This is a genomic window from Pseudomonas sp. 3HC3, from assembly GCF_044904505.1.
Taxonomy (GTDB): Bacteria; Pseudomonadota; Gammaproteobacteria; order Pseudomonadales; family Pseudomonadaceae; genus Aquipseudomonas; species Aquipseudomonas putida_Y.
In genome coordinates, this window is the sequence record NZ_JADDRH010000025.1 from 1 (window position 1) to 56827 (window position 56827).

Genomic DNA, 56827 nt, shown 5'->3' on the forward strand with positions numbered 1-56827 from the left:
TGGGAGCAGGATGTCAGGAGTTCGAATCCCCTCACCCCGACCATTTTCCGGGTCGTTAGCTCAGTTGGTAGAGCAGTTGGCTTTTAACCAATTGGTCGTAGGTTCGAATCCTACACGACCCACCATGTAGAAAAGGGCATCTCCAAAGAGATGCCCTTTTTTTTGAAACACTCGGGGTGTAGCGCAGTCCGGTAGCGCGCCTGCTTTGGGAGCAGGATGTCAGGAGTTCGAATCCCCTCACCCCGACCATTTTCCGGGTCGTTAGCTCAGTTGGTAGAGCAGTTGGCTTTTAACCAATTGGTCGTAGGTTCGAATCCTACACGACCCACCATGAACAAAGGGCATCTCACATGAGATGCCCTTTTTCATTTGCCCTGAATAAATGCGCCCATCGGTGCAAATCCCACCTGTTTGCCACACCGCCCCTTTGTAGGAGCGGGTTCACCCGCGAATGCGGCAGTGCAGCCACCATCGCATTCACAGGTAAACCCGCGCCATACAGGGCATGCGGGCGCCTGTTAGTGCAGCTTCAGGCGCGGCTCGGTACCCCGGCCAATCTTGCTGCCCAGCATCATCAACGCCGTGCGGAAGAAGCCGTACAGCGCCATCTGGTGCATCCGGTACAACGATACATAGAACATCCGCGCCAGCCAGCCTTCCAGCTTCACGCTGCCCATCAGGTTACCCATCAGGTTGCCCACCGCCGAGAAGCGCGACAGCGACACCAGCGAGCCATAGTCCTTGTACTCGTACGTCGGCAGGGCCTTGTTCTCCAGGCGCGCCTTCAGGCTTTGCGCCAGCATCGAAGCCTGCTGGTGCGCCGCCTGTGCACGCGGCGGCACGTTGCGGTCGCTGCCAGGTTGCGGGCAGGCGGCGCAGTCACCGAAGGCGAAGATGTTGTCGTCGCGGGTGGTTTGCAGGGTAGGGCGCACGACCAACTGGTTGATGCGGTTGGTTTCCAGGCCATCGATGTCCTTGAGGAAACCTGGCGCGCGGATACCGGCTGCCCACACTTTCAGGCTGGCCTGGATCACTTCACCGTCCTTGGTTTTCAGGCCGTCCTCGGTCACTTCACTGACCGCGGCGTTGGTCATCACCTTCACCCCGAGTTTTTCCAGGGTTTTGTGAACCGGTACGCTGATGCGCTCCGGCAGCGCCGGCAGAACGCGCGGGCCCGCTTCGATAAGGGTGATGTGCATGTCCTTGGGCTGGATGCGGTCCAGGCCATAGGCCGCCAGCTCGTGGGCAGCGTGGTGCAGCTCGGCCGCCAGCTCTACACCGGTGGCACCGGCGCCGACAATGGCTACGCTGATTTTCTCGCTGGCCACGTCGCCGGCGTGGGCACGCAGGTAGTGGTTCAGCAGTTGCTGGTGGAAACGCTCGGCCTGCTTGCGGGTATCCAGGAACAGGCAGTGCTGCGCTGCGCCCAGGGTGCCGAAGTCGTTGGTGTTGGAGCCCACGGCGATCACCAGGGTGTCGTAGCCCAGGGTGCGCGCAGGCAGCAGCTCGCGGCCCTCTTCGTCGAGGGTGGCAGCCAGTTGAATCTGCTTGCCTTCACGGTCCAGGCCGCTCATGCGCCCCAGCTGGAAATTGAAGTGATTCCACTTGGCCTGAGCCACGTAGTTCAGTTCGTCTTCCGAGGAGTTCAGCGAGCCGGCGGCCACTTCGTGCAGCAGTGGCTTCCAGATGTGCGTGAGGTTGGTGTCGACCAGGGTGATTTCGGCCTGCTTGCGCTTGCCCAGGCTTTTACCCAGGCGGGTCGCCAGTTCCAGGCCGCCGGCGCCGCCGCCGACAATCACGATGCGATGAGTCATGGGAATATCTCATAAGGTTTACGGAATTCGTGGCCCTGGGGGCCGGCCGCAAACTGCACGAGGGGAGGGCGAGCGCGAAGCAGCTCATAGCACCAGTCCACTCAGCAGGCGGCTGATGAGACCCAACCCGATGGTCACGGCCAGCACCAGCACAAGGAGCAGCCACGGCCGGAAGGGCCTGCGCTCGACTTGGTGCTGGGGGGCTCGCAGATACTCATCGACACGACGCTGATCTTCCGGGTTCAGGCGGCTGGTCATGGTGGGCCTCGTCAGGTAGACGTTTGTGACTGTGCAAACGCTACAGCGTTCGCGCAGGCGCTTGAAACAAATGATAATGCTTTCTATCCCTGGCGCCGAGTGTACGCCATCGCAAACAGTCGCTGCACTGGATCAAAGACTGATGCCTACGTCGAAGACGATGCTGCGGCCCAGGTTGCCGCGCAGGAAATCCGGTGCATCGGGGTGGGCAAACAGTACCCGGGCAAAGGTTGGCCCGACCAGCGACAGCGAGCGCCAGCCTTGGCGCAGGTATTCGGTAGGCGGCGGGAAGTGGGTGTTGAGGTCGAGCACTTCGCGCTTGAGGCTGGAGAACGCGATGATGTCCAGCTCGTTCAGATCCAGCCCGCGTTCCCGGTAATTGTGCGCCTTCTTGCGCAAGGTGGGCGCCAGGCGCCCCAGCAGTTCGGTGGCACTGATGCGCCGCGGGCGTGCTTCGCGGCGTACCAGCTGCGCCAGGGAAAACGCACTGCGCCGCCGCTGCAGCTCCTCGCGCCATTCATCGTTCAGCCGGCGGCCCTCGTCGAGCACGAAAAACACCTCGAAGGCGGCGTCGCGGAACAGCACGTCTGGTGGCTCCTGCCCCGCCGGGGTGAAGTCCTCGCTGCGGTAGGGAATGTTCAGCCCCTGCAACAGGCGCTGGCACACCCAACGCTCCCGCTCCCACTTACGGGCGTTGGAGAGAAAGGCATTGGCTTGTTCGGCCTGGATGGTAAGCAGGCGCAGGTAGTCTGAGTCATCCATGCAGACAAGCTTAGCCGCTAATCGATGACGGTAAGATGCTGTTTAAGCGTGAGAATCAGCCCAGCACCGGCCACTGCTGCACCAGGCCGACCAGATGCACCACGCCAAAGCCCAGGCAGATCAGCGAACTGACCACGATAAAACGCTGCGAACGCCCGGTGCCCGCCAGCAATACTGGCCCCAGCAGACCGCGTAGCAAATACACCAGGGTGATCAGGCAAATGACTGGCAGCAGCAAGGGCAGCCGCCCGATCGCCCCGGCAGCCGACAGCGCATAGGCCGACCAGGCCAGCAACACGCAGGCGATGGCGGCGGTGATAAGCGCCGGGTAGCAGCGGCCCCTTTCGGCGGCCACCGCCATGCGCTCACCGGCCCCGAACAAACGGTACCAACGCGGCCCCACGGCGATGATGGCCAGGTGAATTACGCCGATGATGGCGTTGAGTGCCGCTGCCAGTAGCAGGGCGGGGTTGGTTCCTTCCAGCATGACCAATGCTTCCTGCATCGAATGGAAGGCGACAGCCTACCGCAGCCGAAGTCAGGGGAGAATGGGTGTAGACTCGGTTTTATCCACATGGCCGCAAAGGGTATTGTTCAGGTGATCAGCGCGCAGGTGTTATCCGGCACCACCCTTACCCTTGGCTGGCTGGGTTATGTGCCGTTGCTGATCTGGGCGGTCAGCCGGGTTCGCTGGGTTGAACTGTTTACCGACCGGCGCCGCCAGCATTTGCTGTTTGGCACGGTGTTCTGCCTGTTTGCGCTGTGGCTGGTGCGGCGCGACTTTGATACCGGCGTGTCGTACCACTTTATTGGCATGACGGCGGTCACCCTGTTGCTGGACTGGCCGCTGGCGGTGCTGGGTGGGTTCATGGCCCAGCTCGGCTTGATGGCGCTGGGGCGTCAGGACCTGGCGGCGCTGGGGTTGAATGGTTTGTTGCTGGTTGGCTTGCCGGTGCTGATTACCGAGGTGTGCGCGCTATTGGTGGAGCGTGCCCAGCCCCGCAACTTGTTCGTTTACATCTTTTGTTCGGGTTTTTTTCCGGCAGCGCTGACTGTGCTGATTTGCGTCCCCGCAGCGCTAGGCGTGTTGTGGCTGGACGGGCGTTTTGCCCTGCCGGAGTGGCTCAGCGACTTTGTTGGCTACCTGTGGCTGATGATGTTCCCCGAGGCGTTCATCAACGGCATGGTGATCAGTGCGCTGGTGGTGTTTTGCCCGGAGTGGCTGGAAACCTTCAACCGCACACGGTATCTGCAGGCGCCCTGGAAGGAAGATGAGCGGTGAAGGTGTGGTGGCTGTGCCGGCCTCTTCGGTGTAATGCACAGCACTCAGAGGTTGCACTCTCACTGTGGGAGCGGGCATGCCGGCGAACACGGGCGAAGCCCGTGCCATCCACTGCGCCGCCTGCTTCGCGGGCTTGCCCGCTCCCACAGGTACCGCACGGGTTGTGGGCCCGCGTTGTATTTGTGGATCAGCTCAATGCCGCGGCTCCAGGTCCCCCGAATACAGCTCATCTTCGGACTCTTCCGACCCCGCAATCTTGTGCTCCTCGGCTGCCCAGGCGCCCAGGTCGATCAGCTTGCAACGGTCCGAACAAAACGGTCGGAACGCGTTTTTTTCGCTCCATTCCACAGGCGCGCCGCAAGTTGGGCAATCGACGGTCAATGGCTGGCTCATGGCTGGCCTCCTTTCAAAGTCAGGTAAAAGTGGTGCAGGCGGTCAATCTGCTCATGCAGCGCGGCCAGGCCGCCGTCGTTGACCACCACATCATCGGCATGGCGCAAGCGATCCTCACGGGCCAACTGCGCCTGCAAAATGGCCTGCACGTGCTCGGCACTGGTGTTGTCCCGCGCCAGGGTGCGGGCTATTTGCAGGTCCTGCGGCGCATCGATCACCAGTACACGTTGGGTCTTATGGTGCTGGCCCGATTCGATCAGCAGTGGGGACACATATACCGCATAAGGCGACTGTGCCTTGGCCAGATAGCTGAAAATCTCCTGACCGATCAGCGGGTGCAGCAGTTGTTCCAGCCATTTGCGTTGCGCCGGGTCGGCGAAAATCAGCTGGCGCAGGGCTGCGCGATCGAGCTGGCCGTCGCCCTGCAGCACGCCCGGGCCGAAGCGCTCGACGATGCTTGCCAGGGCCGGTCGACCAGGTTCGACAACCCAGCGCGCCGCCTGGTCGGCATCGACCAGGTGCACGCCAAGCTCGACAAAACGCTCGGCAGCGGCGCTTTTGCCGCTACCAATGCCGCCGGTCAGGCCGAGAATCCAGGGGGTAAAGGCCGCAGTGGTCATCAGTATCCAAGCAGTTGCATGTATGAGGCGTATATTTCATCACCCCAGAGCACGGCAATCCACCCCGCAATTGCCAGATAAGGGCCAAACGGGATTGCCGTGCCCATGGCATCCCGGCGAAAACGCAGCAGGCACAGGCCAAACAGCGCCCCCACCACCGACGACAACAGCAGCGTCAACGGCAGCACCTGCCAACCCCCCCACGCCCCGATCAGCGCCATCAGCTTGAAATCGCCATAGCCCATGCCCTCCTTGCCGGTGACCAGCCTGAACACCCAGTACACCGTCCACAGGCTGAGGTACCCGGCCACTGCGCCCCACAGTGCGTCGGCCAGGGGCACATGGATGCCAAAGGCATTGACGATCAGCCCTAGCCACATGGTCGGCAGCACCAGCACATCCGGCAGCAGCTGGTGGTCCGCATCGATCAGGCTCAGCGCCAACAGGCACCAGGTCAGCGGCAGAGCCAGCAACGCCTCTACCGAAGCGCCGAAGCGCCAGGCCACTACCAGCGACAGCAGCGCACTGGCCACTTCCACCACCGGGTAACGTAGGCTGATGCGGTTTTTGCAGGACGAACAGCGCCCGCCCAAGGCCAGGTAGCTGATGACTGGAATGTTCTCCCACGCACGAATCCGGTGTGCGCAGTGTGGGCACCGGGAGGCGGGCAGGCACAGGTCGAAACGCGCGTGCTGCGTGGTCGGCAGCCCCAATACCTCTTGCGCCTCACGCTGCCATTGCCGCTCCAGCATGATCGGCAGGCGATACACCACCACATTAATAAAACTGCCCACCAGCAGGCCGAGCACCGTGGCGAAAGTAAGGAAGTACGCTGGCTGTTCAGCCAGCAAAGCCCATAAAGTCATGTTCAGATCAAACTACCCAACTGGAAGATCGGCAGGTACATCGCCACCACCAGGCCACCCACCAGCAAGCCCAGGATCAGCACGATGGCCGGCTCCAGCAGGCTGGTCAACTGGTCCAGCGCCTGGCTGACCTGTTCCTCGTAATGGCTGGCGGCTTTTTCCAGCATCTGGTCCAGCGTGCCGCTGGATTCACCGATAGCCGTCAACTGCACCAGCAAGGGGGGAAACAACGGTTCACCGGCCATCGCCTGGTTCAACCCTTGCCCATTGGCCATGCCTTGGCGCAGCCGCAACACCGCCTGCTCGTGCAGGTCGCCACCCGTTACCCGCGCCACCGTCCCCAGCGCATCCAGCAACGGCACCCCGGCGCCGTAGGACGTTGCCAGGCTGCGCGCAAACCGCGCCAGCGCGGCCTGCCCCAGTAACTTGCCAAACACGGGCAAGCCCAGCACCCGCCAAGATACCCACAGGCGCGCTGGCGCGTGCTGCCGGTAAAGCTGGCGCACGGCAACACCCAACACCAAGCCCATCACCAGCAGCAGCGGTGCAAACCGGCTCAGCCCTGTGGACAAGTTGATCACCCATTGGGTAAATGCCGGCAACGCCGCACCCATGCCCGAGAACATGCTCTCGAATTTGGGAATAACCTCCAGCAACAAGATTGCCGACACCCCCAGCCCGGTCAGCAACAGCAGCAGCGGGTAGATCATCGCCTTGCGCACCTTCTTGTGCAGCACCCGACGCTGTTCCAGCATACCGGCCAGCTGCTCCAGCTGGCGGTCGAGCGTACCGGACTGCTCGCCCACCCGTACCAGGTTGCAATACAGCGCATCGAACCATGCCGGGTGACGCTGCAACGCATCCGCCAACCCCAGCCCCGAGGCCACATCCTGTTTCAATCTTTCCAGCAGCGCCGCCTGGGCCGCATCGCAACCACTGCGGCCCATCACCTCGAACGCCTGCAGCAGCGGCACGCCGGCCTTGAGCAACGTCGCCAACTGCCGGCTGAACCCCGCCGGATCTGCCTTTTCGCGCCGCTTTGGCAAGCTGAACGCCAGCCCGCTGGCCGGCCGCAAACTCGCCACCGTGATGCCCTGGCGAATCAGCCCGGCGCGCACATAAGCCGGGCTGCGCCCGGGTGTTTGGCCGCTGACCGGCGCGCCATTGGCGTCGGTGCCGTGCCAGCGGTAGAGAAGTGAAGATGAAGTCATGCAAAGGTCCTTGTTCAGCCCCGGCGACAAGCCTGGAAACAGCTTGCCGCGTCCATGCAAGGGCACGCGTCCGTGATGCTCACTAGAGTAGTTCAGCGAAGATGACGCCCGTGCGGGCAGGGGTGACAAAAGGTGTCTGTTCAGGCCTACTGCGCCGCTGCCGGTTGGGGCGCAACTGACCTCAATGTGTAAGCGAATCAAAAAGGAACTACGTTCATGAAAGGGCAACGCGGTATCACCCTGATCGAACTGATGATCGTCGTCGCGATCATCGGCATTCTGGCGACCATCGCCTTACCGATGTACACCAACCACCAGGCACGCTCCAAGGCCGCGGCCGGGTTGCTGGAGATCAGCGCGCTGAAGACGGCGATGGATCTGCGGCTGAATGATGGAAAGGATGTAGCGGATGTCGCCGCGCTGGGTGGCCAGCCGGCGACGGCGCATTGTGCGATCACGGCGAGCGGCAAGGCCGCGGATGGCAGCGGCAGCATTGTCTGCACCCTGGTGGATGCGCCTGCCAACGCGCTGGGCAAGGCCCTGACCCTGACGCGTTCGGCCAGCGGCTGGGCGTGCACGACCGACATCGAGGAAGACCTGGCGCCCAAAGGGTGCAAGGGGGCTTGAGGGCAGGGCAATAAACCAGCGGAAACAGGGGTTTGCGTTACGGGTGTGAGCAGTGGTACGTTGCGCTACACGCCGGTGTAGCTCAGTCGGTAGAGCAGCGCACTCGTAACGCGAAGGTCGCAGGTTCGATTCCTGTCTCCGGCACCAGAGACCAGTTTCCAGAAGTCTATGACTGTCTACGAAACACCCTGAAAAGCCCGCCTAGAGCGGGCTTTGTTGTTTCTGTCTGTCTCGTTTTGTCTCTGGGCATCTACGCGATTTAGGGATATGGTTAGGGATATCTCGGTTCGACAAGGAAACGTATCCCTATGGCGCGCACAGTGGTGCCTCTCACCGATCCCAAATGTGATGCGGCCAAGGCTCGGGAGAAGGACTACAAGCTGTTCGATGGCAAAGGCCTCTACCTGCTGGTGAAGCCGTCAGGGGTCAAGACTTGGCGTATGAAGTACACCAAACCTGATGGCCGTGATGGTTTAGCTACGTTTGGCAACTATCCGGCGCTCGGCTTGAAAGCGGCCAGGGAGCGACGCGCTCAGGCGCTTGAGCTCCTTGCTGCTGGGAAAGACCCCATCGAGCAGGCGCGCTTGGACAGACAGGAAGCGGCTAACGCCCGGGCGAATACATTCCGTTTGCTTGCTCAGGAATGGCACGCGGCCTGCGCTCGTAAGTGGACACCTGGTCATGCCTCCACCGTGTGGCGACGCATTGAATCCCACCTGTTGCCCACTCTCGGTGATCGCCCGGTCGCGGAACTCAAAACACGGGATCTGCTGGTTCCACTGAAGGCGGCGGAAAAGCGGGATACCTTGGATACGGCTGCACGCCTACGGCAGTACATGACGGGCATCCTCCGCATGGCGGTTCAGCATGGCCATCTGGATTTCAACCCTGCGATAGATCTGCAAGGCGCCACGGCTACTCGCAAAACAGCGCACCGGCCTGCTTTGCCATTTGAGCGCTTACCTGAGCTCCTCCAGCGGATAGATGCCGACAGCGGGCGCGGCCTGACCAAGCTCGCGGTGCAGCTGACCTTGCTGGTGTTTATCCGCTCTAGTGAGCTCCGATTCGCTCGCTGGGGTGAGATCGACATGGGAAGGTTGATGTGGGAAATCCCTGGTGAGCGAGCGCCTATCGAGGGCGTAAAGAACTCCCATCGCGGCTCGAAGATGAGCACACCACACTTGGTTCCGCTCAGTCGCCAGTCAGTTAGTGTCTTGGAGCGAATCCGCGATCTCACCGGCCGATTCGACTTGGTATTTGCAGGTGATCACCATCACTGGAAACCCATGAGCGAAAACACCGTCAACAAGGCCCTGCGACGCATGGGGTATGACACGAAGTCAGAGGTGTGCGGCCACGGCTTCAGGACAATGGCTTGTTCAGCACTAGTTGAGTCGGGGTTATGGAGTAAAGACGCCGTCGAACGACAGATGAGCCATCAGGAGCGAAACACGGTGCGCGCAGCGTATATCCACAAAGCAGAACACATTCAGGAGCGAAGGCTCATGGTGCAGTGGTGGGCAGATTATTTGGACGCCAATCGAATGGAAGCGATTACCCCATACGACTTTGCTCACCGAAATGCCGTCGCGAGGGACGTTTGAGACTTCAAGAAACGCTTAAGGCATCGAGACCCTGCGATGCGTTACGGTCGTCACTGCTCGTGGATCGCAGCCACCTATCGGGGGTGTTTCATGTGTAACTCGTGTTTCGGCGACGGTGGAACCGTTGAAAATCCTGGACTCCGAACTGGAAACACATCGCTGGCCCACGCGGACAAGCAGGTGTATCAAAGCTATATGGTGTTTCGCACCACTGTTGCCTGTCAGCCCTGTCGGCAGCTTAGCGATCATCTATCGCGCAGGCTCATTTTTCGATCAAGGGGGCGTGGGGTGTGATCTGGTCCGAAAATGAGGTGGAGCAATTCACGTTCGAGCTTGCGAATACTGACATCAGTAGCCTGCTCGATGAGATCCAGATGATGGAGGATGCTGTAGCGGAAGTTGCACTTTTCCCTGAGTTTCGTGAGCACTTTCGCCAGGCATTTGACGTGATAAACGAGGCAGCTGCATATTGGCTCGAGGAAGGCTTGGAGTATTCCAGTCAAGCAAGGCGGGTAATCCATGAGACGTTCAGGCAGCGAGATCTCATTTACGAGCGATTGTGCTATGCCCAGTCGTTTTCGCTGCCGGATGTAGTGCGTCAGGTGCTAGGTCAAGCTGAAGCTATTTCTAGCTCTCGAATGGCGGCGAGCTACGCCTTCGCGCAAGCGCTGGACGCTGTTCAGATGCTTGCTGGCTGGTTGGGGAATGTTGAGCTCAATGTGTACGACATTAACCCTGACTTAGCCGAATTCCTTAGGCTGAATGATCCCGAGTTTTTTCACACCATGGTTGAGCGCCAACGCCGTACCCAACCAGGCAGGGAAGCTGAGGTCAGAGAGACCTTTGCCCAGTGGGTGGCTGAATCGGAGAAGGTTTTGATGCTTGCTGACCTTCATCGCCAGTCTGAAGTCGCGTTGAGCTCTGGTACGCTTCAGCCAGGTAGTTTTTTTCCAACGATGATCGACAAAATCTACACCGTGAAAAGCTCCGAGAGGGCGCGCTTGGCTGGCAAGGGGAACAGTCGGCCAGGTACCGCTACTCAAGATGGAAAGGCTAGGAAGCGGGAGCTCACTCGGGCCGCCGTTGAGCGTATCAAGAAGTCCTATCCTGAAATTGAACCTAAGGCACTGCTGTCCAGGTTGGTCGGCATAGAGGGAATCGGAACTCGCGACACGATAAGGGAAAATCTCAGAGCGCTGGGAGAGTACGGCCCGAGGAAAAAAAGAAAAACGAGCGGACCGTGTTGATTCGTTTTTGAGTTTTTAGTCTGTGCCTGTCTCTGTAGATATAGGCATGACTATGACCACTCTCTCCGCAGCAAACACCCTTCACTCTGGGCGCGACCCGCAGACCACACTGATACGCATCACTGAAGTGATGGCCATCGTCGGGTTGGCCCGCCCCACGATCTACAAGCTGATGCAGCAGGCCGAGAGTGGCTTTCCGCTGCCGGTGAAGCTGAGCAACAGCACCGCCCGGGGTGCCCCGGTAGCCTGGGTTCTTTCCGAGGTTCAAGCATGGACGCGTAGCCGCATTCAGGCTCGTGATCGGGTGGCAGCATGAGCGTGCGCCGCTATCACTTCACTGGCCCATTCCATGATCCATATGGCGCAGCGTTCTGCCTCTACAAACAGGGGGATATCAACTGGCGCCACAGGATCATTGCTGGCGTGAGTTGGAACGGCCAGTCACAGGAGGCGTTCTTTTTCAACCCAGATGGCCTAGCCATTCCGCTCCGGGCGAACCCTTGGGAAATGCCCGCGTTCATGCGGAAGCATGGAATCCGTCGCGAGTTCTCCACCATCGTGGGAGAAGGGCCGTTCGCAATGGACAAACAGCGTCGTTTGGCTCTCACGGCAATTCAACTGGCTGAATGGGTAACCTACTGGTTCACCGATGAGAGTTATCTCTATTCGAATGATGTTGAGGTTTGGGAGGGCTGGGTAGCGAACGATCTGGAGGAGGAGCAGGCCAGTAGCGAACAAAGTCATGCATTTGGACGAGACCAGACAGACCTGGATACTTTCGTAACCGAGTGCGTTGCAAAGCGTGAAGAGTGGCTCGCCGAGGAGTACAGCCGTAGGTGCAGGGAAGATGCGAGGATCTTCGCCTGGCTGAAAGGCGAAGCGCCCTCATTGACATCCGGCAACTGACTGCTCCGGCCCGTACCGCTCAAACGAAAACGCCCCCGGCGGCTACCGAGGGCGTTGAGGTAAGTCTTCATGCCTGCTCAATCTAATCTTGCATTCGCACTTATGCAAGTAAGTGCAGCTGTTGCGCTTCTGATCACTCACGTTTACTCTGTAGCCGTCGCTGCAAATTCAGCGACCGACCTTGGCCGGTCGAACTACTCAAGGCGCACAAGCGCCCACCATACGATTGCAGGCGCTTTTTTTGTGCCCGCAGTTTCGTGTTATGGCGGCTGTGCGTGGGACACCTTCGGGTGTGCCGGGTGCCTTGAGTCCCGGTCGGCCAACCCGCGTACAGCCGTCACCATTCCTTGCTTGGCCGCAAGCGGTGATGGCTCCTCAACTCAAGGAGCAACACCCAATGCACGCCCTCCGTCCGTCCAAAATTCGCGCCGCTGCCCATCGGGCGTTGGCTCTCGCCGCTCTCCACGCCGACTCCAGCCTTCGTACTCGCCTTGCCCGTTACAACGACCATATGGCCAAAGCCCGCGCCCTGGAAAATACAGGGGGTGCGCAATGAGCACTTCTCTGACTATGGCCCTTCCCGAAGACATCCTCGCTGTTCCTAAACAGACTGATGCCGGTATTCCAGTCGATGCCATCACTTGCGCGGTAGAGCGTGCGAACGCTGTTCTGCTGCTGCTAGAAGATCAGTTCGAATGTGACGCCCCTCGCTTGGCAAACCGCGTGATCGCCGCTGCCCTGTGGGACGTACGCGGGACGCTGGGGCTGATTCGCACGCTGGTGATTCATGCTGACGAATCTAGCCGTCGCTCGGTATCTGGAGGTGCGCAATGAAGGCCTCTTTGGTGATCAACACCGCCGGCGGCGCCACCTTTGCCAATTGCAACTCGCAGGGTTCACCGCTGTTCCGTGTGAATGCCGGCATTTCTTGTGAGGAAGCGCTTGAGCAAGCCTCGCTTCTGATGGACTGCATCAATAAGCTCACTCTGCGGGGCGGGATGGAAAATGAGAATGGTACGGTAGTTTGGGCTGCTCATTACCTCGGGGAAATGGCTAAAGCCCTCATCGATGACGTCGCCACAGGGCTTCAAGCTGCCCAAGGCGGTGGCGCATGAGCGGAACAAAAGTCAACAGCCGTCGCCCTACCTTTGCACAGGTCAAAGCTGAGGCGCTGCGTCAGATCGACCGAGTGCTCTCGCACTGGCTGCCGAACGGAAAGCGTGTAGACGGTGGTAAGGAATACACCGCACCAAACCCCACCAGGAATGACAAGCACGCTGGCTCTCTGAAGATTAGCCTGACGAAGGGCACGTGGGCTGACTTTGCAACGGGTGACAAAGGCGGCGATCTGATCGACCTAGTGCGCTATCTTGAAAGCTCCTCTGACGTTGATGCATGCCAGAAGCTGGTCGAGTTTCTGCATATTGATCCTCGTACCGCGATCCCGGCTCAGCCGGTTAAAAAGCCAGCAACTGCTGAATGGCAGGCGGTATTACCGATCCCCGCTGAGGCGATGACCAAATGCCCAAGCAAGCACCGACAGCATGGTGCTCCGTCGAAAGTTTGGTGTTACCGCAACGGCCAAGGCGAGCCCTTGATGGTTCTCTATCGATTCGATGTCGCCGGTAGTCCAGAACAACCCGCCAAGAAGGTATTTGCGCCGCTCACGTGGTGCACGCGTGGCGCGCAGGGGCCGGCTCAATGGCGCTGGCAGGGGCTGGCTGAGCCACGGCCACTGCTACGCCTGGACGAGCTGGATAAGAAGCCAGACGCGCCAGTAATTCTGTGCGAGGGCGAGAAGGCCGCTGATGCAGCCCAGGTGCTTCTGCCCAGTCACGTGGCCACCTGCTGGCCGAACGGCTCCAGCTCTTGGCATAAGGCAGACTTCAACCCCTTGCAGGGCCGTGGGGTGCTCTTATGGCCCGATAACGATGACAGCGGTGCGAGGTGTATGCAGGCGGTAGCCGCCAAGCTGGCGGAAATTGGTTGTGTAGTGCAAACCATCGAGCTATCAGTGTTCAAGCGCAAGCCCATGCTCAAGGGCGAAACGCCGAGCTTTGCCAAAGGCGGATGCTGGGGCGACGGTGATGACGCCGCCGATGCACTGGAGAGAGGGTGGACTGCTGCGCATTTCGCATTGCTTGCTAGCACCGGTGAGCTGTTCGGCGGCGCGAGCCAGAACACTCCATCGGTTGTCGAGGTGGTTGATGCGAAGCCAAGCAAGGCGAAGGAAGGGAAGGCCCGCCCCAGTCGGGATCTACTTCCGACTGGCTTCCGCCTGACAGAAGAAGGCGTGTTCTACGCCACCGAAGATGGTGAGGCACGCCCCGTATGTTCGCCCCTGGAAATTCTCGCGCGCACCCGCGACGAGAAGGGGCATAACTGGGGGCTGCTCGTCGAGTTCGACGACCCAGACGGTGAAAAAAAGCGCTGGAACATCCCGGCGCGGACTATGACCGGCGATTTTGGCAAAGACGTACTGGGCCCCTTGGTCGACATGGGGCTGCGCCTGGCTGGATCTAGGTCAGGTAGGCATGCGCGCAACGACCTGCAGAGCTATCTGCAGGGTTTTGATAGCTCGCAGCGAGCACGACTGGTTACCCGTCTGGGCTGGCACAACAATGCATTCTTGTTACCTGATCGTCAGGTCGGTCAGCATGGTGAGCACCTGCATTTTTATGACGCTGGAGCCCAGCTCCCGCCAATCAACGAGTCGGGCACCCTAGAGCAGTGGCAGAGCCAGATAGGCGCTCTCTGTGTCGGTAATCATCGCTTGGCTTTTGTAGTCAGCACGGCCTTTGCCGGCCCCTTGCTTCATCTGTTGGGACATGAGTCCGGCGGTTTTCACCTTTACGGTGACAGTTCCGGCGGGAAGACCACGCACTTGCAAGTGGCCGCCTCAGTATACGGCGGACCACGATTGGTAAGGTCTTGGCGGTCCACCGACAACGCATTGGAGTCAATCGCTGCGGCGCACTCTGATGGACTTCTGATCTTGGATGAAATCGGCATGTGCGACGCTCGTATTATCGGCGAGACCGTTTATATGCTCGGCAACGGCACCGGCAAAGCCCGGGCGAATGATCGAGGGCAAGCAGGCCGTACCGTACAAGAATGGCGACTGCTGTTTCTTTCGACCGGTGAGAAGACGCTGGCGCAGCACATGGCCGAAGCCAACAAAGAGCTCAAGGCTGGCATGGAGGTTCGCATGCTGGCGGTACCGGCGAACGCCAGCAAAGGGTTAGGGATGTTCGACACCCTGTGTGGATTTGAAGATGCCGCAGCGCTCTCAGATGCGCTCAAGCTGCGGGTAAGCAAGTTCTACGGTACGCCGCTCACAGCATTCCTAGAGGCCCTGTGCGCTCCTGGCAAGCTTCCCGGTCTGGTGAGCATCATGCGTCGTACTGTGGAGCAGTTCATCGCACAGAACCTCCCGGCGTCAGCAAGTGGGCAGGTCCAGCGTGCTGCTCTGCGCTTCGGCCTAGCCGGGGCAGCGGGCGAGCTCGCCACTGCCTTGGGTGTGACCGGCTGGCCGGACGGCGCTGCGCTCACGGCAGCTCGCGTTTGCCTGCACGCATGGCTGGTGGAGCGCGGCGGTACTGGGAACATGGAGGGGGAAGCCATCATGGCACGCCTGCGCCAAGTCATTGAGCGCTTCGGCGAGAGCCGCTTCACGCGGTGGGAGTCCATCGCTGCGAAGATTGATGAGCACGGCCCTCGCACGATCGACCGTTTGGGCTTCCGCAAGACCTTGGAGCACGGCATGGGCGACACCATGCACACGACCATCACGTATTACGTGCTTCCGGAGGCGTGGCGATCTGAGGTGTTCCGGGGAATGAACATCACGGCCGTTAACCGCGAGCTGATAGAGCGGGGCGTTCTACAGAGCGGTAAGGACGGAAAGGCATCCTGCACTGTGAGACTGCCAGGGATGGGAATGCAGCGCTGTTACGTGGTGCTGAGTGAGCCCAACACCGAGGCCCCGCTGGCAGAGGCTGTGGCGGCCTGACGGCAGCCAGCCCACATGAGGCATGCGCCGGCGCGTCCGGCCTCGCCAGCCGCTCAACCCACACCTCACTTCTATGGATGACTAAGCAATGCAAAGCCTTGAAAAACTGAACATCGAACGCACCCAACACCAAGCGGAACTTAAGGAGCTCAATGGGCAAATCGCCGAATATGAACTGCACCTGAGTGACCCAAACTATGCCGCAACGCCGGCAGGCAACGAGCTTCAGATCCGCCTACGGGAAGTGAGATCTAAGGTCGGAACCATCGAGCACAAAGTCTCTCTGGTTGATCGGGATATTGCATGGTGGGACAGAAAAACCAAGAGCTCCGAGCTGATGGCAGAGTACAAAGAAACGATGAGCAACTGGGCAACTGATAAGGCCGACCTTGAGGGCAAACGCAAAGTGCTGAGCATACGGTTGGCGGATACCAAGAGTCAGTCCGAGAAGATGATTGCTGATGCTCGCCAGGCTGAAGAGGAGGCCGCGCGAGCTTATGCCCAGGCAGTTGCCTGGAGCGACTTAGAGGGCGAGAAAAAAGCCGCCGATGACGCACAGAAAGCGGCGATAGCTCTGAGCTCGGCGATGGAACACCAGCGCCGGCAAGGCTTGATGATCGCTGCCATGGAGCAGGAAATTGAAGCTATCGACTCGCACATCGAGGAAGCTGCTGAGGAGATCCTCAAGGCCGAACGCTCCGCAGTTGTAGTGGCTCTTGAACGCTTGGAAGAGCAGTGGGATGCGGCGATAAAAGAGCTTCTTGACTCGGGGGCCAAGCTGTATGCGGCCAAGCGTTACATGGGGCGTGAAGGGATGGCATTTCATCGCTTCCACGTGAGTAGCCAAGTGGAAAGCTTCACTCATTGGACTGACAGAGATTTGGCGGCAATGAGTTACCAATATTCTGCCATGCAGATACTCGATATCGAGTTACCAAGTTCCGTTTAAGTCATTAAATTCGCATAAATAAAGACCTAAGCGCATCACGTAAAAACTACATCGTGATGCGCTTGAGGCGAAGTATTTTGCTATTTTGCAGTAGTAAGTGCTGAGGCGGCTTTGTCAAAGGCTGCCAGTATGAAAGATATGACATCTGGATATATGTATTGCCGATGGTTAGGGCTGTTATTGGCGCGTAGCTATAAAAGAAAGTTTTTGAAAAATTGGCTTTGCTCGCCGAGGTAGGATTGGGTGGCTACTGCTTAGCATTCACGAGGGTAAAGTTAGTAATGGCCAGTGAGATACCCTGTCTACATCAGCGTATCTCAATCAGCCAACGCTACAGGAGCTATATTGTTTTTATTTGGCTGAGCGTGGATATCTCCTCTTTTATATAGTTGTGGAAGTCTTTGGGGAGTCCGGTTGCGGTATAGATATAGTTTGAGGCGGCAATGATGAATTGTGTAATTCTATTCGAAGATCTCAAGCTCATCGCAAGCTGATAATCTTTGTGTGTATCAATTGGGGAGATGTATCTAAGTGAAAGATCCCTGCATGGTATTAATGCTTTGCTGATTTCTGAAGGTGCCTCAAGCAATCCTCGCGAAAGTTCTACAAAACGCTCCCACCCGGGAAGCTCTAACTCACTTTTTTTAGCGCCAGAGGCTTCTTGTACAGAATTTTTTAAATCTCTTCGTTGAATATAGCTATCACGCCCTCCCCATACGTAATACCGAAGTATTGTTTCATACTCAGGTTGCCCAATGGTTGTATCGAAGATGTCGGCAATCTGCGATGATATTGGGGCCATGACCAATAAAAAGCTTAGAATGAGAGAGCAGTATATGGCCATGTGTTCTTTCTTGTCAGGGTTAAACTCCCCTCGGTTAAGGCGAATTATTCCAACCAGTTCTCTCAGAGCTTTTGCAAAATCATTTTCTAGTGGGATTCGGGTGTTGATGTGCTCTCCGAGAGCGCTTAGTGTTTCAGATTTTTCAAATATCTTATAGTAAGTGTGCCAATTGTTTATGTCGGCAGAATAGTGTTTTTTGTCAAGGTAATTTATATTGGCTGATTCGGCATAAGTGTCAAAGTCATATTCTTGGAATAGATGAACATTCATTGTTTTAGCGCTGACACGATGTGCTTCAGACGCTTTCTTGTTTAAAATCACATATGATTCATCGCATCCTGTATAGGTCATGACGCCGGAGGCCCAGAACGCTCGGTTAATCGCGCTCATTTTACCTACCGTTTTGCAGTCAAATAGAGTTCGCCTTACGCTGCCTCGTCGGGATATTTCCAAGCCTAAGACATCTAGGTCCGTAAGGACTGTGCGTACATCTGTTATTTCGCGAACGTTGTTTACAATGACTTCAAGGTAGGGTAATACCCCGTTTGAAATGCAATAACGGATAGCTTTTTCTTTTTGGGCTGTATCTTTATCTAGCGCGGCCATTGGTCGTCCCTTATATATCGAGATTCAAAAGCAGTTGGTCCATTTCATGCTTTGCCTCAGCTGCAACTTGTACCTGCTTTCGCTTTCTCATATCAGAGGATGAAATGATTGACTGGATATAAGACTCATCCCTAGAAAACGAAATTCTCGCCTCCGCATTAACTTCAAGATTTGCGAGATCTCCGGTGGAGAGAAGTTTAATTGCGATGTCTAGAGCTTCGGTGTTTTCTTCAGATCTAATAAGAACTAACTCACAGCGGGAGCTAGTAACAGGTTTTAAGAATGCTACTTTCATGAACACTAGGTTTTTGTACTGGTCACTGGCTTCGGAGTTGCTGTTCAAATAACCTTTGTCGCGCAGGGATCTAAGTATCGCTAAAGGTGATCGAATCCGAAATTCAGCGGGCATCAATTGGCCTTTCCTGACGCAGGAAACTAAAGCCATTGCTCGCTCGTAAATCTCCCTCTTGGCAGAACTCAGCCTCATAGCGCCCGGATTTGGCGTAAATACGAACTGTTCCATAGCCCCATTGCCAAATCGTATAGACGGCGGTTTGAGTATTCCCTCAGACGCCATTGCCTGGACCAAGGAAAGCTCTGTAGGGTTTAGGGCTGTGCCGCCAATTTCCTTAGTGCTCAATACAAGTGATAGTGGCCATCCTTGGTTAGCTTTTAGTTTTTGTAGCACGCCGCCGATGCTTTTTGAGCCTGATTTTGCTGTTAGGTCGGCCAGTCCTTCTAAGTTGTCGGCAAAATAGTACGGGCTCAATATTATTTCTTTACCTCGAGCTTTGTGAGTGCGTAGTAAACCACTGTCCTCACTATATCTCATGCATGTATCGAATGTTTTGCTGTCGGCGCCAAGCGTATTAATGAGTTTCTGCTTGTTTTCAGGTTTATTGTATACTTCGCTCAGTATAGCAAGCATGACATTTTCTGCTTCACTGAGGTCATCGCTTTCGGTGTAATCTCCTATGGTTTCGTAGATGCTCTTGAAATGCGGGATTTTTGGAGTTATCGAAGTGATTTTGCTGCGTTTTCCAATGATCTCAATGAATTCCAAGTCATCAAGTATCGTAAGCACTTGATCTAGTGCTAAAGATGGGATTTTGAAGTAGTGGTACGATACTTGGCGTAATACGTCATATGGAATGTTTCCCAATCCCCGAATATGTACTGCCAGGGTTGCTGCCATACCAAGTTTTTTCAAGTAGTCAAATTCAGGCGTTTCATACTCGCCAAGAGCACTGTGAAGATCGTATGAAAACTCTGCTAACTTTGTCGCGTCCATCGTTTGGTCCCTCAAATTGATGACATAGCAAATGCTGAGGTGAAATCTACCACTCCGATGCAGATGAAAGCTATCCATGATGGCATTTTGGCCATGCATGAAGAGCTTTAAGCGAAAGGTAGTGAGTGCCCCACTTCGGATTTTGGCCTTCGATCACCTGCGAGTCGCCCCTGCTGAAGGCACATGGCGTGCAGTGTGAGCTATGTCATCCCATCAGTTGCAACCTTCTGCAGCGGCTAAAGCGTGCAGGAGAGCCGTTATAGGCAGCCAGTTGTCCACGCAGGTCTCTCGTCCTGCCGTTCGCTACTGCAAAGCGAATGATGGCCGCTGAGAACAGCAACCATCGGGGGGCGGCAGCATCGGGTGTTTGCGTCCAACCTAGCAGTTAGATCCGACTTGCTCGCACCGGAGTATGCGGTAGCCACTGAGGGCCAAGCGCCTGTGATGACCCAATGATTCATGTCGGTGTTTTATGTACCTAATTGGTCCTGGTCTTCTTTCCGGCGACGTCGAGAGTCAGTAGTTTCCTTTGAGATGCTCAGTAACAGTGAACGGCTCGAAAATTGGGCCTGAACGGACCTGATTCATGAGGTTCCAATAGCAAGTCTTAGCGTAGGGATGTTTCAGCCCTTCCGGGTACAAAAAATTGTACCTAGGTGATTCGTTACCCTCAGGTGTATAACTGCGTACGTACTCCGGCTTTAGGTAATTCTGTATCCCCCAATAAAGTCCGTTTATAAATTCAGCTATCGTACTCGCATGGTAGGCGCAGACATCGTCATGGAATTTCTCATATATATCTTCCTGAATCAGCATTGCTTGGTATAGCTCAACCGAGTGACCGATTTTATCTAATAGATGCTGTAGCTCTTCAGCAACGCCTACGGAACGTAGGGTATTATGTTTAGACAAATTTCCGGTGATTTTTAGTAGAAGATATCTAGTGATGCGAATGTTAGCTTGGATATCTATCGAGGAAAGCCAGGTCTCTACGGCTATCTCTTGTTGGAGCCACCCAGTGAAAGCATCCACCGCAGCTTTCAAGCCAGCTACCGAATTATTGACGTCGAAGCTAGGCGTATTGCTAATTGCTCTCAAAGCACCTAAATATGGTATTGGGGGGACGGGAGCTTTCGCGTCGGTTTGAGATAGGAAATCTACTAGTGCGATGAAAAAAAGCTGTTGATGTGTCATCGTTTTAAACTGCACATTCTTATGGCTGTCCTCTCCGACGACTGCCATTAGCTCATGATTGACCATTGATCTAAGGAGCTCAATCACTGCAGTAAGGTAGATAACTTCTTTTTCTTTTGCATTCATCTGGCACATTTAAAAGTCACCTTCATATTGGGATCTTACTTTGAATAATGCTCCATTAAGCGTTGTTAGAGCTTATGGCGGTCCTTTGGGCGTGATGGATTTTATGGTTGTTTGTTTTTCACGCACTGTTCACTGTTGGTGTAGCCCGAATGGAAGAGTCTTCAGGTCCCAGGTTTATGTGGGAGTCAGATAATAGTAGGCGACTAGAAGGCTGTTCCAAAAAGACCACTTTGAACCATCGCCATTCAAATAGTATCATTCTAGAAGCTGGATTCGTTGCGGAGATTTATAAAGTACCGAGCGGCTAACTCGCCCTGTGAAATTTAATTTTTCCTTGAAGTAGTAGGTGAATGCATCCACGAGCTCTTTAGGTGCGCGGGGGTCAAGAAGAATGCTGTCGATAAGTTTGTGGGGCTCAATGGCTACTGAAATACCTTTCTGTATGTTGGTTGGGCTAATGTCAGGGCAATAAATAGCGGCTCGCCATTCTGACTCATGCGTGAATGCTTCACGCTTAAGATAAAGGGCTTGCACTGCTGTAGATAGCTCGAATTTCTCCCTGAGTTCTCCAGCAATTTTGCGAACTCTCGCATTTAGAGAGTGCTGGGTGAGGTACTCTACTGGTCCCGTTACCAAGTGATATTTGGAGGGGCTTATTGCGCTGTGTAAAGCCTTGGACAGCTTTTTTGTCGAGGTTGATATTCTTACCCCCATCTGATTTGGCGAATAAATACGCCACATTGCATCTGATACACCTAGCCGGCACCAGCTTTGTGCGAACAGTGCGTGGGTGCCCTGATGTTCAATGCTCACTTCGTATGGGTCATCCCACATCTGAGGATGAGAAAAATATAAGCTCTTACTCTCAAATATCTGTACGGCACGTGAGAAATCTAAGATCCGGTAAAGTCTTCCAGCGCTGATGCCTGATGAGTTTGACATCTATTCCTTCTCCATTAAATGTAGCTTGGCGCGTTCTGATATTAGAGTTGCTACAGACAGCAGATGCAACCTCTCCGACATCCTACAGGTGTGGAGTAGATTTTTCGTTGGTGTGAGCGAGCGCTGCACGGGAAGGGCATGACAATGCTTTGAGCATGCTGCTTATGTGTCAGTGCTGATGGAAGAGCGCAGTAACACCGTTACACTATTTGCACCCTTGTTACACAGTTTAGGTGGCACTCCAGTTTTTTGACAAATCGATGTAAATCAACGGGTTGCGCAATATGAAACACTTGATACACCTGTAACACTCTCCGAGCCTCGCTTGGTGTCCTCCCCCCGCCCAGCAACTGGAAAACCTTCAGCGAGGATAGCTTCTAGGGTCTTGGTTCTGGCTCAACCCTGGGCATGGTCGGGGGACCCTGTGGAAATGGGGGCGATACGGGGCTGGGAACCCGCGCCTCTTCGTTAGCGGCAAGTTCACCAGCTTAGTGAACTGGTAAACCAGTTAACCCCGCATGCTCTTGATCACTCAAAAGCCCCTCACGACCGTAGTCATCGTCCCTCGATAATCTGAGCATTAGGCGTGATGAAGCGGCTCCTAGCCCATTGACTCGTGCTTGCCTTCTCAGGACTATTCAGGCTTTCAGCAATGCGCTGTGACTAGGATTTTTCTCCCAGCAGGGTTTCGAACAGGACGACGTGAATGCTGATTGATTTTAACGAGGTGACCGACCACCAAGACTGGGAGCGATTTGGAATGCAGTTCCTTGCGCTGCAAGGTTTGCAGGTAGTCGAGCGTTGTGGTCTCGGGCCGGATGGGGGTAAGGATTTCGTTGCTGCTCAGAATGTCGATTTTGGAGGGACCTTTCGATGGCTCGTGAGCTGTAAGCTGAGGAGCTCAGGAGCAATTGGCATCGGCGATGATGCTGCCAATGACCAAAAACTCAGAGAGTTCCGGTGTAACGGCTTCATGTTTTTTTACAGCCGTCCGGTGACTTCTGGTTTGCTCGGTTCCTTTGATCGAGTCCAGGCCAACACCAATGCTCCGTACCACGTTTTCACTGACCGAGAAATCGAAAATGTACTGGTTGGAAACCCGCAGGCTTACCTGCTTATCCGGCAGTACTTTCCCTTTTCGTGGGAGCGACTGGCTCCTGATCTTCAAAGGAACGACTGCGACTGTGGTCACGCGGTAGGCAATATTTACCTGCTTCCCTACACGGACCCGCAGACTCTGCAGGTCGTACATCATCGATGCTGTGACTACTGTTTTTCAAATCTAGCCAATCATCTAGACGAGGAAGGAATAGCGTATGGCAGGGCTATTCTGATTCACGCTAACGAAATTTATTAGGTGTAATCCAGATCGCCCCTTGGGTATTGAGACGGCTGGATCCGCCCTGCGTGAGCTGTGAATACCGATTTAGGGATACGTTTAGGGATACGAATTGATGATTTTTCTCAGGTGTATGCCATTTTGATGGGCTATATCACCCATATTCGATTCCTGTCTCCGCACCAGAATCAGTTGGCCTATGGCGATTTCTCGCTACAAGGTACCAATAGAAGCCCGCCTTGTGCGGGCTTTTTTGTTCCTGCTGTCCCGTTCTCAAACCGCTAGGTCGTGCCTAGTCCTAAATCCGCGTTGCTTGTAGGAATCGTCTCGTTAGCTGCTCGAGGCCTCATTTGCCCCTTCTTAGCTGTTAGGTTCTTTCGCTCCTACAGTTCGCAAGGGACTCTGAAATGCGCGTCAGTCTGGATGGGCTTGGCCAAGCATTAGACGGTGATGTAACCACCACAGGTGCGATTTGCATCGTCACCGGGGAAGGTTACCTCGACGAGGGACGAATGGTCCTGAGGATGGGGGATCCCACCACACCTTGTCCACTTTGCGGGCTGGAAGGAAAGGTCGTCGAAGGGGTGTGGCACTTCATCTCGGATGGCCAGCCAGTCGCGATGGATGGCGCGTTAGTTGATTGCGGTTGCCCAGAGGGTAGCAACCGGGTGGTGGCGCCTTTAGGGGAAATGCCCCCGCCGCGGCTGCCGGTTGCCGTACGCACTAGCCTCACACCCGCTGGCCCTGGGAGCTCTAGCGCTTTGGCAGGGGCTTCGCCCGCCATGGTTGGCGGGTTGCCTGGGCAGATGCAGCCAGGATTCTATGTGGTGCCCCGGAGCATGTCGTTCCCGCAGATTCTGTTGGAGCTGGCTAGCCATGATTCGACCTTGCCCATTTCGTACCTGCAACGCCTGAACCCGACTTTCGAGCAGGGGTTCAAGGCAGGGGAAATCTTCGTCATCGGCGATCCGGATAACGGTTATGCCTGCACCCAGGAGGAGGGCCAACTAATGGCGGCCGCCGAGCGCGCGCGACGTTCCTTGGCTGTACTCGATTTTGCCGAGTCAGATTTCATGATGGAGTATCAGGCTGAAATTGCCGGACTGCTTAGTGACGCCAGTCTCTCCATGGGGGTGGGTAAGGACATGATGGACCACGGCCTCCGGCAGCTTCGCAGCACACTTGGCAACATCGAGCGTTTGCATCAGCAAGAATTTCTGCGCCATGGCCATCTGAATAGTCCATCGTTCTTCGCCGAACGACGGCTATTATTGGAGCAGCTAGATGGTCAGTTGAAGGCGACTTTTCTAAATAAACATCTGAATCTAGGGGCCTACGAGCGGCTGAAGAAAAGCTTGAATATCTCGACCAAGAGCCTTGTGCATCATTGGTCGAAAGCCGGTGGGCCAGGGCAGATTCCTGGGTACGCCACATACTTGGACAAAGTGGCGAAGCTTAGTAAGTACCTTCGGTATGGTGGGCATGTCGGAATTGGATTAGGTGGTACATCTTCCTATCTGAAAGTCCAAGAGGCCTGCCGTGCAGGGGAAACCGAAGACTGCAAAAAAATTCGTTTGTCTGAGGCAGGTGCTTTCGCTGGGGGGCTGGCGGGAGGGATCGTGGGTGGCAAGATTGCCGGGATCACTGCGCTCGCTGTATGTGGGGTGTTCTCTGCTGGTACCGCGGGTTTCGGGGCGCCGGTATGTGGCATTGCGCTGGTCGGGGGAGGGGCTTTTGCTGGGAGCATCGCCGGTGCGGAGGGCGGTGAGCAAATGGGCGAGCTGATCTACGAATCACATTATGACTGAGTTCGAGAGTTGGCCCGTGTGGCTGAAGTGGATAATGCTGGCGTGTCCGTTCGTGATCGCGTTGGCCGGTTGTGCGGTCAGTGCATTCATCGCGGGTACAAGAAGTTTCACTGTTGCAACCTCGGCTATCCAAAGTCATCCCGGCCTGGAGCAAATGAAACTGTTTTTGGGCACGCGGCGCTTTGGCGCTCGGTGGCTGCTGATAACGTTTCTTTGTGGAATACTCATTTGGCCTGGCGTACATATGCGCCGAGGGCATCTGGACATCGAAGAACTAGAAAACTTCCCTGCAAAACTTAAGTTGGCTCTACAGGTATCCACGTGGCTGACGGCCTTTGGCTTCGCTTGGATGTGGGTGACCTATGGATTCATCAAGGCGTGAACGTTGATGCCACGGCGGTCGTAGCTCTCACTGGATCCTTCGCAAGTCCCGATTCGATTCCACTGAAAGCCATAAATAGCTGATTTTTTTATAGATACCCTATGAGGTACGTCTATAAATCCACCAAATTCCAGCCCCGTGAAAACCGGGCCCTGACGCCCAACAACCGTCCGTCTGTCTCCGCACCAGACATCAAGGCTTGCAGCGATGCAGGCCTTTTTTGTATCTCGAACCGCCACACCCGCCCGATCCAACGTGAAGTGAGCCTCTCAAAGTCAGCCCTCCCTCTGTGGGAGATTGTGTCCTGCGAACACGGGCGCAGCCCGTGCCATCCACACCCACTCCAGCCCCAAGCATCCATCCCCTGCTGCCTTTCTCAACCCCAGAGCTTCGCAGCCTGCGGCACCCCGCCATAACCATAGGCCGTAGCACGCACCTCGATGAGGTGAACATTCGAATGCGGGTGTACATTCCCGATGCGCTGCGAAAGCAAATCATACGACTCACGCTGATAACGCCGTTTCTGCTCCACTGTCGTCGTCTCGTCGGTGATCGTGACCTCCAGGCGAAAGCTATTTCGCCCCAAGCTCTCAAGTGATTCACTGTCGATGAACCACAACCCAGGATCGACGAACCGAACGATCACCATCGTTTGCGATGGCAGCTTGTCCAGAACACGAGCAGTCAGTTCCGTCAGCTCATGACTTAGGTGCGACGCCAGCGCAGCATCTGGCGCGCCGGATAAGGTCAAGGTGATACCAGGCATTTGGGGGATCCTCGTAAGTGATTTGCCTGTAACTTAGCCTTTGAACACGATCCCAAAAAGCGGGAATATCAGGTCTCATCTTCCTGTTTATCCGGAACTTGCATGTACCACTTCGACCTTGCCCAGCTCCACGTCTACTTGGCGGTCTGCGATGCTGGCAGCATCTCTGCTGCCGCGCCTGGCCTGTTTCGCTCAACCTCCGCCATCAGCGAACAGCTGCGTAAGCTGGAAGACGCCATCGGCGTCGACTTGCTCATCCGAGGCAAGCAAGGCGTTCGCCCAACCCCGGCAGGTGAACGCCTTGTACGCCACGCCAGGCAGCTCCTCACCCTGGGCGAGCGGGCGCTGTCCGATGTCCGAGGCGAACAGTTCGAAGGGGAGATACGCCTGGCGATCACCGATTACTTCCGCCCCGACGACATTGCTGGCCTGCTGAAAAAATTACGTGAATGGCACCCACGGCTTCGACTTCATGTGGTGATGAAAAAGAGCCTGGAAATGGATCAGGCAAGTGACTACCTGGATATCGGCTTGGCCATGTGTTTTAACGAACGCTTGCCCACAGCCAACACCTTCGAGGTGAGGCAGGAACCCCTGCAGTGGGTTGCCGCTGCAGGCTGGGTTCCAGAGCCTGGGCAGCCGCTGCCACTGCTCGCGATCAGCGGATGTGGATTGTCGGACTACAGCTGCCAGATATTGGAACGCGCCCATGTCGAATACGAGATCGTTTACTCGACCTCAGGTGTGGCGGGGTTGCAATCAGCATTGAGGGCAGGGCTTGGCATTGCGTGCCTTAATGCGAGTGCCATACCGGACGGCGTGGAGCCCTACAGGACTGGACTGCCGGCGTTGGCGCAGGCCAGGTTCTTGCTGCTTCCACCGCGCAAGGGGGAATCTGAGCTGGTAGAAAATGTGCGGCGATTGTTGCAGGGTTATCTCGCATAGGGTTGGGGACGAGGCGTTCATGGTGTCAGGCTAAAGGACATAGATTTGGGCCTTTGTCCCGTGGGTATCCAGGTTGCCTTCTGCTCGAAGTGCGGCATCGAAGCCCGTGCCATCCACCACCTGACCCAGCGCAAATAAACAGGGTCCTATCACTCATAGGCCGAACCCCAGGCAGTTCCTGCTTCCCAGGTGTAGCAACTACCTCTAGCCCCCTCCCGCGCGCTGTGAATGTATAATCGGTAGTATGGTGCCGGTTTTTCCAGCGATTAAGCTTTTAATCAGCAAAATATTGCCGATTCCTGCCATGCGCACTATGATAATCAGCATTAAAGTACTGATTAATGGTGTCGCGATGCCGCTCAGACTCACGATCCAGGCTTTCTCCGATGGTGCATGGCGCGATGCAGCGACACTCACGGTTGAGAACCCCGAGCGTGTTGCTGATGGAAGGTGCCTTGTCGCCTACGACGGCGACTACATCATCGCGAACGTTGATCGCATGGAAGATCGTTGCGAACTCGCCCTAAGCGTTAACCTTCCGTTGAACTGGGACCACCATGACGTCAAAGGGTATCCAGCATTCCTCTACGACATCATTCCCTCTGGTGCTGCCAAGGACTCTCTTGAATCCCGCTACGGGCGCCTTAAGCCCGAAGGTGTGGAAATGGGGCTGTACCTTCTGGAACGTTTCACGCCGGCGCCTATTGGACATCTGCGCATCAAGGAATCGGTGGAAGGCCTTCAGCCGGATCGGAACGAGGCTTTCGCGCGTGCTGAGGTCGTGGACAGGACGAACGAATTTCTTGAGTACGCCTATGAAACCGGCGCGGCGTTGGGCGGTGCTACCGGTGCCAACGGGCAAGCCCCCAAGCTGGTCATGACCGAAGCCCACAACGGTGCTCTGTACGCTGATGCGATGCTCCCCGATGACCAGGCGTGCCGTCACTGGCTGATCAAGTTCGCGCGTAATCGAGGCGGCGAGCGCGACCAAGACATCCTGCGAACAGAGTTTCATTACTACAAGGCGGTTGCTGCCCTCGGCCTTGATACGGTTCCCACTGATGGTTTGGCGCTTGAAGAGGCAGTGAAGCCAAGCCTCTGGATGCCACGATTTGATCGCCGAGTAGTGGATGGCGTGGTGGAGAGGATACCGCTGGAGTCGGTGTACTCGATCTGCGGTATTACCGGCTACGCGCATCCGATGGCGCATGCCGAAGTGGTTCACCGCCTGGTAGGTCTATGGATCGATAACGGCCAGCAGGATGAGGTGGACGACCTGGTGTTCGAGTACGTGCGGCGCGATCTGCTGAACCGCATTCTAGGGAACACCGATAACCACGGCCGCAACACTTCCATCATGCGTGTGGGTGGGAGGTTTTGTTTGGCGCCAATCTATGACCTCGCGCCAATGATCCTGGATGAAGAGGGCATCACACGGACGACGAAGTGGGCGGCAGAGCGCAAGGGGTCTTCTAATTGGCGCGACAACTGCGCTGAGCTGGTTGGTTACACCGATCCCGATGTCCTGCTGCAACGGTTGATGCATGCGGCTGAGGCATTCCGGGCGTTGCCCGATTTGCTGACCGATGCGCCCGAATCGATGCGCAATGCAGCCTCTCTACCCGTGAATAACCTGGACAAGCGACTCGTGGAGTGGGGGCTGCGATGAAAAAACTACAACCTGAAGAGCGCGCCCAGCTCGTAGAAGATATCGTCAAGCGCAACGCGGCGGGGCTCGATCCAATTGGCACGTCCATCCGCCGTCTGCGGCTCGAAGTCACCGGGCTTGACCAAGAGACCTTCGCGGCCATGTGCAAGATGTCCACGAAAAGCCTGTACGAACTGGAAAGCGGGAAGTCGAATCCGAAGCTCAGCACTTTGGAGGCCGTACTGCGTCTCTTTGGTGTGCGGATGGGGATGGTGATGACTGCCAAAGATAAGCCCACTGCAACGCTCGTCGGCAACACTGTCGGCCAGTTGAAGGCTGGTGGGCCAATCGCTGTGGCCGCGCCGCTGGCCAGTACCTACGTGGTGGCCGGACCGAAACGAGGGAAAAGCCCTGCGGCAGTCAAAGCGAAGAAGGCAGTGTCGAGGCCGGGATCGCCAAGGGCACGGAAAAGCAGTCAGGAATAACTACAACTGGGATTCATCAAGCGATTCGGATTATCAGCCGGTTGGCCAGTGAGCAGTGTGGGAAGGTGTTGGAACGCGATGGCCAGGATTTGGAGGGGTAGGCGAGGGTGTTGATTGGGCCAGGTATCGCATGTTGCGCCTGGCCTAGTCTGCTGAAGGCCGTTGAAGGATTATTCCAGTCATGTCGGAGTATGGGGCTGCTGCGCAGCCCTTCGCAGGCAAGCCAGCTCCTACACGGACCGCATTTATCCTGGGAAGTACATGTGACCTGTGGCAAGCCGTTTTCCTACGGCGCGCGTTGGCTATTCGTGCCCCGAGAAACTTGCGAAAACAGCCACCCAGGAATAAAGTCCCTACGTCGCCGAAGCATCGGCGATGCGACCTTGGCCGGTCGGAATCGAAAGGCGCATCAGCGCCCAATCTTCATCGCAGGCGCTTTTTTTGTGCCCGCGATGTTGCGTTATGGCGGTGGTGCGCGGGACACCTTCGGGTGTGCCGGGCTCCTTTCGTCCCGGTCGGCCAACCCGCGTACTGCTGCCACCTTAACTTGCTTGGCCGCGAGCGGTGGCAGTTCCATCACGAAAGGAACTCATGCATGACCACCGTAAACCCGTTACAGATCCGCGTATCCGTTCGCCGCCGTTGTTCTTCGGCGGCGCTGAGAGAGCTCGCCGGCGGCAAACCTTTCTTCACCTCTGTCCAATCGGAGGCCCGTCATGACTGACCAAGAACGCCTCTCCACCATCCAAAGCTACGCCTGGACCCTCGAACTGCTAGGCGAGGCCCTGGTCCAGCACGACGAAATGCTGGAATGCGAACACAACCCGCGGCTGAGTTTTCGCAACACGGCCGGTATCCATCAGGCGATCCGGATCATCAGCCGGTTGGCCAGCGAGCAGTGTGGGAAGGTAATGGAACGAAGCGAGCAGGATCTGCAGCGTTAGACCAGATCGTTGCTCGAGGGTGTGGCCAGATTGGGGCTGCTGCGCAGCCCCCGTTGACTCGAGTTCAACCTATGGTGATGGCCGCATTCAACATCAACACCACCATCAGCCCGACCACCGCCACGATGGACTGCACCACCGAAATGGTCTTGGTGGCTTCGCCCATGGTCATGCCAAAGGATTCCTTCACCATCCAGAAGCCTGCATGGTTCGCATAGTTGAAGAACAGCGAACCGCAGCCGATGGACAAGGCCAGCAAAGGCAGGTTTAGGCTGGGGTCTGCACCTGCCAGCGGCGCCAGCAAGCCGGCAGCCCCTACGATACCGACCGTGGCGGAACCGGTAGACACCGAGAGCAACATCGCGATCAGCCACCCCAGAATCAGGGGAGGGAAGGCAGATTGCTGGGTCAGGTGCACAATGGCATCGCCAACCTTGGCGCTGGTCAGCATCTCTTGAAAGGCACCGCCACCGGCAATGATCATGATGATCGAGGCGATCGGCTTGAGGCTTTTGCCCAGCGCATCGCGCAGCTGTTCGGCATCGCCGCCACGGGCAAGCACCAGGCTGGCGCCGGCGAACAGCACGCCCAGCAGCATGGCGATCAGCGGGTTGCCCAGGAAGCTGGCCAGTTCCAGCAGCGCATTGCCTTTGGGCAGCAGCATCTCGGCGACGGCATGCACCAGCATCAGGATGGCCGGCAGCAATGCGGCCAGCATGCCGACCAATACCCCGGGGCGGGGTTGGCCATCGGCTTTTTCAGCCAGTGTGAACTGGTCCAGCAATGCCTGATCGGGCCGCGTGTTCATGCGCGGTGAAATGAACATGCCGTACAGCGGGCCGCCCAGGATCATTGCCGGAATGGCGGCAAGGAAGCCGTAGAGCATGGTGGGCCCGACCGAGGTCTTGAGCACGGCGATGGCGGTCAGGGGGCCTGGGTGCGGCGGTACCATGCCGTGCATGGCGGCAAGCGCCGAAATGACCGGCACACCTACATACACATACGCCGAGCCTTTGAAGCGCGCCTTGCTTTCCAGTTTGCGCGCCACGCTGAATATCAGCGGCAGCATGATCACCAGGCCGACTTCGAAAAACATGGGGATGCCAATGACAAAGGCAACCAGCATCATGGCCCAAGGGATCATGCGGTCGGAGGTGCGCTTGAGGATGACATCCGCGACCTGTTCCGTGACGCCAGCGTCAGCCAGGATCTTGCCGAGCATCGCACCCAGCGCGATCACCACCCCCACTGCGCCCAGTGTCTTGCCGGCGCCGGTGAGCAGGTGGGCGACGATGCTGCCTGGCGCCATATGCGTCGCGAAGCCCACGCCAATGGACACCACCAGCAAGGCCAGCAGCGGGTGCATTTTCAGGCGCGAAACGATGAGCGCCACCAGCACCAGAACACTGGCCAGTGCCGTCAGTAATAGCTGTATATCTAAGGGGGTCATTCAAGGAGTCTCGGTTGGGCTGGCGCTCGGCTGCACTCAGGGTTTGAAGGCGTGACGGGCGTTTCCAGGGGGCATGCCCAGGTGGTTGCCGTTGCGGCTGCTGCTACGGTTTCGAGGAAGGAAGCGCGGCTTTGCGCTACCTGCCCCTCACAAGCTGGCGCCTGGTAACGGAAGATGGGCAGCAGGGAGGCGTGGCGCTGAGGCCGGTGGGCGATGGTGTGGCGACGGGGCACTTGGGCAGCATGGTCATCGATTGATTCACCTTGTTGTATGGTCATCTATATGAATCTGGCCAAAGTATTCGCGCTGCCGAGGAATACTGTCAAGTGAAGGTAGTCGCATCATCTTGGGTGGCCATTTGGCCCCGGCAGGCAATACTTCTCTCTATACGCAGGCGTGTTCCTGGTGGCGCGCGCCGCTGGGAGGTGTCTGGTGAACAAATTAACGATTGTGGGTGCCGGCCTGGTCGGCGAGGCGGCGGCGCAGATCATCGCCCGGGATGAGTTGTGCCGTGAGCTGGTGTTGATGGACGTGCAGGGTGAACTGGCGCAGGGCAAGGCGCTGGACGTTTGGCAGGCGGCTGTGGATTCAGGTTCCGATACCCATGTTCACGGCGGGGCCAAAGCCGAGATGCTGGAGGGTTCCGAGCTGGTGGTGATCACGGCCGGCGTGCCGCGCAAGCCCGGCCAGTCGCGCCAGGATGTATTGAGTACCAACCTGCCAATCCTCGACAGCATCATGGCGGATATCAAGCACCACGCGCCGACAGCGACGGTGCTGGTGGTGTCCAACCCGGTCGATGTGCTCACCTACCGCGCCTGGAGCGTCAGCGGGCAGGGGCGCGACAAGGTGTTCGGGCAGGCGGGGGTGCTGGATACCGCGCGCATGAAGTGCTTCATCGCCGAGCAAACCGGGTTTTCTGCACGGGATATCACGGCGTTGGTGCTGGGCGGGCATGGCGACAGCATGGTGCCGCTGATGCGCTACTGCCAAGTCGGCTCGGTGCCGCTGTCGCACTTCCTGTCCAGCGAGCAGATCGAACAGATTGTCGAGCGCACCCGTAAGGGCGGCGGCGAGATTCTGGGGTTGAAGAAGACGGGGAGCGCCTGCGATGCGCCGGGCGTGGCTATTGCACAGATGGTTGATGCGATCGCCAATGGGCGGAACCGTATTTTGCCGGCGGTGGCGATTCTCGAGGGCGAGTATGGGCGAACGGATATCGCCATGGGGGTGCCCTGTGTACTGGCAGAGAAGGGGCTTGCGCGGATTATCGAGTTGCCGCTGGATGCGCAGGAACAGGCGATGTTCGACCACTCTGCCGACCAGGTGGCGCGAGATATTGCCGAGATGAAAGCCTTGTGAGCGGCAAAGCAGCTTCAGTTGACGCGCTCGATGCAGGAGCGCCCTGGTGGCGCTCCTGCACGTCGTGCCTGCGTAGATGATTTTGCAAGGGCCGTGTGGCAGCCCTCAGCGCTGATAAGCCTTGCCAAAGTGCCGTTCCAGGCGCGCTTGCAGCAGCTCCAGCAGTATCGACAGCACCCAGTAGATCACGGCGGCGGTGGTCAGCATTTCCAGGTAGCGATAGCTCGAACGCCCATACGACTGCGCCAGAAACATCACCTCCCAAACCCCCATCACGGATATCAGCGACGAGTCCTTGAGCATCGAAATGAACTGGTTGGCGGTGGGCGGAATGATCACCCGCATGGCCTGGGGCAGGATGATGTGGCAGAAGATCTGCGGCGTGCGCATGCCCAGCGCCAATGCTGCTTCACGTTGCCCACGGGCCACGCCGAGGATGCCGGCGCGGAAGATCTCGCTCAGGTAGGCGCCGTAGTTCAGCGACAAGGCAATGATGCCGGCGCTGATGGCGCCGGGTACCAGGCCCACCTGCGGCAGCCCCAGGTAGATCAGCAAAATCTGGATCAGCAGCGGTGTGCCACGGAAGAACGAGGTGTAGAAGCTGGCCACACCCACCAGCACCGCACTGTTGGATAACCGTGCCAGCGCGGCGGCAAAGCCGAGCAGCACGGATACCACCATCGAGCACAGGCACAGGAACAGGGTCAGTGCGGCGCCTTGCAGAAAACCATTGGGCCCCAGCTTGAAACCGGCCAGGTTGGGAAACTTCTCCAGAATGATGGCGAACTTCAGGTCAAAGCTGAGGAAGAAGGCGACAAACAGCCCGAAAAGCGCCAGCCAGGTCAGCAGTAACCGGGTGCGAAAACCAAAAAGGCCGGCGCCCGCAGGCTTTGCCACGGGCTTGGGGGAGGGGGGGAAGGTGCTCATTTGCTGATGTCGGCGCCAATCCATTTCTGCGACAGCTTGGCCAGGGTGCCATCAGCCTTCAGCTCGGTGAACACCTGGCGTACCTTGGCATCCCACTCGGGGTCGCCTTTTTCGATGGCCACCGCGTTGGGCTCTTCATACAGCGGCGCGCCGGCCAGCTTGAAGCGCTTGTCCTGCTGCAGGCGCGGCTGTGCGGTCACCAGGTTGGTAATGATGGCGTCCAGGCGCACGCCAGTGCCCAGGCCCAGGTCCTGGAAGGCGACGTTCTCAGTGTCGTAGGGCGCAGCCTGCACGAAGTCGAACGGGTAATCGATCTTCTGGTCTTCCTTGCCTTCAATGACCAGGTTCTTGTTCAGGTAGCTTTCGTAGCTCGATGCACTGATCGAACCCACTTTGCGGCCTTCCAGGTCTTTGGCGCCATGGATGCGCTCATCCGAGGCATTGACCACGATCACGGCGGGCGATGCGTAGTACTCCACGGGGAAGTCGAACACCTCGGCGCGTGCCTTGCTCGGGGTCATCGAGCAAATGCAGATGTCGTAGCGCCCGCTCCAGCGGCCAGCGGCAATCACGTCCCAGGACGGTGTTTCCAGGCGCAGTTTGACGCCGAGCTTGTCGGCCACTGCCTTGGCCACGTCCACGTCGTAACCGTCGAGCTGGTTGTGGTCATTGAGGAAGGAAAACGGCGGGTAGCTTTCCATCAGCACGTTGACCATTTCCTTGCGCGATTCAACCCGCTCCAACGTGGCGCCAGCAAAGGCTTGGGTGGCAGTTGCGAGCAGTACAAGGCCCGCACCCAGCAGAGAAGAAAATCGCATGTACATACCTGATATGTTGGGCAAATGGGTGATAGGGTATTTAATAGTTATAACCCTAATCCCCATAATGAATTTTATTCATAAGAACCTTCAGAGAAGTTATATGGCAGAGCGAACGATGGTAATTCTGGACGGTGGCATGGGCCGAGAGCTGCAGCGCAGTGGTGCACCGTTTCGCCAGCCCGAGTGGTCGGCGCTGGCGCTGAGCGAGGCGCCCGAGGCGGTCGTGGGCGTGCATGCAGCCTTCATCGATGCGGGTGCGCAGGTCATCACCAGCAACAGCTATGCAGTAGTGCCGTTCCACATCGGTGAAGAACGCTTTGCCGCCGAAGGGCGACAACTGGCCCATATCGCAGGCCAGCTTGCGCGGCACGCGGCAGATGGCGGCGCGCACCCGGTCAGGGTGGCAGGCTCGCTGCCGCCTCTGTTCGGGTCCTACCGCCCCGACCTGTTCCAGCCCGAGCGTGTGGCAGAGGTGCTGACCCCACTGCTCCAGGGCTTGGCCCCGCATGTCGACCTGTGGCTGGCCGAAACCCAGAGTTCCGTGGCCGAAGTGCGGGCCATTCATAGCCATTTGCCGGCAGACGGCAGGCCGTTCTGGGTGTCATTCACCCTGCAGGACGAGGACACCGACGACGTTCCGCGCCTGCGCTCCGGTGAGCCGGTGGCCGAAGCCATCGAGGCCGCGGTCAGCCTCGGGGTGGCTGCGGTGTTGTTCAACTGCAGCCAGCCTGAGGTGATCGGCGCCGCCATTGATGTCGCGCGCTCGGTCATCGAGCGACACAACGCCGAGATTGCCATCGGTGCCTATGCCAACGCCTTCCCGCCGCAGCCCAAAGAAGCCACTGCCAACGATGGCCTGGACGAACTGCGCGAAGACCTCGATCCGCCGGGTTACCTGGCATGGGCCAAGGACTGGCGTGCGCGGGGTGCCAGCATGGTCGGCGGTTGCTGTGGCATCGGCCCGGAGCATATCGCCGAGCTGAAGCGCAACCTGGCTTAAGCGCCCACGTGGCCGGGCGGCTTTTGCAGCGCCCGGCCCGCAGCCATTAAAAAAAACGCCAGTCAGACCCGGATTCCATCGTTTTTCAGGCCCCCGCCATCTCCCTATAGTCCGCTGAAGGCCGATGCTGCATCGGCGTACACAACTCAGCTGGGCGGGAACCGGATATGAACAACAACGAAAAATTCGAGGGCAATGCTGCGGCCGGTGTGGGGACGCGGGTCGTGTGGAGCGGGGAGCAGGTACAGCACCCGTACAACGCCACGCAGACCCCGATCGTGGTCAGCGCCGCTTATGGCTACAACGATATCGATGCCTGGTACGACGTGGCGCAGGGCAAGCAGCCGGGCTTCATCTACAGCCGCATGAGCAACCCCACGGTCGCCACGCTGGAAGCAAAACTGGCTGAGCTGGAGCAAGCCGAGTCGGCAGTCGCGTTCAGCAGTGGCATGGCGGCCATCAGTGCCGTGCTGCATACCTTCCTGTCCAACGGCAAACGCGTGGTGTCGACCCGCGACAGCTATGGCGGCACCAACAAGATCTTCGAAGAGTTCCTGCCGCGCATGGGGGTGCAAGTGTGCCTGTGCGATACCTTGGACACTGAAGCGCTGGAGCGCGAGATTGCCGCCGGTTGCGACCTGCTGTACCTGGAAACTCCCACCAACCCGACGCTGAAGGTGCTGGACATTCGTCGGCTGAGCGCCGCTGCGCACAAGGTGGGGGCGCTGGTGGTGGCCGACAACACCTTTGCCACGCCACTGAACCAGAACCCGCTGGCGCTGGGCGTGGATGTGGTGGTGCACAGCGCAACCAAGTTTCTGTCCGGGCATGGTGACGTGCTGGGTGGGGTGGTGTGCGGCGCGGAGGCGTTGATGGCCCAGGTGCGGCACTACCGGGAAATCAACGGTGCGGCGCTGGACCCGTTCTCGGCCTACCTGATCATCCGTGGTATCAAGACCCTGGCAGTGCGCCTGCGCCAGCAGCAAGCCAGTGCCATGGCGTTGGCCCTTTTCCTGAGCACCGAGCCGCTGGTTGAAACGGTGAACTACCCAGGTTTGCCGGCGCATGCCGGGCATGCAATTGCCAAGGCGCAAATGCGCGGGTTTGGCGCCATTGTCAGCTTCGTGCTGAAGGGCGGCATGCCGACCGTGGCCCGTTTGCTGCCGCGGCTGAAGTATGCCCATCGGGCCGGCAACCTCGGCGCGGTAGAAACCATCTATGGCCCGGCGCGCACGACCAGCCATGTCGAGAACACTTTGGAAGAGCGCCTGGCGCTGGGCATTTCCGAAGGGCTGGTGCGCATTTCAGTGGGCATCGAGGAAACCGATGACCTGCTGGCGGACCTGGCACAGGCCTGTGCATCGGTGCGTGAGGAACTGGCCGTCGCAAAGGAATTGCACGCTGACGCAGACGCCTGCCAGAGCCCGGTGCAGGCCTGAGGCTGGCGCGTAGCACCCACCCGTGCGGTGGGTGCCACTTCATGAAGTCGAACAAAAACAATATGCAAGGCAACTCGATTCGCTCTGCCAAGACGAGGTCGTTGCTACGTCCTTGCCCGCCAACTTTCATGAGTAACCCACAATGTCCGTGCAGACAACCACAACTAGAAATGCCTCGGCGCATACCTTCAAGCAGGATATGCAAACCCGCCACATCGTCATGCTGGCACTGGGCGGAGTGATAGGCACCGGCCTGTTTCTCACGTCGGGCTACACCGTTAACCAGGCAGGCCCGTTGGGCGCGGTCATCGCCTACATACTCGGCGCAATCATGGTGTACCTGGTCATGATGTGCCTGGGCGAGCTGGCGGTACACATGCCGGAAGTCGGCTCGTTCAGCAGTTATGCCACGCGTTACCTCGGCCCGGGCACCGGTTACATGGTGGCCTGGATGTACTGGCTGACCTGGACGGTGGCCATCGGCTCCGAATTCACCGCCGCGGGCATCCTGATGGTGCGCTGGTTCCCCGACACGCCGGTATGGATGTGGAGTGCGCTGTTCGGCGCCGCGGTGTTCATCAGCAATATCATTTCGGTGCGATCGTTCGCCGAAACCGAATTCTGGTTGTCACTGGTCAAGGTGTTGGCCGTCATCGCCTTTCTGGTGGTGGGCGGCGGGGCTATTCTGGGTGGCTTCGAGATCCAGCAGGCGCACAGTGCAGGGCTGGGCAATTTCACCCGTGAAGGGTTGTTCCCCACCGGTTTCTGGTCCATTGCAATGACCCTGCTGGCAGTGGCCTTCGCGTTCTCGGGTACCGAGCTGATCGGCATCGCTGCCGGTGAAACCAAAGACCCGGAAAAGAACGTGCCCAAGGCCATTCGCACCACGGTCCTGCGCCTGGCGCTGTTCTTCATCGGCACCATCTTTGTACTGGCCACCTTGCTGCCGCGTGAACAGGCCGGGGTTATTGAAAGCCCGTTCGTGATGGTCTTTGCGATGATTGGTATCCCGTATGCGGCCGATATCATGAACTTCGTCATCATCACCGCGCTGCTGTCTGCCGCAAACTCCGGCCTCTACGCCGCTTCGCGCATGCTCTGGACCCTCAGCGACCAAGGCAACATGCCCCGCCGTTACGCCACGCTATCGCGCCGCGGCACCCCCTTTAATGCGATTGTGCTGAGCATGGCTGGCGGCATGGCTTCGTTGTTGAGCAGTGTGTTTGCCCCCGACACCATCTACCTGGCGCTGGTGTCGATTTCAGGGTTGGCCGTGGTGGTTGTGTGGATCAGCATCGCGGCCAGCCAGATCGCATTTCGCCGTCATTACATCGCCAGCGGCGGCAAGCTCGAGGACCTCAAGTTCCGGGTGCGTGGCTACCCGTTCGTACCACTGGGGGCCATTTTCTGCTGCGTACTGGCTTGCGTCGGCATTGCCTTCGACCCTGCTCAGCGGGTTGCCCTGTACTTCGGCTTGCCCTTCATTGCCTGGTGCTACCTGGCCTATTGGCTGACGTGCAAGTACCGCAGCCGCCGTACGGGCCCGCTGGAAATTGTCGCCCCAGGTTCCGAGGCCGCCTGAGCAGGTGATACTAGGCCACCGGAACCTAGCCACGAGAAGCCGCCGATGACTCAGAAAACCCTGCCCCCCCTGAACTGGCTGAGAGCCTTCGAAGTGTCGGCGCGTTACTTGAACTTCACCCATGCGGCAGAAGAGCTGCACCTTACCCAAGGGGCCGTGAGCCAGCAGATTCGCCACCTGGAAAGCCAATTGGGTGTGGCGCTGTTCAAGCGCCTGCCGCGCGGGCTGGGGCTGACCGAAGAAGGGCAGTCCTACCTGCCGGTGGTGCAGGACGCCATCAGCCGCCTTGCCGTCGGCACCAATGAAATCTTCGGGCAACGCCAGCGTCGGCCCCTGAAGGTACGGGGCAGCCTGTCGTTCCTGCACTTCTGGCTGGCCCCCCGGCTGGCCGACTTTCGGCGTTCGCACCCGCAGGTGGACATCCGCTACATCAGCAACCTGTGGGTCAAGGAGCTGGATGCCGAAGATGATCTGGAAATCCGCTGGGGCAGCGGGCAGTGGCCCGGCGTAGAGGCGCAGCGCCTGACCCGCGACGTGCTGGTGCCGGTGTGCGCACCCGCGCTGCTGGCCGGTTGCCCGCTGCGCGACCCGCGCGACCTGGCCCGTGTGCCGTTGCTGCATGTGCTGGGTTACGAGGAGGGGTGGGGCTACTGGCTGGAGCGGGTCGGCGCAGATCAGGTCGATTCTTCCAGCGGCCTGCAGTTCGACACGCTGGTGTCGACCATGCGCATGGCGGAGCTGGGGCTGGGGGTGGCGCTGGCACGCTCGTCGCTGGTAGAGGACCTGCTGCAGGAAGGGCGGCTGGTTGCTCCCTTTACCCAGCGCATCGAAGCAAGCGAGTCGTTTTTCCTGGTACGCGGCCTGGGTGAAGCGTTGTCCCCCGATGCCCAGGCGTTCAGCCATTGGCTGGTGGCCATGGCGCATCGTTAATTTACGTAGCTATCTGGAGCACCGATGCAGTACACATCCACGCGCGGCAACGAGATACGGGTCGATTTCCGCACGGCATTGCTTTCTGGCCTGGCAGACGACGGTGGGCTTTATGTGCCCACCTCGGTGCCGGTGTTCAGCCCACAGGAAATTGCCAGCTGGTCGTGGTTGCCCTTCGACGAACTGGCCTGGCGGGTAATGGCACCGTTTGTTGGCGATACCCTCGACGAGCCTACTCTCAGGGCGCTGGTCAGCGACAGCTATCGCGGGTTCCGCCACCGCGGCATTGCGCCGTTGCAGCAGCTTGGCCATAACGAATGGATCCTGCAGCTTTTCCATGGGCCTACCCGGTCCTCCAAGGACTTTGCCGCGCAGTTGCAGGCGCGCTTTATCCGGCACTTTCTGGGGGCGGAGTGCGAGCGGGTCATGCTGGTCGGTGCCAGCAACGGCGATACCGCAGTAGCGGCTATCGAAGCGTTGCGGCATTGCCCTGCAGCAGGCTTGCTGGCGCTATACCCCAGCGCAGGCACGCCCGCCGACCGCGCGGCAGTGATGCGCAGTGCCGCGTCCGACAGCGTGAGCTGCGTGGCCGTGGATGGCAGCTTTGACGATTGCCAGTCGCTGGTGTCGGCGCTGCTGCGTGACTGGCCATGCCCCGGGCTGATTCCGGTCAGTTTCAACTCCACCAACTGGGTCGGCGTGCTGGCGCAGATCGTGTTCTATTTCCATGCAGCGCTGCAACTCGGTGGCGGGATACGACCGGTCGGGTTCAGCATCCCCACGGCCAGTTTTGCCGAGATTTACGCGGGGTTCCTTGCCCAGAAAATGGGCTTGCCGATCAACCAGATCATCGTCTCCACCAACCGCAACGATGCCTTGCACCGGTTCATCCACTGCAACCGCTACAGCCGTGGCTCAACCAGCCAGACGTTGTCACCGGTCATGGACTTTTCGCTGTTCTCCAACCTGGAGCGCTTTGTCTGGGAATTGTATGACCGCGATGGTGGGGCGACCCGGGCGCTGATGGAGCACTTCGAGGCGTGTGGCGAGCTGAGCATCGGCAACCGCCAGTGGTTGCATGCGCGCATGCTGTTCGACTCCTATGCCGTGGACGACGTGCTGATTCGCGAAGAAATTGTCACGCTGTTCCACGAAACGGGCAGCGCAGTAGACCCCCATGCCGCAACCGGGGTATTCGCCGGGCGCCTGCACCGGCGCAACATCGGTGCGCCCATCGTCACGCTGGGGCAGTTTGCCCCCGAAAAGTCTGCCGGGCTGCTGGCGGAGCTGGGGGCCTGGCACGGTGAGGTGCCCGCCGGCGCGGTCGGCACAGCGGGCGATGGGCCGCTGTTGGCACCTGACGATCTGGCCGGTGTTCATGCCTTGTTGGCCCGGTTGCAGGCTGGGCGATGAAGCGCATCCTCGACCCTCTGGACGAGCGCATTCTCGCCGAGCTCACCGCCAATGCGCGTATCGCCCACGCCGAGTTGGGGTTGAAGGTGAACCTGTCACGCAATGCGGTACGCCAGCGTATCGAGCGCCTGGAGCGCGATGGCGCCATTCAGGGTTATACCCTGCGCATCGGTGAGGGCAGGCGGCCGGCGTCGTTGATCAACGCGGTGATCTTTGTCTACCGCTATGACCGCATGCGCGGTGACGCGGTACTCGATGCGCTGCGCCAGATCCCCGAGGTGATCCAGTGTGAAGTGCTCAGCGGCGAGTTCGACCTGATGTTGCGCGTCGAGGCCTCCAGCCCGGAGCGGGTGCACCATGTGTGGAAGGAAATCGCTGCCATGCCCGGGGTGGAGAACACGGTGACATCGTTCGTCCTGGCTGCGGTGGTCTGAAGCGCGTCTTTGCATTGGCTAGCACAACGCCGCCTGGGTTCGCGCCCAGGCGGCGTTGTGCGTTCTGCCCTGGCGCAAGTGCGCGCTTTGCACTGGCCAGATTGGCCAATAAATACAGCGGATTGCCATATTCAACTGGCAGTGCACGGCTCTTACGCTAGTCCTCATCGACCCACTGCCTGGACAGGACAGCAAACCATGACCGAATACAAAATTGCACTCGTTGGCTTTGGTGGCGTTAACCGCGCTCTTGCCCAACTGATCGCAGAACGCAATGCGCGCTGGCAGCAAGAGTTGGGCTTTGGCCTGAAAATCGTTGGTGTCACCGACTTGTTCCTGGGGTCGGTGATCGACCGCGACGGCCTGGATGCCGCCATGCTGGCCGCGCTGCCGGCCCAGAAGGGCGCACTGGCGCAAATCCCTCAAGGTTCGGCCGAGGCGTTCAATGAGGCGGTGATCAAGCAATCAGGCGCCGACATCATCGCCGAGGCTACATTCACCAACCCCAAGGACGGTGAGCCGGCGGCAACCTTCTGCCGCTGGGCGCTGGAGGCGGGCAAGCACGTGGTCACCACCAACAAGGGGCCGATTGCCCTGCATGCCCAGGCGCTCAAGGCTTTGGCCAAGGCCAACAATGTGTCGTTCGAATACGAAGGCGCCGTGATGAGCGGCACACCGGTGCTGCGCATGGCGCGCCAGACCCTGGCGGGCGCGGGCCTGGTGGGTTTCGAGGGCATTCTCAACGGTACCTCGAACTATGTGCTCACGCGCATGGAGGAAGGGCTTGGCTTCAACGAGGCGGTGGCCCAGGCACAAGCGCTTGGCTTTGCCGAGGCTGACCCGACCGCCGATGTGGAAGGCCATGACGTGCGCCTGAAGGTGGTGATCCTCGCCAATGAGTTGCTCGGCGCCTGTCTGCAGGTAGGTGATGTGGCCTGCAGCGGTATCAGTGCCATCGACAGCGCCGCTATCGAGCAAGCACGGGCGGCGGGCGAGCGCTGGAAGCTGATCGGCAGTGCCCGCCGTGAAGCCGATGGCTCGGTGCGAGCCAGCGTCGAAGCGAAGCTGCTGCCTGGCCATCACCCCTTGGCGGGTATTTCAGGCGCCACCAATGCGCTGGCGTTCGACACGGAGTTGCTGGGGGCTGTAACCGTGTCCGGCCCGGGAGCGGGGCGCATCGAAACGGCTTTTGCCCTGCTGTCGGACATCGTCGCCATTCACACGGCCGGCCATTCGGCCTGAGGAGCAACGTTCATGAGCCTGACTTCCGTATCCCGGGCGCTTGTTCAGCAACCCGCCTTGATCGATGTGTACAACCCCTTCGATGGCAGCCTGGTTGGCAGCGTCGACAACCTCGGCGCAGAAGCGGTGCCTGCCTTGCTCGCCCGTGCCCGTCAGGGTGTGCGTGAAAGTGCGGCGCTGCCCCGGCACCGCCGGGCGCACATTCTGGAACACGCCGCTCAGCTCATTGAACGGGATGCGGCAGACTTTGCCGGCCTGATCGTCGATGAAGCGGGCAAGACCCTGCGCCAGGCCGAAAAAGAGGTCAAACGCTGCATCAACACGCTCAAGCTGTCTGCCGAAGAGGCGCGGCGCAACGCCGGTGAAGTGGTGCCTTTCGATGCCTATGAAGGCTCCGAATCGCGTCAGGGCTGGTTCACCCGCGAGCCGTTGGGGTTGATCCTGGCCATTACCCCGTACAACGACCCGCTCAACCTGGTGGCGCACAAGCTAGGGCCAGCACTTGCAGGGGGCAATGCGGTCATTCTGAAACCCTCGGAACTGGCCCCTCTTTCTGCCCTGAAACTGGTGCAGTACCTGGTTGATGCAGGGTTGCCGGAGGCCGTCGTCACCGTAGCCACAGGGGGCGCCGAACTGGGCAAGGCGCTGGTGGCTGTGCGTGAGGTGCGCATGGTTTCCTTTACAGGCGGCTTCGCTACAGGCGAACAGATTGCGCACGGGGCTGGCTTGAAAAAGCTTGCCATGGACCTTGGCGGCAATGCCCCGGTGCTGGTGCTCAAGGACTGCAACCTTGAGGCCACTGTCGAGTCGTGTGTGTCGGGCGCGTTCTGGGCGGCCGGACAGAACTGCATCGGCACCCAGCGCATTCTCGTAGATGCCTCGATCTATGAGGCGTTCCGCGAACGCTTCGTGGCATTGACCCAGGCGATGGTCTGGGGCGATCCGGGTCGGCGCGAAACCGATATGGGGCCGATGATCACCGAAGCGGCTGCCCGGCAGATCGAAGCACGCGTCAACCAGGCGCTTGAGGGAGGTGCCCGCCTGCTCTGCGGCCACCAGCGTCAGGGGGCGGTCTATGCGCCGACAGTGCTCGAAAGCGTTGACCACGTTAGCCGGCTGTGGCTTGAGGAGGTTTTTGCGCCGGTGGTGATGCTGGCGCCCTTCGACACTATCGAACAGGCGATAGCACTGGCCAATGCCCCGGAGTACAGCTTGCATGCCGGTGTGTTCACCCGCGACCTGTCGCTGGCGTTGAGCCTGGCCCGGCGTATCGAGGCCGGCGGTGTAATGATCAACGACTCTTCCGACTACCGCTTCGATGCCATGCCATTTGGTGGGGCCAAGTATGGGAGTCTTGGGCGTGAGGGGGTGCGGTTCGCCTACGAGGACATGACCCAACCCAAAGTCGTCTGCTTCAACCAGATGGGTTGAGGGGGAGGGTACCTCGATGATCACTCGCTACGGACAAAGCGCGCGGATGTCACTGGCGGTCAGTTACAGGGGCCTGTTCGAAACGGCAGGCATCGTGGCCGACGACCTGCAACAGGATGTGCAGGGACAGTTGCGTCAGGCGCTGAGCGTGATCGACGGCCTGATGGTGCAAGCCAACGTCGGCAAGGCGCAGTTGACGCGGGTTCAGTTGTGGCTTGCCGACTACCGCCACTTCGACCTGGTCAACGAAGTGTACGACGCCTGGTTGCAAGGCTGTGCAAAACCGGTGCGGGCCTGCGTGGGCGCAGCCCTGGGGGATGGCTACCTGGTAGAGGTGCAGGTGTTCGCCGTGTGCCCCGAATAGTCTTTTTCTCTATGACGAGTGCCACGGGTCAGCGCACAAACCGTGGTACCGCTCGTATATAGATCAGCTCGCTGACCAGCTCTACCAGGGTTTGCGTGATCACGGCTGCCGCTGCCAACCCGCGCATCTCTTCTGGCAACGCCAGCGCCAGCGGCAGCACCACCAGCGAGTTGCGCGTGGCTGTGCTGAACGTCACCGAGCGTGCCTCGCTGGCCGGCAGGCGCAGCAGGCGCGCACAGATGAAGCCGAGCACCGGCGCCAGCAGCATGAAGCCGATGTATACCGGAACCACCGGCAGCAGACGGTCGAAATCACGCAGTACCACGACAATCTGCGAAGCGATCACCACCATCAGCACCAAGGCCATGGCCGGCACCGGCAACCACGCCCAGGCGTCGTTCCAGGTCGCGACTGCGCGCGAGCGCCGGGCACCGGCGCTGGTGAGCACCGCGAGGGCCATCGGCAACACGATCAACAGCACGAAGGCTTCCACGAACGGGGTGATGGCGATCGCCACCTGACTGCTGCCACCCAGCATCAGGGCCAGGTACACCGGCAGCAGCACCAGTTGCGCCAGCAATAACAGGGGGGTGGCGGCCAGGGTCAGGCGTGAATCACCTTTGCCAATGTGGGTGAACACCACCACATAGTCGATACAGGGCGTGAGCAGCACCAGCAAGGCACCGACGAGGATCGCCGGGTGTTCGACCAGCCCACGGGTGATGGCCCAGACAAGCAGCGGAACGAGAATGAAGTTGGCCAGTAGCAGGGCCGTGATGAAGCGGCGGTTACCCAGGCCATGGCGCAGGTCGAGGAAGGGTATTTGCAGGAACATCGCATACATCAGCACGGCGATGGCGGGGGTGATCAGGGCTTCAAGCTGGCGCGCAGTGTCGCTGGCCAGCAGGCCGAAGACGATAGCGGCGAGTACGGCGGCGAAGTAGATGGGGATCTGCCGGGTTTCGAGTTGCTCTCTGGTCAAGGTGTGGCCTGTGGTTGGTGGTGTCAAACAGGGTAATACGTGATGGCACGTGGCTGCTCGAAATCATTCCCTGTGGGAGCGGGCGTGCCCGCGAACACCGGCGCAGCCGGTGCCATCCACCGCGTAGCCTTCTTCGCGGGCACGCCCGCTCCCACAGGATGTGTATCAGGCCTGCGAACGTGTTTCATGGTCCGTACACGAAAAAGCCCGGCACTGGGCCGGGCTCTTTCACTTCAGGCAAACGCCAATCAGTTGCCGTAAACCGGCAGCTTCTTGCAGATGGCCTTGACCTTCTCACGGACGGCGTCGATCACCGCTTCGTTGTTCAGGTCGGCCAGGATGTCGCAGATCCAGCTAGCCAGTTCCTTGCACTCGGCTTCCTTGAAACCGCGGGTGGTAACGGCTGGGGTGCCGAAACGCAGGCCCGAGGTGACGAACGGCGAACGCGGGTCGTTCGGTACCGAGTTCTTGTTGACGGTGATGAAGGCTTTGCCCAAGGCGGCGTCAGCATCCTTACCGGAGATTTCCTGCTTGATCAGCGACAGCAGGAACAGGTGGTTCTGGGTGCCACCGGAAACCACGTCGAAACCGCGCTCGATGAACACGCTGGCCATGGCCTGGGCGTTCTTCACGACCTGCTGCTGGTAAGCCTTGAACTCTGGCTGCAGGGCTTCCTTGAAGCAGATGGCCTTGGCCGCGATGACGTGCTCCAGCGGGCCGCCCTGGGCGCCCGGGAAGACGGCGGAGTTCAGCTTCTTCTCGATGTCGGCGTTGGCACGGGCCAGGATCAGGCCGCCGCGCGGGCCGCGCAGGGTCTTGTGGGTGGTGGTGGTGACCACGTCGGCGAACGGAACAGGGTTCGGGTACACGCCAGCGGCAACCAGGCCGGCAACGTGGGCCATGTCGACGAACAGGTAGGCGCCGACCTTGTCGGCGATGGCGCGGAAGCGGGCGAAGTCCAGAACCTGCGAGTAGGCCGAGAAGCCGGCAACGATCATCTTCGGCTTGTGCTCGACAGCCAGGCGCTCGACTTCGTCGTAGTCGATCAGGCCATTGCCGTCGATGCCGTACTGGATGGCGTTGTACAGCTTGCCCGAGGAGCTTACCGAAGCACCGTGGGTCAGGTGGCCACCGTGTGCCAGGCTCATGCCCAGGATGGTGTCACCGGCCGACAGCAGGGCCAGGTAGACGGCAGCGTTGGCCTGGGAGCCAGCGTGCGGCTGTACGTTGGCGTAGTCGGCGCCGAACAGCTCCTTGGCACGGTCGATGGCCAGTTGCTCGACGACGTCGACGTACTCGCAACCGCCGTAGTAGCGCTTGCCTGGGTAGCCTTCGGCGTACTTGTTGGTCAGGACCGAGCCCTGAGCTTCCATGACTGCCGGGCTGGTGTAGTTTTCCGAAGCGATCAGCTCGATATGCTCTTCCTGGCGCAGAGCTTCTTGCTGCATGGCTTCGAAGAGCTCGGCGTCGTACTTGGCAATGGTCAAATCACGGCTGAACATGGCGGTCCTCAAGGATCGGGGTAATTTGGGTGTGCATTCTAACCGATTGATTCGCGGCTGGCATATGAAGTGGCATCAAGTCGCGGACCAATGGGCTTCATCTTGCATCCCGCGCCGTTTCTGGGCTGGGCAGGGGCAGGAGTTGACTCGCAGGTCCGCTTTTTTATGCACAATTCAGTCGCGGCACCGTACTTGTAGGAGCGGGTTTACCCGCGAAGAAGGCGGCGCGGTGGATGGCACCGGCTTTGCCGGTGTTCGCGGGTAAACCCGCTCCTACGGGGACCTTGTGAACAGGCAGCGTGCGGGTCAATGGAACATGAACAAGGTCTCGTTGGAGAATTGCGCCTCGAACTGATGCGCCGGCATCGGCCGCCCGAACAGATAGCCCTGCACCTCGTCGCAACCATGCTCACGCAGAAACTCCAGCTGTTCGTGGGTTTCCACGCCCTCGGCGATGACTGCCAGGTTGAGACTGTGGGCCATGGCGATGATCGCCCGGGCAATCTGCGCGTCCTGTTCGCCTTCGGGCAGGCCGTCGACGAAGGTACGGTCGATCTTCAGTACGTCGATGGGGAACTGCTTGAGGTAGTTGAGCGACGAGTAGCCGGTGCCGAAGTCGTCTACCGCAATGCTCAGGCCAAGGTTCTTCAGGCTGGCAAGAATCTGCAGCGCCTCGTTTACCTCGCGCATCAGGATACTTTCGGTCAACTCCAGCTCCAGGCATGCCGGCGGCAGGCCGCTTTCCTCCAGAATGTTGGCAATCCGCGTGCCCAACTGGCCGTCGGAGAACTGCCGCGCCGAAATATTCACCGACACTTTCGGCACCCGCACCTTGGCCTTGTGCCAGGCCTTGAGCTGGCGGCTGGCCTCGCGCAGCACCCAGTCGCCCACGTCCACCACCAGGCCCAGTTCCTCGATCACCGGGATGAAGTCTCCCGGCGGCACCAGGCCGCGGGTCGGGTGACGCCAGCGCAGCAGCGCTTCGGCGCCGGTCAGGCGCTTGCCGTCGCCGCTGAACTGCGGCTGGTAATAGAGGATGAACTCGTTCTGCTCCATGGCATGGCGCAGGTCGCTTTCCAGCTCCAGGCGCTCCAGGGCGCTGGCGTTCATTTCGGCCTGGTAGAACTGGAAGTTGTTCTTGCCGCGCTCCTTGGCGTGGTACATGGCGGTGTCGGCGTTCTTCATCAGCTGGCTCAGCTCACTGCCATCCTGCGGGCTGAGGGCGATGCCGATGCTGGCAGTGACGAAGAACTCACGGTTTTCCAGCACGAACGGCCGCACCAGGCTGCCGAGGATGTTCTCGGCCACGTGGATGGCGCGGTTCAGGGCCATTTCGCGGGTGGGGCGCGGTTGCAGCAACAGGGTGAACTCGTCGCCGCCCATGCGTGCCACCGTGTCATCGTCATCCACGCAGGCCAGCAGGCGCAGGGCCATGTCCTTGAGCATGCGGTCGCCGGCCGCATGGCCGAGGGAGTCGTTGATCGGTTTGAAGCGGTCGAGGTCGAGGAACATCAGCACCACCCAGGCCTTCTGCCGCTCGGCCTGCTGCAGGGCGTTGTACAAACGGTCCTGGAACAGTGTGCGGTTGGGCAGGTGGGTAAGGGCGTCGTAGTAGGCCAGGCGGTGGATGCGCTGTTCGCTGGCCTTGCGTTCGCTGATGTCGGTGAAGAAGCACACGTAGCTGGCCAGGTCGCCTTCGTCGTCCAGTACCGCGGTGATGCCGACCCAGGCCGGGTAGTGGTCGCCGTCACGGCGCTTGAGCCACACTTCACCTTCCCAGCTGCCGCGCTGGTGCAGTTGCTTGACCACATAGCGCAGGTGGCCTTCCTGCTGTTCGTCGACAGTGAGCATGCCCGGCAATTGGTCGAGCACTTCACTGACGGCGTAACCGCTGACGCGGCTGAACGCCTCGTTGGCCTGAACGATATAGCCGGCCGGGTCGGTGATGAGGATCGCCGACGTGGAATGTTCGAATACGGTCGCGGCCATGCGCAGGTCTTTTTCGGCACGGCGTTGCTGGCTGATGTCGCGGCCCACCCCGAGTACGCCTTCGAAGCGCTGATCATCGTCCCACACCAGCACCAGGCGCAGCTCGATCGGGATCTTGCGGCCATCGGCACGCAGGCAGTCGAACAGGAACAGTTGGGTGGGTAACTGGCTGCACAATTGCGCCATTTGCGCCGGATCGCCCATGGCCTTGCTGACGCGCTCCATCAGGCTGTAAATACCGGTGAGCTGGGCCGGGTTGGCGACGATGGACTGCCAGCCGTTGGCGAAGATCCAGTCGGCCTGGTAACCCAGCACGCTCTTTACCGAGGGGCTGACATAATTGAGCTTGAGCTGGCTGTCGGTGGAGAAGATCACGTCGCTGATGCTTTCGGCGAGCATGCGGTAGCGTTGCTCGCTGTCACGTAGCGACTGGCTGGCCTCGATCTGAACGGTCACATCCTTGCCCACACCGATGATGCGCGTAACCAGGCCTTCGGCGTTGCGGGTCAGCACCTGCTCGCGGATGTCGTAGCAGCGCCAGCTTCCGTCGCGGTGGCGGAAGCGCAGCTGGCAGTGCAGCGGTTGGTCATGACCGCTGTCGCGCTGTTGCTGGCGCAGTGCCTGGTAGTGTGCTGCGTCCTCGGGGTGCAGCAGCAGCTCCCAGAAGCGGTCGCCCATCTGGGCCAGCTCGGTGCGGTCGTAGCCCAGGGTCTGGCCGAGGTGGCGGTTGCTGAAGATCATCCGTTGGCTGGGCACATCCTGCACATACAGCTGGTCGGGTACGGTGCGTACCACGTCCGACCAGAAGCTTTCGCGTTCCAGTAGCGACAGCTCCACCTGTTTGCGGCTGGTGATATCGCTGATGCTGAGGATCACCGCCTGGTAATCACGACGCTGCAGCGGCAGGCGTGCCATCAGCCACAGGTGCAACTCGTCGCCCTGTGGTGTCGGTAGACGCACTTCCAGTTCCAGCAACGGGCGTTGTTCGATCAGCGCATCGATCAGTTGCATGCCGACGCTGTCTCGGCTGTCGCCAGTGCCATCGATCAGCCGCTGCCAGGCACCTTCGTGGCAGTCGATGTTCAGCAGCTGGCGCGCCACTTGGTTGACCTCGGTGATCTTCAGCTCCAGCAGCAGCGAGCGGCGCAGGTTAGGGTCCAGCGCCAGGCTGTGCTTGAGTGCGGCCCGGTTACGCAGGTGGTAGCGATCGAGCTGACCGGGCAGGCTGGAAAGGTCGAGCACGCACAGGGCAACGCCGGTGCCTTCAAAAATTTCCTGATAGCGCCTGCGGTCTTCCTGCAGCGCCCGCTGGCGGCGACGCATGTTGATCAGCGCCAGGACCGGCAGCAGGGCGCAGAACAGTACCAGCAGGCATTTGCCGATCAGCGCCGGCAGCAACGTCTGCCGGGCCAGTTTGGCGTCGAACAGGCCGTGTAGCTGCCAGGTGCTGTTTTCGATGAAGGCCAGCATCACGCTTTGCAGCGGCTCGTTGCTGGTATCGGTTGCGACATTGCGCAGCAGCACGTCACCGCTGCGGCTGTTCTCCAGCAGCCACTGCGGGTGGCCACTACCCTCGAGGTGGTGGGTGAGCTCGCGGTAATAGTCCGGTGACAGGCGCAGTAGCCAGTAGCCGCTACCCTTTGCGGCACCCTGGCGCAGCAACAGGTACAGGATGTGGTTGTCGGCCGAATTGGTGAAGAAGTACGGGCGTCCCTGGCTCAGCGCGAGCAACTCATCAAACAACTGGCGGTCGGGGCTGCCGGCCAGGCTGTCGGCACGCGGCTGCCCGGCGTTGTCCAGCCAGGCCGCGCTCTGCAGGGCGGGGAGCCGTTCGCGCAGGGTGCCGAGCAGGCTGGGCAGGGCGGCAGGTGTTGGGGCAACAGGGTAGGGTTGCATCACGTTCACGGCCTGTTGCGCCTTGAGCGCCATGTTCAGGCTCAGGTGGTCGGCCAGTTCCGCGGAGGCGTCCAGGCTCTGTTTGCGCAAGTCGGCCTGGGTATGATTGAACTGGGCGAATAGCTGCCACACCAGCAGGCCCAGCAGGATCAGGGCCAGCAGCGCCAGCGCACCCTTGATCGACCCGCGCAGGAGAGTGGCGGGTGCTTGTGGTGCGGAACGCAATGACGACGGATGAGTAAGGTTGGTCAAGCGTTGATCCTGCGATTGGACTGGCGATGGCAGGGAATGATCTTGCACGGCGCGTGCCGGCACCGGGCTTGAGCACCGCGGAGGCGCACTATAAGGCCGGATACCCGAAACCGGCTAGCATGCCTCGGATTATGGCAAAGTGCCAGCCGTGTTGACCGGTGGTGACTGCCCGGTGGTTCGGCAAGCCCCTGCAACCTGTGCGAGAATAGCGCCCGCTTCACATGACAACGCATCGGAGATGTTCGGTTTTGGTTACTCACTTTTCCTCCAATGGCCTCGATTCCGCCTGCGGGCGCAGCAGTCAGACCCTTGTCAGCACTGCCGTGACCGAGGACGTATCCTGCAAGTCTTGCCAGCGTTCGCTGGGCAAACCCGAGGCGGCGGCTGCCGCCAAAAGCAAGGCCCCATCGCTGGCTGAACTGCGCAAGACTGCCAAGGTGGCAGTAGAGCCGGCTGTTGCAGTACCGGCGGTCAAACCGGCAGCTAAGGTGGTCAGCACTGCGCCTGCACCTGGCAAACCGGCCAAGGCGGCCGAGCAGCAACCTGCCCGCACCGGCGCCTTCAGCGTGAAGTCCGCCTGGGCCGCGCGCCTGGCCGAGCAGGGCGACCGTTGCCGCCTGCCGCGGGGCAAGGCCAAACAGCGTCACGTCTGAGCCTCTTCGGCTGCTGTGCCGGCTCTTTCGCGGCTAAAGCCGCTCCTACAGGTACTGCATTGCCCTTGAAGGCAGTCAGATCCCTGTAGGAGCGGCTTTAGCCGCGAAGAGGCCGGGACAGGCAATAGATTCCCCCCAGGGATCTCCCCGATCACACCCCACCATCGGCCCCTCCTATGCAACGCCGCGCGTTGGCGTAGAATGGTCGACTTTGTTCAATGACACCCCGTAAACACATCCCCCTGGCCACCGCGTGCCGGGGCGATCGGCGATGTCTTTACCTATCTGATTAGAGGGCTTGGTTTTGGCTCAATACGTCTACACCATGCATCGGCTGAGCAAGGTCGTGCCGCCGAAGCGGGAAATTCTCAAGAACATTTCCCTGTCGTTCTTCCCAGGCGCCAAAATTGGCGTGCTTGGCCTGAACGGCGCCGGTAAATCGACCCTGCTGCGGATCATGGCGGGCGTCGACAAGGAATTCGACGGCGAAGCCCGTCCGATGCCCGACATCAACGTGGGTTACCTGCCACAGGAACCGCAACTGGACCCAACCAAGACCGTGCGTGAAGTGGTCGAGGAAGCGGTCAGCGTGATCAAGGACGCCCAGGCCCGCCTGGACGAGGTCTACGCGGCCTACGCCGAGCCGGATGCCGACTTCGACAAGCTGGCCGCCGAGCAGGCCAAGCTGGAAGCCATCCTGCAGGCCGCTGATGGCCACAACCTGGAGCGCCAGCTGGACGTCGCTGCCGACGCCCTGCGCCTGCCTGCCTGGGATGCGCGCATCGAACACCTGTCCGGTGGTGAAAAGCGCCGTGTGGCCCTGTGCCGCCTGCTGCTGTCGGCCCCCGACATGCTGCTGCTCGACGAACCGACCAACCACCTGGACGCCGACTCGGTGGCCTGGCTGGAGCGCTTCCTGCACGACTTCCCGGGCACCGTGGTAGCCATTACCCACGACCGTTACTTCCTCGACAACGTCGCCGGCTGGATCCTGGAACTGGACCGCGGCGCCGGCATCCCGTACGAAGGCAACTACTCGGGCTGGCTGGAAGCCAAGTCGGAGCGTCTGGCGCAGGAATCCAAGCAGCAGAGCGCCCACGAGAAGGCCATGAAAGAGGAACTGGAGTGGGTGCGCAAAGGCGCCAAAGCCCGCCAGTCCAAGTCCAAGGCCCGTCTGCAGCGCTTTGAAGAAATGCAGTCGCAGGAATTCCAGAAGCGCAGCGAAACCAACGAAATCTACATCCCGGCCGGTCCGCGCCTGGGTGACAAGGTTATCGAGTTCAAGAACGTCACCAAGGGCTACGGTGACCGTGTGCTGATCGACAACCTGTCGTTCGCCATGCCCAAAGGCGCGATCGTTGGCGTGATCGGCGGTAACGGTGCCGGTAAGTCGACCCTGTTCCGCATGCTGATGGGCAAGGAGCAGCCGGACTCGGGCAGCATCGAGATCGGTGAAACCGTGCAGTTGGCCTGTGTGGACCAGAGCCGCGAGGACCTGGACGGCGCCAAGACCGTGTTCCAGCAGATCTCCGACGGTTCCGACCAGATCCGCATCGGCAACTACGAGATCCCTTCGCGTACCTACGTTGGCCGCTTCAACTTCAAAGGTGGCGATCAGCAGAAGTTCGTCAAGGACCTGTCCGGTGGTGAGCGTGGCCGCCTGCACCTGGCCCTGACCCTGAAGGAAGGCGGTAACGTTCTGCTGCTCGACGAACCGTCCAACGACCTTGACGTCGAAACCCTGCGTTCGCTGGAAGAAGCCCTGCTGGACTTCCCGGGCGCCGCGATCGTGATTTCCCACGACCGTTGGTTCCTGGACCGCGTGGCTACCCACATCCTGGCGTACGAAGACGACTCGAACGTGGTCTTCTTCGAGGGTAACTACACCGAGTACGAAGCCGACCGCAAGAAGCGTCTGGGTGATGCTGCTGCCCAGCCGCACCGTGTACGGCACAAGAAGCTGGCCCAGTAAGCCGGTTATCTGATGCACAAAAATGGGGCTCAAAGGAGCCCCATTTTTGTGCTTGGTGGAAGGCTGAAAACGGGTAATCTGGAGCGTGTTTTGTATACACTTACATAAAACGCACCAAATAATTTCATAAAAACGACATTTCGCCCTGTTCCGGTGCGATTGCTTCTTGGTACATTCCTGAAAAAACCAATAAGTCCAATCCTCTTGGTGAGATGTCTACCATGATCGAATCTGTCGACAATTTCCTTACACGCCTAAAGCAGCGTGACCCTGGCCAACCAGAATTTCACCAGGCCGTAGAAGAGGTGCTTCGCACCCTGTGGCCATTCCTTGAAGCCAACCCCCACTACCTGCAGTCCGGTATCCTCGAGCGCATGGTCGAGCCTGAGCGCGCCTTGCTGTTCCGCGTATCCTGGGTCGATGACCAGGGCAAGGTGCAGGTCAACCGCGGTTATCGCATTCAGATGAGCAGTGCCATTGGCCCGTACAAGGGCGGCCTGCGCTTCCACCCGTCGGTGAACCTCAGCGTGCTGAAGTTCCTGGCCTTCGAGCAGGTGTTCAAGAACTCGCTGACCTCGTTGCCCATGGGCGGCGGCAAGGGCGGCGCGGACTTTGACCCCAAAGGCAAGAGCGACGCCGAAGTGATGCGTTTCTGCCAGGCGTTCATGAGCGAGCTGTATCGCCACATCGGCGCCGACTGCGACGTACCGGCCGGTGACATCGGCGTGGGTGCCCGCGAAATCGGCTTCATGTTCGGCCAGTACAAGCGCCTGGCCAACCAGTTCACCTCGGTGCTGACCGGCAAGGGCATGACCTATGGCGGCAGCCTGATCCGCCCGGAAGCCACCGGCTATGGCTGCGTTTACTTCGCCGAAGAAATGCTCAAACGTCAGGACAAGCGTATCGACGGCCGCCGCGTGGCGGTGTCCGGTTCGGGCAACGTCGCCCAATATGCTGCGCGCAAGGTCATGGACCTGGGCGGCAAGGTGATCTCGCTGTCTGACTCTGAAGGTACCTTGTATGCTGAGGCCGGCCTGACCGATGCCCAGTGGGACGCCTTGATGGAGCTGAAGAACGTCAAGCGTGGCCGTATCAGCGAGCTGGCCGGGCAGTTCGGCCTGGAGTTCCGCAAGGGCCAGACCCCCTGGAGCCTGCCGTGTGACATCGCCCTGCCGTGCGCCACGCAGAACGAGCTGGGCGCCGAAGATGCCCGCACCTTGCTGCGTAACGGCTGCATCTGTGTAGCCGAAGGCGCGAACATGCCGACTACCCTCGAGGCTGTGGACATCTTCCTGGACGCCGGCATTCTGTATGCCCCAGGCAAGGCCTCCAATGCCGGCGGCGTAGCCGTGTCGGGCCTGGAAATGTCGCAGAACGCCATGCGCCTGCTGTGGACTGCCGGTGAAGTGGACAGCAAGCTGCACAGCATCATGCAGTCGATTCACCATGCATGCGTGCACTACGGTGAAGAGGCTGATGGCCGTATCAACTACGTCAAAGGGGCGAACATCGCGGGCTTCGTGAAAGTGGCCGATGCGATGCTGGCGCAAGGCGTGGTCTGACCTGAAGTTCTTGGGGCCGCTGTGCGGCCCCCTCAGGGCTCCCCCTCGATCTCGAGCACTTCAATTACTTGCTCCCCCATCGGCCGGCGCCATACCACCTCATCTCCAGGCCCCGCGCCCAGCAAGGCACGCCCCAATGGCGAGCCCCAGTTGATCAAGCCCCGCCCGGCATCTGCTTCATCCTCGCCCACCAGCCGCACAACATGCTCCTGGTCCTGCGCATCGACAAATCGCACCCGGCTACCAATCTGCGCCTTGCTGCGGGAAGTGGCCGCCGGCACCACCTGTGCGCTCTGCACCCGTGCGTTGAAGTAACGCAGGTCGCGTTCGGTATCGGCCAGTTGCTGCTTGTCGCCACGCTCACCCTGAGCCTGCAGTTCGCTGCGCAAGGTATTCAGCTCGGCCAAGTGGGCTTGCAACTGGCGCAGGCCGCTGGCGGTGACGTAGTTGGGTTGTTCGCTGATGCGCCGCTCAACCGGTTGGTCGGCCTGGGCGGCGGCTTGGTCTTCGTTGACGAATGCTCGGCTCATGCAAGGCCTCCTTGTGCGTGAGACCATCATGGCAGGCCGCCGGTTTAAAGGAATGTCCGTTTGCGACTCAGTTGTGGCGATACGCCTTGGCAGCGCCGCGGTCCTTTTCCTGTTCCCACTCGCGGTCGCGCTGGTCCCAGAAGCGCTCGTGGTATTGGCGCTGTTCTTCGCTGTTCTGCATGGCATGACACTGGCGGAAGCCATCGTCCCAGCCGGTTTCGTACTGACGCTCGTGCAGGTAGCGGGGTACGTTTTTGCGGAAGTTGCCCACCATCAGCCCGGCCGCCTGGCGGCCACTGCTGCAGCCGTCCTGGAAGCCATCCGCATAGGCGGGAGGGTAACCGTGGTTGACCATCTGCTCGTGGGTGGTTTCGCAACCTGACAGCAACAACGCAATGCACACGCCGAACCAGTACCGCGACATAGCCACAAAACCCTCCAGTTGATGGTGGAAAGTCTAGGTGGCGATTTGTCGGGTAGATGTCAAAACAGTGTCAAAGAGTTGGTTCAGTCACACTGCTTTGCCAGCTTAACAGGCCAATTCGCGGGCAAGCCCGTTCCCACAGGTACTTGCCAGGCCTCGAATCTTGTGGGGAGCCTGTGGGAGCGGGCGTGCCCGCGAAAGGCCGCAAAGCGGCCTCAGTAGTGATACCACTTCAGCTCGAGCATCACCTCGTTCTGTGCCGTGGCCAGGTGGCTGAACTCACGCGAAGCGCTCAACCGAAGCCCAAGGTTCTGGCTGATTTCCCACTGCTGGTTCAGGCTTAAACTGCGCCGCACCTCGCCGTTGGTGAAGTAATCGCCCTTGGCCTCCAGCGTCATGTTGCCCAACCCATTGCGCCACAGCAGGCCGCCATTGAAGCCAGCTGCCGGGGCAATGAATTGAGCGAAGTCGTTGTGATGCTCGATCCGCACCGTGCCCAAGGCAAACCCCAGCAAACCGTCGGCCAGCTGCCAGGTGCCGCCAGCGCCGCCATTCACATGGCTCACCAGCACTTCGTCATCATGCTTGCCCGGCACCCGCTCCAGCCCGCCAGCCACTTGCCATGACCAAGGCTTGAGCAACTCGTTACGGGGTGTCAGCGAGCGGATGGTGGCCAGGTCCAGGCGCTGCACCTGCCAATCATTGCCTTCGTACTGGCGTAGCTTCAGCTGCAGGATTTCGATCTGTGCGCCCAGCGGGAAGCCATAGGCGTTGTCATTCAGGTCGTGGTAGGCCATGC

Annotated in this window: 53 protein-coding genes and 4 tRNA genes (1 of these 57 cut by a window edge); 35 read left to right on the plus strand and 22 right to left on the minus strand. The window is 59.3% G+C overall.

Annotated elements, in window-relative coordinates:
- Window positions 1-49 precede the first annotated feature (49 nt).
- From INQ47_RS23225 to INQ47_RS23235, 3 genes are all read left to right on the plus strand, one after another.
- Window positions 50-125, plus strand: a tRNA-Lys gene (locus tag INQ47_RS23225).
- Between the two features lie 47 nt (window positions 126-172).
- Window positions 173-249, plus strand: a tRNA-Pro gene (locus tag INQ47_RS23230).
- A gap of 6 nt (window positions 250-255) precedes the next feature.
- A tRNA-Lys gene (locus INQ47_RS23235) sits at window positions 256-331 on the plus strand.
- A 187-nt stretch (window positions 332-518) separates the two neighbouring features.
- On the opposite strand, the gene INQ47_RS23240 is transcribed toward INQ47_RS23235, so the two are convergent.
- From INQ47_RS23240 to INQ47_RS23255, 4 genes are all read right to left on the minus strand, one after another.
- The gene (locus tag INQ47_RS23240) at window positions 519-1814 is read right to left on the minus strand and encodes an NAD(P)/FAD-dependent oxidoreductase (protein WP_003247549.1); all 1296 of its coding nucleotides are present in this window, start codon (window positions 1812-1814) and stop codon (window positions 519-521) included.
- An 84-nt stretch (window positions 1815-1898) separates the two neighbouring features.
- Window positions 1899-2072, minus strand: a complete 174-nt coding sequence (locus INQ47_RS23245) for a DUF3094 domain-containing protein (RefSeq protein ID WP_008091951.1) — start codon at window positions 2070-2072, stop codon at window positions 1899-1901.
- A gap of 132 nt (window positions 2073-2204) precedes the next feature.
- A complete protein-coding gene (locus INQ47_RS23250) occupies window positions 2205-2834 on the minus strand; it encodes a DUF1780 domain-containing protein (RefSeq protein WP_021784190.1) in 630 nt (209 codons plus the stop codon).
- A gap of 55 nt (window positions 2835-2889) precedes the next feature.
- Window positions 2890-3321: a hypothetical protein gene (locus tag INQ47_RS23255; RefSeq protein WP_252460578.1), complete on the minus strand. Its 432-nt coding sequence runs from the start codon at window positions 3319-3321 to the stop codon at window positions 2890-2892.
- Between the two features lie 87 nt (window positions 3322-3408).
- Between INQ47_RS23255 and INQ47_RS23260 the strand changes: the two genes are divergently transcribed.
- The gene (locus INQ47_RS23260; RefSeq protein WP_404702693.1) at window positions 3409-4116 is read left to right on the plus strand and encodes an energy-coupling factor ABC transporter permease; all 708 of its coding nucleotides are present in this window, start codon (window positions 3409-3411) and stop codon (window positions 4114-4116) included.
- 192 nt (window positions 4117-4308) lie between these two features.
- On the opposite strand, the gene yacG is transcribed toward INQ47_RS23260, so the two are convergent.
- The 4 genes from yacG to INQ47_RS23280 are packed head-to-tail and all read right to left on the minus strand — an operon-like array spanning window position 4309 to window position 7206.
- Window positions 4309-4509, minus strand: coding sequence for a DNA gyrase inhibitor YacG (gene yacG / locus INQ47_RS23265; protein ID WP_010951889.1), 201 nt, complete (start codon window positions 4507-4509; stop codon window positions 4309-4311).
- Window positions 4506-5129 carry a dephospho-CoA kinase gene (coaE, locus tag INQ47_RS23270; protein WP_004575721.1) on the minus strand — a complete coding sequence of 208 codons (624 nt, stop codon included), beginning with the start codon at window positions 5127-5129 and terminating at the stop codon, window positions 4506-4508. Before coaE ends, yacG begins: the two co-directional genes overlap by 4 nt.
- Window positions 5129-5995, minus strand: a complete 867-nt coding sequence (locus INQ47_RS23275; RefSeq protein ID WP_404702694.1) for a prepilin peptidase — start codon at window positions 5993-5995, stop codon at window positions 5129-5131. Before INQ47_RS23275 ends, coaE begins: the two co-directional genes overlap by 1 nt.
- Before the next feature lie 2 nt (window positions 5996-5997).
- Complete coding sequence (locus INQ47_RS23280) at window positions 5998-7206, minus strand: type II secretion system F family protein (protein WP_404702695.1); 1209 nt, start codon at window positions 7204-7206, stop codon at window positions 5998-6000.
- A 216-nt stretch (window positions 7207-7422) separates the two neighbouring features.
- Between INQ47_RS23280 and INQ47_RS23285 the strand changes: the two genes are divergently transcribed.
- From INQ47_RS23285 to INQ47_RS23330, 10 genes are all read left to right on the plus strand, one after another.
- Window positions 7423-7833, plus strand: a complete 411-nt coding sequence (locus INQ47_RS23285) for a pilin (protein WP_012051131.1) — start codon at window positions 7423-7425, stop codon at window positions 7831-7833.
- Between the two features lie 71 nt (window positions 7834-7904).
- Window positions 7905-7980: transfer RNA gene (locus tag INQ47_RS23290), tRNA-Thr, on the plus strand.
- Between the two features lie 161 nt (window positions 7981-8141).
- Window positions 8142-9437 carry a tyrosine-type recombinase/integrase gene (locus tag INQ47_RS23295; RefSeq protein ID WP_404702696.1) on the plus strand — a complete coding sequence of 432 codons (1296 nt, stop codon included), beginning with the start codon at window positions 8142-8144 and terminating at the stop codon, window positions 9435-9437.
- Between the two features lie 290 nt (window positions 9438-9727).
- The gene (locus INQ47_RS23300; RefSeq protein ID WP_404702697.1) at window positions 9728-10684 is read left to right on the plus strand and encodes a hypothetical protein; all 957 of its coding nucleotides are present in this window, start codon (window positions 9728-9730) and stop codon (window positions 10682-10684) included.
- 46 nt (window positions 10685-10730) lie between these two features.
- On the plus strand, window positions 10731-11000 hold the full coding sequence (locus tag INQ47_RS23305) for a helix-turn-helix transcriptional regulator (RefSeq protein ID WP_375135886.1): 270 nt from the start codon (window positions 10731-10733) through the stop codon (window positions 10998-11000).
- Window positions 10997-11590, plus strand: coding sequence for a hypothetical protein (locus INQ47_RS23310; protein ID WP_108191148.1), 594 nt, complete (start codon window positions 10997-10999; stop codon window positions 11588-11590). Before INQ47_RS23305 ends, INQ47_RS23310 begins: the two co-directional genes overlap by 4 nt.
- 552 nt (window positions 11591-12142) lie before the next feature.
- Window positions 12143-12424: a hypothetical protein gene (locus tag INQ47_RS23315; RefSeq protein ID WP_044046885.1), complete on the plus strand. Its 282-nt coding sequence runs from the start codon at window positions 12143-12145 to the stop codon at window positions 12422-12424.
- On the plus strand, window positions 12421-12705 hold the full coding sequence (locus INQ47_RS23320; protein WP_404702698.1) for a DUF3077 domain-containing protein: 285 nt from the start codon (window positions 12421-12423) through the stop codon (window positions 12703-12705). The genes INQ47_RS23315 and INQ47_RS23320 overlap by 4 nt, the downstream gene beginning before the upstream one ends.
- Complete coding sequence (locus INQ47_RS23325; protein WP_404702699.1) at window positions 12702-15602, plus strand: DUF927 domain-containing protein; 2901 nt, start codon at window positions 12702-12704, stop codon at window positions 15600-15602. Before INQ47_RS23320 ends, INQ47_RS23325 begins: the two co-directional genes overlap by 4 nt.
- Before the next feature lie 88 nt (window positions 15603-15690).
- Window positions 15691-16551: a hypothetical protein gene (locus INQ47_RS23330; protein WP_404702700.1), complete on the plus strand. Its 861-nt coding sequence runs from the start codon at window positions 15691-15693 to the stop codon at window positions 16549-16551.
- Between the two features lie 340 nt (window positions 16552-16891).
- Here INQ47_RS23330 and INQ47_RS23335 read toward each other — a convergent pair whose 3' ends face one another.
- From INQ47_RS23335 to INQ47_RS23350, 4 genes are all read right to left on the minus strand, one after another.
- Window positions 16892-18001 (minus strand): hypothetical protein, encoded by a 1110-nt coding sequence (locus INQ47_RS23335; RefSeq protein WP_404702701.1) that lies wholly within the window; start codon window positions 17999-18001, stop codon window positions 16892-16894.
- A gap of 10 nt (window positions 18002-18011) precedes the next feature.
- Entirely contained in the window at window positions 18012-19292 is a 1281-nt protein-coding gene (locus INQ47_RS23340) for a hypothetical protein (RefSeq protein WP_053817458.1), read from the minus strand.
- A 516-nt stretch (window positions 19293-19808) separates the two neighbouring features.
- Window positions 19809-20621 (minus strand): hypothetical protein, encoded by an 813-nt coding sequence (locus INQ47_RS23345; RefSeq protein WP_404702702.1) that lies wholly within the window; start codon window positions 20619-20621, stop codon window positions 19809-19811.
- 246 nt (window positions 20622-20867) lie between these two features.
- A complete protein-coding gene (locus INQ47_RS23350) occupies window positions 20868-21554 on the minus strand; it encodes a DUF2971 domain-containing protein (protein WP_079741148.1) in 687 nt (228 codons plus the stop codon).
- Between the two features lie 706 nt (window positions 21555-22260).
- On the opposite strand from INQ47_RS23350, the gene INQ47_RS23355 reads away from it, so the two are divergent.
- From INQ47_RS23355 to INQ47_RS23365, 3 genes are all read left to right on the plus strand, one after another.
- Entirely contained in the window at window positions 22261-22911 is a 651-nt protein-coding gene (locus INQ47_RS23355) for a hypothetical protein (protein WP_404702703.1), read from the plus strand.
- Between the two features lie 389 nt (window positions 22912-23300).
- Entirely contained in the window at window positions 23301-24701 is a 1401-nt protein-coding gene (locus INQ47_RS23360; RefSeq protein WP_404702704.1) for a PAAR domain-containing protein, read from the plus strand.
- Complete coding sequence (locus INQ47_RS23365; protein ID WP_404702705.1) at window positions 24694-25083, plus strand: hypothetical protein; 390 nt, start codon at window positions 24694-24696, stop codon at window positions 25081-25083. The genes INQ47_RS23360 and INQ47_RS23365 overlap by 8 nt, the downstream gene beginning before the upstream one ends.
- A 376-nt stretch (window positions 25084-25459) precedes the next feature.
- On the opposite strand, the gene INQ47_RS23370 is transcribed toward INQ47_RS23365, so the two are convergent.
- The gene (locus INQ47_RS23370) at window positions 25460-25849 is read right to left on the minus strand and encodes a tautomerase family protein (protein WP_135192645.1); all 390 of its coding nucleotides are present in this window, start codon (window positions 25847-25849) and stop codon (window positions 25460-25462) included.
- 102 nt (window positions 25850-25951) lie between these two features.
- On the opposite strand from INQ47_RS23370, the gene INQ47_RS23375 reads away from it, so the two are divergent.
- The 5 genes from INQ47_RS23375 (at window position 25952) to INQ47_RS23395 (ending at window position 29871) form a co-directional block, all read left to right on the plus strand.
- Window positions 25952-26794, plus strand: coding sequence for a LysR family transcriptional regulator (locus INQ47_RS23375; protein WP_176685559.1), 843 nt, complete (start codon window positions 25952-25954; stop codon window positions 26792-26794).
- Window positions 26795-27107: 313 nt separating this feature from the next.
- Window positions 27108-28463 carry a type II toxin-antitoxin system HipA family toxin gene (locus tag INQ47_RS23380; RefSeq protein ID WP_392488377.1) on the plus strand — a complete coding sequence of 452 codons (1356 nt, stop codon included), beginning with the start codon at window positions 27108-27110 and terminating at the stop codon, window positions 28461-28463.
- On the plus strand, window positions 28460-28927 hold the full coding sequence (locus tag INQ47_RS23385) for a helix-turn-helix domain-containing protein (RefSeq protein ID WP_404702706.1): 468 nt from the start codon (window positions 28460-28462) through the stop codon (window positions 28925-28927). The genes INQ47_RS23380 and INQ47_RS23385 overlap by 4 nt, the downstream gene beginning before the upstream one ends.
- 595 nt (window positions 28928-29522) lie before the next feature.
- Window positions 29523-29651: a hypothetical protein gene (locus INQ47_RS23390; RefSeq protein WP_404702707.1), complete on the plus strand. Its 129-nt coding sequence runs from the start codon at window positions 29523-29525 to the stop codon at window positions 29649-29651.
- Window positions 29644-29871 carry a hypothetical protein gene (locus INQ47_RS23395; protein ID WP_252460594.1) on the plus strand — a complete coding sequence of 76 codons (228 nt, stop codon included), beginning with the start codon at window positions 29644-29646 and terminating at the stop codon, window positions 29869-29871. Before INQ47_RS23390 ends, INQ47_RS23395 begins: the two co-directional genes overlap by 8 nt.
- Window positions 29872-29935: 64 nt before the next feature.
- Here INQ47_RS23395 and INQ47_RS23400 read toward each other — a convergent pair whose 3' ends face one another.
- The gene (locus INQ47_RS23400) at window positions 29936-31321 is read right to left on the minus strand and encodes a GntP family permease (RefSeq protein ID WP_404702708.1); all 1386 of its coding nucleotides are present in this window, start codon (window positions 31319-31321) and stop codon (window positions 29936-29938) included.
- A 432-nt stretch (window positions 31322-31753) separates the two neighbouring features.
- Between INQ47_RS23400 and INQ47_RS23405 the strand changes: the two genes are divergently transcribed.
- On the plus strand, window positions 31754-32683 hold the full coding sequence (locus tag INQ47_RS23405) for a malate dehydrogenase (RefSeq protein WP_404702709.1): 930 nt from the start codon (window positions 31754-31756) through the stop codon (window positions 32681-32683).
- 105 nt (window positions 32684-32788) lie between these two features.
- Here INQ47_RS23405 and INQ47_RS23410 read toward each other — a convergent pair whose 3' ends face one another.
- Both INQ47_RS23410 and INQ47_RS23415 read right to left on the minus strand, forming a co-directional pair.
- Window positions 32789-33610 carry an amino acid ABC transporter permease gene (locus INQ47_RS23410; RefSeq protein ID WP_003247513.1) on the minus strand — a complete coding sequence of 274 codons (822 nt, stop codon included), beginning with the start codon at window positions 33608-33610 and terminating at the stop codon, window positions 32789-32791.
- Entirely contained in the window at window positions 33607-34428 is an 822-nt protein-coding gene (locus tag INQ47_RS23415; RefSeq protein WP_252460599.1) for an ABC transporter substrate-binding protein, read from the minus strand. Before INQ47_RS23415 ends, INQ47_RS23410 begins: the two co-directional genes overlap by 4 nt.
- Window positions 34429-34546: 118 nt before the next feature.
- Between INQ47_RS23415 and INQ47_RS23420 the strand changes: the two genes are divergently transcribed.
- From INQ47_RS23420 to INQ47_RS23460, 9 genes are all read left to right on the plus strand, one after another.
- Window positions 34547-35431 (plus strand): homocysteine S-methyltransferase family protein, encoded by an 885-nt coding sequence (locus tag INQ47_RS23420; RefSeq protein WP_404702710.1) that lies wholly within the window; start codon window positions 34547-34549, stop codon window positions 35429-35431.
- 167 nt (window positions 35432-35598) lie between these two features.
- Entirely contained in the window at window positions 35599-36870 is a 1272-nt protein-coding gene (locus INQ47_RS23425; RefSeq protein ID WP_404702711.1) for a cystathionine gamma-synthase family protein, read from the plus strand.
- Between the two features lie 142 nt (window positions 36871-37012).
- A complete protein-coding gene (locus tag INQ47_RS23430) occupies window positions 37013-38452 on the plus strand; it encodes an amino acid permease (RefSeq protein ID WP_014755278.1) in 1440 nt (479 codons plus the stop codon).
- A 45-nt stretch (window positions 38453-38497) separates the two neighbouring features.
- Complete coding sequence (locus INQ47_RS23435) at window positions 38498-39382, plus strand: LysR substrate-binding domain-containing protein (protein WP_252460606.1); 885 nt, start codon at window positions 38498-38500, stop codon at window positions 39380-39382.
- A gap of 24 nt (window positions 39383-39406) precedes the next feature.
- Entirely contained in the window at window positions 39407-40795 is a 1389-nt protein-coding gene (locus INQ47_RS23440; protein WP_404702712.1) for a threonine synthase, read from the plus strand.
- Window positions 40792-41229 carry an Lrp/AsnC family transcriptional regulator gene (locus tag INQ47_RS23445; RefSeq protein WP_014589620.1) on the plus strand — a complete coding sequence of 146 codons (438 nt, stop codon included), beginning with the start codon at window positions 40792-40794 and terminating at the stop codon, window positions 41227-41229. Before INQ47_RS23440 ends, INQ47_RS23445 begins: the two co-directional genes overlap by 4 nt.
- A gap of 198 nt (window positions 41230-41427) precedes the next feature.
- Window positions 41428-42471, plus strand: coding sequence for a homoserine dehydrogenase (locus INQ47_RS23450; protein ID WP_404702713.1), 1044 nt, complete (start codon window positions 41428-41430; stop codon window positions 42469-42471).
- Between the two features lie 12 nt (window positions 42472-42483).
- On the plus strand, window positions 42484-43902 hold the full coding sequence (locus tag INQ47_RS23455) for an aldehyde dehydrogenase family protein (RefSeq protein ID WP_404702714.1): 1419 nt from the start codon (window positions 42484-42486) through the stop codon (window positions 43900-43902).
- Window positions 43903-43948: 46 nt separating this feature from the next.
- Window positions 43949-44266: a RidA family protein gene (locus INQ47_RS23460; RefSeq protein WP_404702722.1), complete on the plus strand. Its 318-nt coding sequence runs from the start codon at window positions 43949-43951 to the stop codon at window positions 44264-44266.
- 28 nt (window positions 44267-44294) lie between these two features.
- Here INQ47_RS23460 and INQ47_RS23465 read toward each other — a convergent pair whose 3' ends face one another.
- From INQ47_RS23465 to INQ47_RS23475, 3 genes are all read right to left on the minus strand, one after another.
- A complete protein-coding gene (locus INQ47_RS23465) occupies window positions 44295-45248 on the minus strand; it encodes an arsenic resistance protein (RefSeq protein WP_404702715.1) in 954 nt (317 codons plus the stop codon).
- 248 nt (window positions 45249-45496) lie between these two features.
- The gene (gene glyA, locus INQ47_RS23470) at window positions 45497-46750 is read right to left on the minus strand and encodes a serine hydroxymethyltransferase (protein ID WP_014589625.1); all 1254 of its coding nucleotides are present in this window, start codon (window positions 46748-46750) and stop codon (window positions 45497-45499) included.
- A 306-nt stretch (window positions 46751-47056) separates the two neighbouring features.
- Window positions 47057-50887 carry an EAL domain-containing protein gene (locus tag INQ47_RS23475; protein WP_404702716.1) on the minus strand — a complete coding sequence of 1277 codons (3831 nt, stop codon included), beginning with the start codon at window positions 50885-50887 and terminating at the stop codon, window positions 47057-47059.
- A gap of 248 nt (window positions 50888-51135) precedes the next feature.
- Here INQ47_RS23475 and INQ47_RS23480 point away from each other — a divergent pair, with 248 nt between their 5' ends.
- From INQ47_RS23480 to gdhA, 3 genes are all read left to right on the plus strand, one after another.
- The gene (locus tag INQ47_RS23480) at window positions 51136-51540 is read left to right on the plus strand and encodes a hypothetical protein (RefSeq protein WP_404702717.1); all 405 of its coding nucleotides are present in this window, start codon (window positions 51136-51138) and stop codon (window positions 51538-51540) included.
- 304 nt (window positions 51541-51844) lie between these two features.
- The gene (gene ettA / locus INQ47_RS23485) at window positions 51845-53512 is read left to right on the plus strand and encodes an energy-dependent translational throttle protein EttA (protein ID WP_003247499.1); all 1668 of its coding nucleotides are present in this window, start codon (window positions 51845-51847) and stop codon (window positions 53510-53512) included.
- A 221-nt stretch (window positions 53513-53733) separates the two neighbouring features.
- Window positions 53734-55074, plus strand: coding sequence for an NADP-specific glutamate dehydrogenase (gene gdhA / locus INQ47_RS23490; protein WP_404702718.1), 1341 nt, complete (start codon window positions 53734-53736; stop codon window positions 55072-55074).
- A gap of 32 nt (window positions 55075-55106) precedes the next feature.
- Here gdhA and INQ47_RS23495 read toward each other — a convergent pair whose 3' ends face one another.
- From INQ47_RS23495 to INQ47_RS23505, 3 genes are all read right to left on the minus strand, one after another.
- Window positions 55107-55604, minus strand: coding sequence for a GreA/GreB family elongation factor (locus INQ47_RS23495; protein WP_021784173.1), 498 nt, complete (start codon window positions 55602-55604; stop codon window positions 55107-55109).
- Window positions 55605-55671: 67 nt separating this feature from the next.
- Window positions 55672-56028, minus strand: coding sequence for a lipoprotein (locus tag INQ47_RS23500; protein WP_003247495.1), 357 nt, complete (start codon window positions 56026-56028; stop codon window positions 55672-55674).
- 215 nt (window positions 56029-56243) lie between these two features.
- Window positions 56244-56827, minus strand: partial view of a DUF4105 domain-containing protein gene (locus INQ47_RS23505; RefSeq protein WP_404702719.1) — the end only. The gene runs 1270 nt beyond the window's last position; the window shows 584 of its 1854 coding nt (coding positions 1271-1854); the start codon falls outside the window, past its right edge — the gene reads right to left on this strand; it ends in the stop codon at window positions 56244-56246.

Bases quoted from the DNA above. Each gene is read 5' to 3' on its own strand.
- INQ47_RS23240 (WP_003247549.1), bottom strand. From the start codon at position 1,814: ATGACTCATCGCATCGTGATTGTCGGCGGCGGCGCCGGCGGCCTGGAA.
- INQ47_RS23245 (WP_008091951.1), bottom strand. From the start codon at position 2,072: ATGACCAGCCGCCTGAACCCGGAAGATCAGCGTCGTGTCGATGAGTAT.
- INQ47_RS23250 (WP_021784190.1), bottom strand. From the start codon at position 2,834: ATGGATGACTCAGACTACCTGCGCCTGCTTACCATCCAGGCCGAACAA.
- INQ47_RS23255 (WP_252460578.1), bottom strand. From the start codon at position 3,321: ATGCTGGAAGGAACCAACCCCGCCCTGCTACTGGCAGCGGCACTCAAC.
- INQ47_RS23260 (WP_404702693.1), top strand. From the start codon at position 3,409: ATGGCCGCAAAGGGTATTGTTCAGGTGATCAGCGCGCAGGTGTTATCC.
- yacG (WP_010951889.1), bottom strand. From the start codon at position 4,509: ATGAGCCAGCCATTGACCGTCGATTGCCCAACTTGCGGCGCGCCTGTG.
- coaE (WP_004575721.1), bottom strand. From the start codon at position 5,129: ATGACCACTGCGGCCTTTACCCCCTGGATTCTCGGCCTGACCGGCGGC.
- INQ47_RS23275 (WP_404702694.1), bottom strand. From the start codon at position 5,995: ATGACTTTATGGGCTTTGCTGGCTGAACAGCCAGCGTACTTCCTTACT.
- INQ47_RS23280 (WP_404702695.1), bottom strand. From the start codon at position 7,206: ATGACTTCATCTTCACTTCTCTACCGCTGGCACGGCACCGACGCCAAT.
- INQ47_RS23285 (WP_012051131.1), top strand. From the start codon at position 7,423: ATGAAAGGGCAACGCGGTATCACCCTGATCGAACTGATGATCGTCGTC.
- INQ47_RS23295 (WP_404702696.1), top strand. From the start codon at position 8,142: ATGGCGCGCACAGTGGTGCCTCTCACCGATCCCAAATGTGATGCGGCC.
- INQ47_RS23305 (WP_375135886.1), top strand. From the start codon at position 10,731: ATGACTATGACCACTCTCTCCGCAGCAAACACCCTTCACTCTGGGCGC.
- INQ47_RS23310 (WP_108191148.1), top strand. From the start codon at position 10,997: ATGAGCGTGCGCCGCTATCACTTCACTGGCCCATTCCATGATCCATAT.
- INQ47_RS23315 (WP_044046885.1), top strand. From the start codon at position 12,143: ATGAGCACTTCTCTGACTATGGCCCTTCCCGAAGACATCCTCGCTGTT.
- INQ47_RS23320 (WP_404702698.1), top strand. From the start codon at position 12,421: ATGAAGGCCTCTTTGGTGATCAACACCGCCGGCGGCGCCACCTTTGCC.
- INQ47_RS23325 (WP_404702699.1), top strand. From the start codon at position 12,702: ATGAGCGGAACAAAAGTCAACAGCCGTCGCCCTACCTTTGCACAGGTC.
- INQ47_RS23330 (WP_404702700.1), top strand. From the start codon at position 15,691: ATGCAAAGCCTTGAAAAACTGAACATCGAACGCACCCAACACCAAGCG.
- INQ47_RS23335 (WP_404702701.1), bottom strand. From the start codon at position 18,001: ATGGCCGCGCTAGATAAAGATACAGCCCAAAAAGAAAAAGCTATCCGT.
- INQ47_RS23340 (WP_053817458.1), bottom strand. From the start codon at position 19,292: ATGGACGCGACAAAGTTAGCAGAGTTTTCATACGATCTTCACAGTGCT.
- INQ47_RS23345 (WP_404702702.1), bottom strand. From the start codon at position 20,621: ATGTGCCAGATGAATGCAAAAGAAAAAGAAGTTATCTACCTTACTGCA.
- INQ47_RS23350 (WP_079741148.1), bottom strand. From the start codon at position 21,554: ATGTCAAACTCATCAGGCATCAGCGCTGGAAGACTTTACCGGATCTTA.
- INQ47_RS23355 (WP_404702703.1), top strand. From the start codon at position 22,261: ATGCTGATTGATTTTAACGAGGTGACCGACCACCAAGACTGGGAGCGA.
- INQ47_RS23360 (WP_404702704.1), top strand. From the start codon at position 23,301: ATGCGCGTCAGTCTGGATGGGCTTGGCCAAGCATTAGACGGTGATGTA.
- INQ47_RS23365 (WP_404702705.1), top strand. From the start codon at position 24,694: ATGACTGAGTTCGAGAGTTGGCCCGTGTGGCTGAAGTGGATAATGCTG.
- INQ47_RS23370 (WP_135192645.1), bottom strand. From the start codon at position 25,849: ATGCCTGGTATCACCTTGACCTTATCCGGCGCGCCAGATGCTGCGCTG.
- INQ47_RS23375 (WP_176685559.1), top strand. From the start codon at position 25,952: ATGTACCACTTCGACCTTGCCCAGCTCCACGTCTACTTGGCGGTCTGC.
- INQ47_RS23380 (WP_392488377.1), top strand. From the start codon at position 27,108: ATGATAATCAGCATTAAAGTACTGATTAATGGTGTCGCGATGCCGCTC.
- INQ47_RS23385 (WP_404702706.1), top strand. From the start codon at position 28,460: ATGAAAAAACTACAACCTGAAGAGCGCGCCCAGCTCGTAGAAGATATC.
- INQ47_RS23390 (WP_404702707.1), top strand. From the start codon at position 29,523: ATGACCACCGTAAACCCGTTACAGATCCGCGTATCCGTTCGCCGCCGT.
- INQ47_RS23395 (WP_252460594.1), top strand. From the start codon at position 29,644: ATGACTGACCAAGAACGCCTCTCCACCATCCAAAGCTACGCCTGGACC.
- INQ47_RS23400 (WP_404702708.1), bottom strand. From the start codon at position 31,321: ATGACCCCCTTAGATATACAGCTATTACTGACGGCACTGGCCAGTGTT.
- INQ47_RS23410 (WP_003247513.1), bottom strand. From the start codon at position 33,610: ATGAGCACCTTCCCCCCCTCCCCCAAGCCCGTGGCAAAGCCTGCGGGC.
- INQ47_RS23415 (WP_252460599.1), bottom strand. From the start codon at position 34,428: ATGCGATTTTCTTCTCTGCTGGGTGCGGGCCTTGTACTGCTCGCAACT.
- INQ47_RS23420 (WP_404702710.1), top strand. From the start codon at position 34,547: ATGGTAATTCTGGACGGTGGCATGGGCCGAGAGCTGCAGCGCAGTGGT.
- INQ47_RS23425 (WP_404702711.1), top strand. From the start codon at position 35,599: ATGAACAACAACGAAAAATTCGAGGGCAATGCTGCGGCCGGTGTGGGG.
- INQ47_RS23430 (WP_014755278.1), top strand. From the start codon at position 37,013: ATGTCCGTGCAGACAACCACAACTAGAAATGCCTCGGCGCATACCTTC.
- INQ47_RS23435 (WP_252460606.1), top strand. From the start codon at position 38,498: ATGACTCAGAAAACCCTGCCCCCCCTGAACTGGCTGAGAGCCTTCGAA.
- INQ47_RS23440 (WP_404702712.1), top strand. From the start codon at position 39,407: ATGCAGTACACATCCACGCGCGGCAACGAGATACGGGTCGATTTCCGC.
- INQ47_RS23445 (WP_014589620.1), top strand. From the start codon at position 40,792: ATGAAGCGCATCCTCGACCCTCTGGACGAGCGCATTCTCGCCGAGCTC.
- INQ47_RS23450 (WP_404702713.1), top strand. From the start codon at position 41,428: ATGACCGAATACAAAATTGCACTCGTTGGCTTTGGTGGCGTTAACCGC.
- INQ47_RS23455 (WP_404702714.1), top strand. From the start codon at position 42,484: ATGAGCCTGACTTCCGTATCCCGGGCGCTTGTTCAGCAACCCGCCTTG.
- INQ47_RS23460 (WP_404702722.1), top strand. From the start codon at position 43,949: ATGTCACTGGCGGTCAGTTACAGGGGCCTGTTCGAAACGGCAGGCATC.
- glyA (WP_014589625.1), bottom strand. From the start codon at position 46,750: ATGTTCAGCCGTGATTTGACCATTGCCAAGTACGACGCCGAGCTCTTC.
- gdhA (WP_404702718.1), top strand. From the start codon at position 53,734: ATGATCGAATCTGTCGACAATTTCCTTACACGCCTAAAGCAGCGTGAC.
- INQ47_RS23495 (WP_021784173.1), bottom strand. From the start codon at position 55,604: ATGAGCCGAGCATTCGTCAACGAAGACCAAGCCGCCGCCCAGGCCGAC.
- INQ47_RS23500 (WP_003247495.1), bottom strand. From the start codon at position 56,028: ATGTCGCGGTACTGGTTCGGCGTGTGCATTGCGTTGTTGCTGTCAGGT.